The following is a 57671-nucleotide window of genomic DNA, read 5'->3' as shown; positions in this document are numbered from 1 at the left end:
GCTGGGTGAATACCTGCAGAAACGTGAATGCCTGCAAGGCTTGGTGGTCTTAATGGATATCCGCCACCCAATGAAAGATCTCGACCAGCAAATGATTTTCTGGGCGATCGAAAGCCGCCTTCCGGTTTTAGTGCTGTTAACTAAAGCTGACAAAATGAAAAGCGGTGCACGTAAATCACAATTACTAAAAGTACGCGAATCCGCAAAGTCTTTTGGTGGTGATGTACAAATCGAGCTGTTCTCTTCACTGAAGGGAATTGGTCTTGATCAGGTTCGTCGCAAGCTGGATTCATGGTTTGCACCTGAACTGGAACGCCAGCAAATGCTGGCAGCAGCAGAACATGGCAATACAGATGCTGCAATAAGCGATAATAATGAATAATCATTAACGCTTTTCAGTTGAAAATGGCGCTAAGGACAGGGCCATAAAAATTCCCCACCTTCCAGGTGGGGCAACGGGAGAGAAATAGGAGGTTTTTTTGTTTTTGTCCAGAAAGCATCAATGATTTTCCCACCCAACGCAAGTGCTTTATGCCGTTTTTGCTGGTTCTTTCACCGGGCATAATGGCGTGATTTCCGCAATATCCCCACCCAAACCCCACATACCAATGGTTTATTGACCAATTTCCAGCTGATTATTTTGCGGAGGGAATTAAGTGGCTTTTTTCACCATCAACAGCCGATTTTTATGGAAGTTAATTACAACATTAACTCACAGACAAAAAAAAGCCATCCTCAACAGAAAGGATGGCTATTTCACGTCTTTGCAGGCTAGCCGGTCTAATGGACCCGCTACCAATAACAAATATGAACAAGAAGCCAATACATTATAACCCCTTCAGATTAAAATTAAAGTAATTACTCTAATTTCAGATCAATAAAAATGCAGATACTCAATAGACTTGCTCTCTCAATATCACCACAGAGTGGCCAACCGGCATAAATCAGGCCGAACATTAGACATTCGGTTATAAAACGAGCGAAGTTAAGGCGGAAATGAAAACAAAGGTCGAAATTTAGATAGCGAAAGTCCGCCACATTAGCAGCTAGATTGATTGCAAAAAGAAGAAATAAAACAGAAAGGAGATTTTTTGGGATGCTGAAATAAAAAACGCCCTGGTCAAACGACCAGGGCGGCTGAATCAGCCAAATCCAATAACGTGAAACAAAAGGTCTGAAAGATAGAACATCTTACCTCTGTACCCTACGCAGATAACTGTATATCAATTGAGCAGATAAGAAAAGTAAAAGTTGTAGTTTTTTTTCACGCATTCGTAACTAAATTTTACAACAGGTAATTTAGCGAGCATTTATTTAATGCAAAAAAAAAGCCGACACAGTGTCGGCTTTCATTTTTTCATTGTCAGCGAGAAAACTTGAAACCCTTAATGGGCCTGATCCCAGTTGTCACCGAAGCCCGCGTCAGCAATCAGCGGTACTGCCAGTTCCGCGGCGGATTCCATCAGACGGCGCACTTCCTGCGATACCGCTTCCAGTTCAGATTCCTGTACTTCAAAGACAAGTTCGTCATGTACTTGCATTAACATCCGTACACGATCCGCATCCTGTTGCAAAATCCACTGATCCACCAATACCATCGCGCGTTTAATAATATCGGCGGCCGTGCCCTGCATTGGCGCATTGATGGCAGCGCGCTCTGCGGCTTTGCGGCGCAGACCATTACGTGACTTAATGTCTGGCAGATATAAACGACGACCGAATAAGGTTTCAACATAACCTTGCTCACTCGCTGTCGTGCGGGTGCTTTCCATATATTCCAGCACACCCGGGTAACGCTCGAAATACACATTCATATAGTCTTGTGCTTCGTTACGTCCCATCCCCAGCTGTTTCGCCAGGCCAAACGCGCTCATGCCATAGATCAGACCGAAGTTGATTGCTTTGGCACGACGACGTTGTTCAGTGGTTACCGACTCAATCGGTAAGCCCAGGATCTCGGCAGCGGTTGCCGCGTGAATGTCTTTACCCTGCTGAAACGCATCCAGCAGGGCTTTATCGCCTGACAGGTGCGCCATGATCCGCAGTTCGATCTGTGAATAATCGACAGCCAGAATTTTATACCCGCTCGGTGCAATGAAAGCCTGACGAATGCGGCGGCCTTGTTCATTACGAACAGGTATATTCTGCAGGTTAGGATCGCTCGATGACAGACGCCCTGTTACTGTCACGGCCTGGTGATAAGAAGTATGCACCCGACCCGTTGATGGGTTGACCATCTTCGGCAACTTATCGGTATAAGTTGATTTCAGTTTGGCCAGACTGCGGTATTCCAGGATCAGTTTGGGTAATGGATAGTCTAACGCCAGTTCCTGCAACACTTCTTCATTGGTCGAAGGGGTGCCGGATGGGGTTTTCTTCAAAACAGGCAAACCCATTTTCTCAAAAAATATCGCTTGTAACTGTTTGGGGGAACTTAAATTAAATTCTTGCTCTGCAATCTCGAATGCTTTTTTCTCAAGCTCATCAAGACGTACTGCAATTTCTGAAGATTGCGCGCTCAATTGCATGCTATCAATCAAAACACCGGTACGCTCGATACGCGACAGTACCGGCACCAGCGGCATTTCAATGTCTTCAAATACCGACTTCAACTGCGCATTGGCTTCTACTTTAGCAATGAGCATGTTATGCAAGCGTAGCGTGATATCAGCATCTTCAGCGGCATAAGGACCGGCCTGCTCTAAATCAATTTGATTAAACGTCAGCTGTTTTTTACCTTTACCGGCAATGTCTTCAAAGCTGATATTTTTGTGCTCAAGGTAGCGCAGGGCCAGGCTGTCCATATCATGGCGCCCGACCACGCTGTTAAACACGTATGACTCCAGCATGGTGTCATACTTAATTCCCTGCATCTCAATGTCGTAACGCGCAAGAATACTGGCATCAAATTTCAGGTTCTGGCCGACTTTCACCTGTTCCTGATCTTCCAGCAATGGCTTAAGCTGAGCCAATACCCAGTCGCGATCCAGCTGCTCTGGTGCATCCAAATAGTCATGAGCGACAGGAACATATGCCGCTTTACCTTCTTCTACAGCAAATGAAACACCCACCAGATCCGCGGTCATGTAATCCAGACCATCGGTTTCGGTATCAAAGGCGACCACATCTGCAGCCTGGAGTTTTTCTAGCCAAGCGTTAAAACCGGCTTCATCTAACACGGTTTCATAACCACTGCGATCAATGGTTGGGGCCACCACTTTTTTTTCTGCTGCCGACTCTGCCGCTTTTTCGTAAGCAACAATTTTACCGTCACCACCATCGAGCATTTCTGCTAGCCAGCGACGGAACTGTAACTTACCAAATAAACTCGTTAGCGCATCGGTATCAGGTTCGCCTTTACGAAGATCTTGCGGCGCGCTATCTAGCTCGACATCCAGTTTAATGGTTGCCAGCTGATAAGACATATATGCTGCATCTTTATTGTCTTCCAACTTCTTCGGCATGGTTTTCGAGCCACGGAAGCCTAACGCCGGAATCGCCTCTAAGTTGGCATAAAGATCATCAAGGCCACCAATACCGGTTAATAAGGCCTTCGCGGTTTTCTCTCCGACTCCCGGCACACCCGGAATGTTATCGACCTTATCACCCATCAGCGCGAGATAGTCGATGATCAGCTCCGGGCCAATGCCAAATTTATCCACAACCCCGGCAGGATCCATCACAACATCTGTCATGGTGTTGATCAATGTGACATGCTTATCAACCAACTGTGCCATATCTTTATCGCCAGTGCTGATCAGTACTGGCATGCCAGCCTTTGATGCCTGGGTTGCTAACGTTCCGATCACATCATCAGCTTCTACCCCGGATATCGAGATCAGCGGCAACCCCATTGCCTTGATCACAGCATGCAGAGGTTCAATCTGGCTTCGGAGATCATCCGGCATTGGTGGACGATTCGCCTTATATTCCGAGTACATATCATCACGAAAAGTCTTGCCCTTGGCGTCAAAGATCACCGCCACATGCTCGGTGGAAAACTGACGCAGCAAACTACGCAGCATATTAACAACACCATAGACCGCACCTGTTGGCTCACCGTCAGAATTAGTAAAGTTGGGAGCAGCATGATAAGCACGATAAAGATAAGACGATCCATCAATCAGGATCAGGGGGTTTTCTGGGATAGTTGCCATAAAGGTATTCTTATATCCGGGGATGAAAGAGTTAAGTAGAAGTACTTCATCACACAGATTTTACTTCATTCAACGCTGAAAATAGCAAAATTTGTCAATGAGCGACTAGAATGCCATGAGAGCCTGTAAGTGTTAACTGATGTTTTCCACCTGCCGCCGATTATCTGTGGATAACTTTGTTAGTATTTAATTTCACTGAATTGATCAACAATATAATAAAACCAGCAATCGCCAAATAAAACAATAAATATCAATAACTTGCCCGCACAAGCAAAAAGTGATCCTCGATCCTAAAATGATCATTAATTGTGGAAAAAGTTAACAGACCGATCTGAAATAAGAATATCTGAGAGTAAAAAACGACAAAAATGACTAGGAAGGAGGCCAAAATGAAGAAAATTGCGGTAATTTTAAGCGGTTCTGGCGTTTTCGACGGTACAGAAATCCACGAAGCCGTATTATCTCTACTGGCGATTGAACAAGAAGGAGCCAGCTGGCACTGCTTCGCTCCCAACATTGATCAATACCATGTCATCAACCATTTAACGGGAGAGCCGACCACAGAAACCCGCAATGTCTTAGTGGAAGCTGCACGGATCGCCCGGGGTAATATTGAAGATGTCGCAAACTTAAATGCTCGTGATTTTGACGCACTGCTCATTCCTGGTGGCTTTGGTGCTGCAAAAAACCTGTCTGATTTCGCCTTCAAAGGTGCCGATTGTGAGATCAACCCTGATGTCAAAAAGGCCTGCCAGGCTTTCGCGCTGGAAGAAAAACCGGCGGGTTACTTGTGTATATCCCCAACATTGATTCCGGCCATTTACGGATCGGGAGCAAAAGGGACCATAGGGAATGATGCTGACATAGCAAATACATTTAATGAAATGGGGGGGGAGCATATTAACTGTCCGGTGAATGACTTTGTACTCGATCAGAAACGTCGGTTACTGACGACCCCGGCATATATGCTGGCAGGCAATATTTCTGAAGCGGCAAGCGGGATCAATAAACTGGTCAAACAGCTGGTACAGTTAGCATAAACAAAGAAAAAGCGGCGCCACTTAAGTTCTTAAAAACGAATAAGTCGGCGCCGCTCAGCAGAAGTGGTGTTTTTTGTTTTCAGCCCTACACTAAAAACATTCAACCGTCGCTGAAGTACACTGGAAGCAATGTGAGCAATGTCGTGCCTTCAAAACAAGTGGTGTAGTCTTTCCCCTCTCGCCCGAACGCCCGCTAATAGTAACCATTCTCATTTAAGTTGCAAGCACTTTGTTGATAACAGTTGTCATTTGGTCGCCAGTATCTTCACAAAATGCAGCCTATAGTCTTCCAGTCCGTCTTTTTTCTCCATATGCTCAATGAGATAACCGTTTCTTAGCAACAGCCTCAACATCGCCGGAAAGCGGTTACGAGACTTGACCCGTAATTCCTCAAAGCCTTGCTCTACCGCCCAGGCTTCCTGTGTTTCAAGCAGAGACTGGGCCACACCACCACAACGCCCTTCGGGCGCTACACCACCCAGCCAGCTATAAAAACACGTCTCCGACAGACGGTAACCAATCTTGACCCCAACCAATTGCTCATCCTGCTCGGCAACCAGGATCAATGGCTGCCGGCCTCTTAGCCTAGCCTGCAAAGCCGTCTCATCCGCAGGTTTTGCAAACTCACCAATGCGGGCCAGTACCGCTGCTGCTTCAGCCACACTTGCCTGACGTATCTTCATCACTTCACTCCTAATACCAATCCCATCCCTGGTTGGTAGACGACTCACGGCATAAAAGAAGCCGGCTCATGGCCAACTCTTTTAGTCTAAATCAGCCCTTTCTGGGTCTCAAGCTTGGGACTGATGGTCGTTAAACGCTTTATGAAGTAGTTCAGCAACACACCATATACAGGGACGAACAAGCCAAGACTAATGATCAGCTTAAAGGTGTAATCCACCAGCGCAATTTCGGTCCAGTTTGCCGCCATGAACGGATCCGGACTGTTATAAAACGCAATCGCAAAAAACGCGATCGTATCAAGTGCATTACCAAAGATAGTCGAACAGGTTGGTGCTACCCACCACTGCTTCATCTGGCGCAAGCGGTTAAATACCGATACATCCAGGATCTGACCCAGCAAGTAAGCCATGAAACTGGCAATCGCAATGCGTGCAACAAACAGATTGAACTCACCTAAGTGGGCGATCCCCTGATATTCCCCCTGATAGAACAGCACTGACAAGCCATATGAGATAGCCAGTGACGGAGCCATCACCCGGAAGATGATCTTACGCGCCATAACGGCACCAAAAATACGCACGGTTAAATCTGTTGCCAGGAAAATAAACGGGAAGGTAAACGCGCCCCAGGTGGTGTGAAAACCAAAAACCGTAAATGGCAGCTGCACCAGATAATTACTGGAGGCAATGATCAGAAGGTGAAACAGAACCAGAAAAGAAAGGGCTTTACGCTGTTGTACTGAAGTAAATTGTTGTACTGGTGAAAATTGAGATCTAGTCATAATCAGACCTTTTTGTCATTGGGGGAGAGGGAACCCAAAATACCACCACTGTCTGGCTCTCATACCACACCGCAGTGACCGAAGGCGGCGATTATATACTCTGTTTATGGCGACGACCAGCATGTAAATATCTGCAGCGGCTTTCAGTCCATCAGGCTAAGTTGTTGTGGCAGAAGGCTGGCAATGAAAGAGAGGGTATCGCTATCGGCCGGTGACAACGTTTCTAGCCATAATGCGCCAGAGTAGTGCTCCCCTTTCAGCATCAATCGGCTACCTTCAAAATCGATCAGCCAGATATGCAAATCAGCATTCAGTTCCCGCTCAATCAGACAGGCATCAATACGTGTTAACAACAACTCGGCAATTTCAGGAAAGCTATCAAAATCAAATTCAGGGCCAGATAACAGCAGGCGGCTATGAACCAAATCTAATTCACGGGTAAAGAAAAATTCGCCGGAGGCAGACTGTGATGCCATCATTTTTATTCCTTCTTCAACGCATTGTTGCCGGACTTTACGCGTCCGGCATTTTTTATCGGTCGTTGAGTCCTGCCATCAGGTGCGCTTCGATCACACCCAGGAAGGCATTACCGTATTTTTCCAGCTTACGATGGCCGACGCCATTCACCGCCAGCATTTCCCCTTGAGATGTCGGCAGCATTTCCGCCATCTCCATCAGGCTGGCATCATTGAACACCACGTAGGGTGGCAGATCATCTTCATCGGCGATGGCTTTACGCAATTTACGCAACTTGGCAAACAACGCCTTATCATAGTGACGATTCGCCATCTTATCGCTTTTGGCACTGCGCGCAGCAACATCCAGACGCGGAACCGCCAATTCAAGTTCAATTTCCGCCCTTAACACAGAACGGGCTTTTTCGGTCAGTTGCAGCGTCGAGCTACGCAAAATATTCTGGTTGAGAAAACCGCGGTGGATCAGCTGACGTAAAATACTGACCCAGTACTCATGGCTGTGCTCGCGACCGATACCATAAGTGGTGAGTTTATCGTGGCCATGTTCGCGAATACGCTGGTTTTGCATCCCGCGCAGTACTTCCACCACATAACCAATACCAAAGCTCTGATTGACCCGATAAACACATGACAGCGCCTTTTGCGCCACTTCAACAGCATCAAACTGCTTTGGCGGATCAAGACAAATATCGCAATTGCCGCAAGGCTCTTCACGATATTCACCAAAATAGTTCAGCAATACCTGACGACGACAGGTTTGCGCTTCGGCAAACGCACCCATCGCATTGAGTTTATGACTTTCGACCTGCTTTTGCGGCCCTTCTTCTTTTTCATCCAGGCAACGGCGCAACCAGGCCAGATCCGACGGATCGTAGAACATTACCGCTTCCGCAGGCAGGCCATCTCGTCCGGCCCGGCCGGTTTCCTGATAGTAGGATTCAATATTACGCGGGATATCATAGTGCACAACAAAGCGGACATTGGGTTTGTTTATGCCCATCCCGAAAGCGACTGTCGCAACGACGATATGAATATCATCACGCTGAAAACTTTCCTGCACCCGGCCACGTTCTTCATGATCCAGCCCTGCATGATACGCCGCCGCACGAATACCGTTGTCACACAACTTTTCGGTAATTTGCTCGACCCGCTTCCGGCTATTGCAATAGACGATGCCACACTGACCGCGTACCCCGCTCAGATAACGCGTCAACTGTGCCAATGGCTTGTGCTTTTCCAACAAGGTGTAACGAATATTCGGACGATCAAAGCTGCCAAGGTAAGAATGGGGATGAGCTAAGCCAAGGCGGCTAATAATATCGCTGCGGGTCGTGTCGTCGGCGGTGGCCGTCAGCGCCATGATCGGCAAATTGTCGAAATGCTGTTTAAGCGTACCCAGTGCCGCATATTCAGGGCGGAAATCATGGCCCCATTGGGAAATACAATGGGCTTCATCCACCGCGACCATGCTCAGTGGCATCTCATACAGACGGTCGATAAAGTCCCGCATTAACACCCGTTCCGGCGAGACATAAACCAGCTTCAGCTCCCCTTCGCGCATGGCGCGATAGGTCTCCATCATCGCCTCTCGCGACATTGTCGAGTTCAGGTATGCCGCTGCCACCCCGTTGACATTAAGCTGATCGACCTGATCTTTCATTAATGAAATCAATGGCGAGATCACCAGTGTGATGCCTGGCAGCATCAACGCAGGGATCTGATAACACAGTGACTTGCCACCGCCGGTTGGCATGATCACTAAGCAATCCTGGCCATCGGCAACCGCTTCTATGACTTCCTGCTGGCCAACCCGAAATGACTGATAACCAAAGACATCCTGCAAGACTTGCTCACTGGATGGTAACGGTGCTGACTGACAAACCGCGGTGCTGCTAGATGACATAGAACGACTCTTTTAATATCGGGGCGAGCTATTCTATACCCAAACCACCTCAAGATGCGATATTCAGTGAACGACTCAACGTACTGTCAGCCGCATAAGAAGCAGACCCATTGATGTCATTAGCGAGATGTGAGCAATCATCAAAACAGCCCGTCGAAAAGAAGTAGTCATTATTGGCAGCCACCCCTTATACTGCTCACGCATCACTTTCTAGAAAAAATCAGCCAATCGACTTGAATTTATAAAACAACCAACTGGATAATCATGGAAGAACAAGCCCAAAAAACCCAACGCGGTGTGACCCTCGCCCTAGCCGCTTACACCATGTGGGGGATCGCCCCGATATATTTTAAAGCGTTACAACAGGTCAGTGCGTTAGAAATTCTCAGTCACCGGGTGATTTGGTCTTTTTTCTTTCTGGCGGGTTTGATTTATCTCAGCAAAGGCTGGGGCAAGATACGAGCGATTCTCCGCCAACCGAAAACCCTCATCATGCTGACGGCTACAGCACTGTTAGTGGGAACTAACTGGCTGATCTTCATCTGGGCGGTTAATAACAACTACATGCTGGATGCCAGTTTAGGCTACTTCATTAATCCCTTATTAAATGTAATTTTAGGGATGCTGTTTTTAGGTGAACGTCTACGCTCATTGCAATGGGTTGCGGTGGCTCTGGCCGCCTGTGGGGTCGCCGTCCAACTGATCCAATTTGGCTCACTGCCTTGGATTGCCCTGGCGCTAGCCGGTAGTTTCGGCTGTTATGGCTTACTACGTAAGAAGATTAATCTGGATGCCCAGACCGGGTTATTTCTCGAAACCTGTGTATTGTTACCACTGGCGGCCATTTACATTCTGCTGATCACCGACAGCCCGACTGCCAGCTTTGCCGACAATCCGTTAAACCTGAATCTGCTGTTAATGGCGGCAGGCATTGTCACCACCTTGCCACTACTCTGTTTTACCGGCGCGGCGACCAAGCTGAAACTGTCCACCTTAGGCTTTTTTCAATACATCGGTCCAAGTTTGATGTTTTTACTGGCGGTTTTGATCTACGACGAGCCTTTTAGCTTAGATAACGGTATGACCTTTGTGTTTATCTGGGCAGCATTGGTACTGTTTAGCTTCGATGGCATTAAGAGCCATCGCCGTAGCCGAAAACTATTGCCATCAGCCTGATCATTCCGTGCGGCCTGTAAATTTTTCACAAGCCGCATCACCTTGGCTTATGGTGTACTGATCTTAAGAGACAACCTAACTAACGCCATTGAGATATTTTTCTCCCTGTCATTTTTTTACAAGCAACCACTTCCCGCATCCGTCATGCTACAGACATAAGGCAATACCTGCCGTTCTACCGTAGAAAATTGAGTACAGCGAGTCACTATGCACGAAGTCACGACACTACTAACCCTACTTACCGTCCATGTTATTGCCTTAATGAGTCCGGGACCGGATTTCGCCTTAGTGGTGCAAAATGCCGGTCGCTATGGTCGGCAAACCGGGATCACCATTGCCCTTGGCTTATCGTTGGGGATTTTACTGCACTCAATTTTAAGCCTGACCGGTGCCAGTCTGCTGATCCACCAGCAACCTATGCTGTTTGCGGCCTTACAAGCGGCAGGCGGATGCTACTTGCTGTGGTTAGGCGTTTGTGCGGTCAAAAGTGTACTGCTACCGATATTGCGTCCGGCTTCCAGCCCTCAGAAACCGGCAACACCGCAGCGGGTGATTGCCAACCGTAAACAAGCATTAGCCAAAGGCTTTACCACCAACATTCTCAACCCGAAAGCGTTGGTCTTTTTCATCAGTCTGCTCTCGACCCTGGTGCCGGTTGATATGTCGTTCGGCGGTAAAATGACGGCCATTGCCATTTTATGGTTAACCGCATTCCTCTGGTTTGCGATGTTAGCCTGGTTGCTGACAGGACAACGTATGCAGCAAAAACTCCAGCACTGGACACCTTACATTGATGCCATTTGCGGTTTGTTATTTGTCACTATCGGCAGCATGATCCTGTTCAATCTAATCCAGCAACTGTAAATCGATGCATAGTGACTTAAAGGACGAAAATACTTGAGAACGAGCACAAAAAACGTTTAATAATCAGACACTGCCAGCACTCACTGTCACTCTGTATGCTACCTGGGCAATTAGCATGCGAGAAGGGAAAGCACTATGCAATGGAAAGCAGTTGGACGGTGGAAAGCATCTTACCTGGCGATATGGATAGCCATCGGGCTGGTAGCCCCGTCTTGTCTGGCTAAAAAACAGAGCGCAGACAGTGTCGCTCCCGAAGCTGCCACAGGATTAAGCCAGCAAACATTAGTGACGGGCACCGAATGGATGGTTGCAGCAGCCAACCCCTACGCCAGTGAGGCGGGTGCCGCCATGTTACGTCAGGGGGGCAATGCGATTGATGCCATGGTGGCAACCCAGCTGGTACTCGGTTTAGTCGAGCCACAGTCGTCAGGCATTGGCGGCGGTGCCTTCCTGGTTTACTGGGATGCCGAAAAAGCAGCCCTCACGACCTTTGATGGCCGCGAAAAAGCGCCATATGCCACCACCCCACGTTTATTCCAGAATAATAAAGGCGAACCACTGGCCTTCTTTGATGCCGTAGTTGGCGGCCGCTCCGTAGGCACGCCGGGTACCGTCAAACTGCTGTGGCATACACATCAGCGTTTAGGCAAACTGCCGTGGAAAGCACTGTTTGATCCGGCGATGACACTGGCGCTGGAAGGTTTCACCGTGAGTCCTCGTTTAGCCAAATTAGTCGAAAGCGATCAGGAATACTTGCAGCGCTCAGCCGAGAGTAAAGCCTACTTCTTCAACCAGGATGGCTCACCAATCAAAGCCGGACAAACCCTGAAAAATCCCGTTTATGCCGAGACGTTAAACCAGATCGCCGAAAAAGGTGCCAGCGCCTTCTATCATGGACCGATCGCCAAAGACATCGTTAAAACGGTACGCGAGGCCGAAGGCAATCCTGGGGTACTGAGTATTATGGATCTGGCAACCTATCAGGTAAAAGAACGCCAGCCGATCTGCGCTCCGTATCGCCAGTACTCTATTTGCGGGATGGGGCCCCCAAGCTCGGGAGCATTAACACTCGGACAGATCATGGCGATGCTCAGCCATTACCCAATGGAGAAACTGGGCCCGCACAATGTTCAAAGCTGGCGTTTGCTCGGTGATGCATCACGCCTCGCTTTTGCCGATCGCGGCCGCTTTATGGCTGATAGCGACTACGTTCCTATGCCAACAGAAGGGTTACTCGCCCCCGCCTATATTGAACAGCGTGCGACTCAGCTCAAAGGAGAAAGAGCATTAGCCGATGCGAAAGCAGGAACACCATTCTGGTCACATAGCATGCGCTACGCACCGGATGAATCACTGGAGCTGCCATCAACCAGCCATTTCTCGATTGTCGATAAAGAGCGCAACATGGTGTCGATCACCACCACCATTGAAAATGGCTTTGGCTCACGCCTGATGGTGCGCGGTTTTCTGCTCAACAATGAATTAACCGACTTTTCGTTTCGTAGCCATGTTGATGGCGCCCCCATTGCCAACCGTATTGAGCCAGGCAAGCGCCCTCGCTCGTCCATGGCACCGACCATCGTATTAAAAGACGATCAGCCCTACCTGGCGATTGGCTCGCCGGGCGGAAGCCAAATCATCGGCTATGTTGCCAAAACCCTGATCGGCCATCTCGATTGGGGCTTAAACCTGCAGCAGGCGATCAATCTGCCGAACATGAACAACCGTTTTGGCGCGTTTGAATTGGAACAAGGCACCACCGCCGAACAATGGGCCCCCAAGCTGGAGCAACTTGGTTTTAAGATCAAAATCAAACCGCTCAACTCCGGGATTCAAGCCATTCGTCTTGATGGCAAGCAGCTCATTGGCGCGGCCGATCCTCGCCGCGAAGGTAAAGTGATCGCCCGGTAAATGACCGCGGATAAAAACCAAAAGCCCCTCACATACAAGTAATAACTCGTATGGGAGGGGCTTTTTAATCGGCAGTCACTTTGGCTTACTTCGCCTTGATTGGTATTACATCGGCTGAAGCTTGGCGTACTGAGTAACCAGCCATTTGATCCCTTCACCGTTAAAGGCAACCTGTACCCGGCTCTGGGCACCGCTACCTTCAAAGTTAATGATGGTACCTTCACCAAATTTTGTATGTTGTACCCGCTGGCCTAAGCTGAATCCGGTTTGGTTGAAATTGTCATTGACCTGAGTCTGGCTGAACCGGCCGCTGCTGGCAGGACGCGACACCTGCGCTTTCATCCGCACTTCTTCAACATATTCCGTCGGAATTTCACGAATAAAACGCGATGGCTTATGAAAATTATCTTTACCGTAGAGACGGCGCATTTCCGCATAGGTGATGTAGAGTTTCTGCATTGCACGGGTCATGCCCACGTAACACAGACGGCGTTCTTCTTCTAAACGGCCCACTTCTTCGGTGGTACGCGAGCTCGGGAACATCCCCTCTTCCACACCGACCATAAAGACAACCGGGAACTCCAAGCCTTTAGCGCTGTGCATAGTCATCAGCTGCACGGCATCTTCAAAGTCATCAGCCTGACCTTCACCAGCTTCTAATGCCGCATGTGACAAGAACGCAGACAACGGACTCATCTCTTCCGCTTCTTCCGGCACTTCAAACTGACGTGTTGCCGTCACCAGCTCTTCCAGGTTTTCAATACGCGCCTGGGCTTTTTCACCTTTCTCTTGTTCATACATCGCCCGCAGACCCGAATTGCGGATCACGGTATCCGTTTGCTGGAACAAGGGCAGTTCACGGGTGTCGTCTTCCAGCGCATTGATCAGTTCGATAAAGCGACGCAGTGAGTTTGCGGCACGCCCCGCCAGTACCTGCTCTTCCAGCAGGGCAATACAGGCCTGCCACATCGTCGCCCCGCGATCCCGCGCGGCCAGACGAATGGTTTCCAACGTGCGATCACCCAAACCACGGGTTGGCGTATTGACCACCCGCTCAAACGAGGCATCATCATTACGATTAGCCGTCAAACGTAAATAAGCCAGTGAATCTTTGATTTCCTGACGTTCGAAGAAACGCATGCCACCATAAATTCGGTACGGTAAACCCGCTTGAATTAACGCTTCTTCCAGTACCCGTGACTGGGCATTGCTCCGGTATAAAAAGGCCGTGTCACTTAACGTGCCGCCTTTCTCGCGCCACTCTTTAATTTTACCGACCGAAAAGCGGGCTTCATCCAGTTCATTGAATGCCGAGTAAAGTGAAATCAGCTCACCTTCTGCACCTTCCGTCCATAAGTTCTTGCCCATCCGCTCGTTGTTATTGGCTATAAGCTCATTGGCAGCGTTTAGGATGTTGCCCGTCGAACGGTAGTTCTGTTCAAGGAAGATCGAAGATGCATTGGTGAAATCACGCAGGAAACGCTGGATATTCTCGACCTGAGCACCGCGCCAGCCGTAAATTGACTGATCATCATCACCCACGATCATCACATTACAATCAGCCCCGGCCATCAGGCGCAGCCAGGCAAACTGAATGTTGTTGGTATCCTGAAACTCATCGACCAGTATGTGTTTAAAGCGCGCCTGATAATGCTCACGGATGTGCTTGTTATCACGCACTAACTCAAAGGCACGCAGCAGCAACTCGGCAAAATCAACCAGACCGGCACGATCACACGCTTCCTGATACGCGGTATACACCCGCAGCCAGGTTTTTTCCACCGGATCGCTAAACGTCTCGATGTTGGCCGGGCGTAAGCCTTCATCTTTTTTGCCGTTGATGTACCAGGCGGCCTGACGCGCTGGCCAGTGTTTTTCATCCAGGTTCTGCGCTTTGATCAAACGGCGCAGCAAGCGCATCTGATCGTCCGAATCGAGAATATTGAAATCATCCGGCAACCGGGCATCCAGATAATGGGCACGCAGCATGCGGTGGCACAGACCGTGGAAGGTGCCGTTCCACATTCCGGCTGAAGAGCCTTGCATCAATTCATTGATACGCCCGCGCATTTCAGCAGCCGCTTTGTTGGTAAACGTCACTGACATGATTGAATAAGGCGATGCCTGCTCAATCCGCATTAACCATGCAATACGATGGACGAGCACACGGGTTTTACCACTGCCAGCACCCGCCAGCACGAGGTGGTTACCTAACGGCGCAGCCACCGCTTCTCTTTGTTTGTCATTGAGGCCATCTAACAGGAGTGAAACGTCCATCGCAATCTACTGGTTATTTATACAATGGTAATGATTATACCCAAATCACCTCAAGATGCGAAACTCTGCATCTTTCGATGGTTTGGGTATATACCCGCTCATTTTAAGAATGCTTCGAGAACTTTACCGCGACTCTCTTCCTTGCATTTTTCTTTTTGTTCTATGCTTGACTGAGCCCGATTGTTAAGCAAGATAAAAAAAGTTAAAGAAAAGTGAAATTAAATACCTACTTAGCCTTTCTTATGTTCCGAGAGCGCTTTAAAGCGCCATCCAAAACGAAAGGTAACGTTGCTAAGCACAGCAACAGTCAGCGTATTAAAGAGGAATCATTATGAAAAAGACTAACATTGCCGTAGCCACTGCTTTCACAGGCCTACTTGCACTAGCAGGTACCGCTTTGACAACGACCACAGCTGTCGCGGCAGAAGAAAAAGAGAAGTGCTACGGTGTTGCAAAAGCCGGTAAAAACGACTGTGCAACGAAAACCGGCTCTTGCGCAGGAACCGCAAAGGTCGACGGCCAGAAAGATGCGTTCATGATGGTACCAAAAGGGCTGTGTGACCGTTTGGCCGGTGGTTCAACAGAGGCGAAATAATTTTGAGCTTGCTGACACAGCAGCAGATGGTTGGGGTGGGCTTACGCTCTCCCCACATATCTCAAGTTATAGAGCAGCGGCCTGATATCGGGTGGTTCGAAATTCACAGTGAAAACTACTTCACTCCGACATCGATCGCCCGACAGCAATTACGCCAGGTTGCCGACCACTATCCGATCAGCTGTCATGGTATCGGACTCTCTTTAGGGTCGGCGGATCCGTTAAATCGCGAGCACCTGATGCAGCTAAAGCAGCTGGTGGATGAAATTAATCCGATTGCGGTTTCTGATCACCTCAGCTGGAGCTCTGTCGACGGACAGTTTTTTAACGATCTGCTGCCTCTGCCTTATACCGAAGAGGCGCTGGATAATTTTTGCCGCAAAGTCGATCAGGTACAGAATTTTCTCGGCCGCCAGTTTCTGGTTGAGAACCCTTCCAGCTATCTCAGTTTTCAACATTCTGCGATACCGGAATGGGAGTTTTTACATCAGGTACAACAACGCACCGAGTGCGGATTGTTGTTAGATCTCAACAATATTTATGTCAGTGCCTTTAATCATGGCTTTGACTGCAACCAATACCTCGCCGCCTTAGATCCGTCTGCGGTGAAAGAAATCCATCTCGCCGGCTTTACCGTCAAGCAATTTGATGACGGAGAGATCTGGATAGATACTCACAGTAAGCCCGTCAGTCAGCCTGTCTGGCAACTGTATCGCCAATGGGTGCAACAGCACGGAGCCGTGCCCACTCTGATTGAATGGGATTTAGATATTCCCGAACTGGCGGTGTTATTGGCAGAAGCTGATAAGGCCAACACGATTCTGATGCAGGAGACACCGCATGGCCAAATTGCCATCCCATAATGGCTCTCTGCATCAACTGCAACGCGCGTTTGCCGAGGCGCTCCATTATCAGCCCAGTGACATCAGCGAACAGATTGCCAGCGGCCCGTTTCCGGCAGAGCAATTGATCCAAGTCTACCGTAACAATTTTATTATCGGTTTGTCGGAAGTCCTAGAGGCAACCTATCCCGGAGTCAAAGCCGTGGTGGGAGATGAATGCTTCAGCCAACTGGCACGCCAGCACATCCTGTCTCATCCTCTGCAGCAAGGGGATGTCAGCCATTATGGTGAGGGATTAGCTGAGACCATCAACGACACCGCCGAATTAAGCCAGGCAGTGCCTTATCTGGCTGATTTAGCCTTGCTTGAATGGTACGTTGACCGCGTCACCTACCAGCCGGTGATTAACCCTCGGTTTCCTTTGCACAAACTGCAGGGCTTAGCGGAAGCTGATTTCCCGGCGTTACAGTTTGAAGTCCCACAACCGACCCGGTGCCTCGACTCAGACTTCGCGGTCGTCACCCTGTGGCAGATGATCGCCGATGATAATTTTGAAGATATCGATATCAACCAGCCAGAATCGGCAGTGATCCAGCATCGTCCGGATCAGATCCTGGTGATGAACACCAATCAGGCTGCTACCGCATTAATAGCCCTGAGCCAGCAACAACACTGCCTCAGTGCAGCCAGTGACGCTATGCTGGCGATGTTAGGAGAACTGGTGCAGCGGCAAATTTTTTCAGACGTTAGTATTAATTCAGATCGTACTAATGAAAAGAGTACCGCTTTAAATAGTACCGATCGGGATCATGCGCCACAGGGAGATAAATGATGCTGAATTTCATTAAACAGATCGATGGTATCTGCCAGCGTATCGCAGAGCCTTTAATTCCATTCTTATTGTTATTTACGCGCTTGTGGGTAGCTTGGGTATTCTTTAAATCCGGCATGGTGAAATACTCCAGCTGGGACAGCACCTTATATTTGTTTGAGTATGAATATCAGGTACCGCTGCTACCCTGGCAGATTGCTGCGTATATGGGCACGGCTGCAGAGCTGATCTTACCGGTCGTTCTCGCCTTAGGCTTGTTTACCCGTCCGATGGCACTGGTGCTGTTTGTCTTCAATATTATCGCCGTGGCCTCTTACCCGTTGCTGTGGGAAAAAGGCTTCTATGATCATCAGCTGTGGGGCATGATGATACTGGTTAATGTGTTCTGGGGAGCCGGGCTGTTCTCGGTCGACCGGCTCATCGGCAGCGAGCCGAAACCCAGCTTGATCCAGTAATATATACCCAGTTATTATCCAATAACTGTTAAAAAGGCGACCCGTGGTCGCCTTATTGATATCCAAACCACTTCAACATCCGAGGTTCAGCGCTTCCTCTGGGAACTCAATGTGAGCGAGAGGTGTGTCGGAATGGTCAGATCAAATCAAGCAGACGCTTCAACTGACAGATTTCAACATCCGGCAGATAACGGATTCTGGGTTCGTTATTTAGCTGGCGCCCCTGATCGTTATACCAGCAAGCCTGAAAGCCATTTTGCTTCGCACCACCAACATCGGTGACCAAGTGATCACCAACGTGCAAGATCTGCTGTGGTGACAATCCGAGCAATGCTGCGGCCTGAGCAAACATATCCGGCTCGGGCTTGGCTAAACCATCACGCCCCGCCACCAGCACCCGAGAAAAATACTGACCTAAGCCAATTTTATCTGCATCGACATTACCATTGGTGATCGCCAGCAAAGGAACTTGCTGTGCCAGCTGAGTCAGTACGCGATGGGTTTCCTCTGGAACGTCAATCTGATTACGAACCGTCAGTACAACGTCAATACCATGCTGTGCAGCCTGCTCTGCCCGGCGTTCAAGATATCCTAGCTGCATCAGCCCGATTTTCAGCAGCTGGTGACGCCATAAGGTGACGTTATGTTTCAGCATAGGATCGGCTTGCACTAAGCGATGCTTGAGCGCTGTCCAGTCTTGCTTGCTGACACTATGGCTACAGGGATGGTACTCCGCCAGCCAGTCATGCATTGCCTGCTCTGCACGTCGGATCACCGGACCGTTATCATACAAAGTATCATCTAAATCAAACGTCAGTGCTTTCACTGGCTGGAGGTTTCGATAGAACTGCATCAGCTTCCTCTGTCACTAACGCTTACCGCGTTTCGCTCGTGGATGTGCCTCATCATACACTTTGGCTAAGTGCTGAAAGTCGAGGTGGGTATAAATTTGCGTGGTCGACAGGTTGGCATGGCCCAGCAACTCCTGCACCGCGCGTAAATCACCACTGGATTCGAGCATATGGGTGGCAAAACTATGGCGCAGTTTGTGCGGGTTAATATGACTGGAAACCGCTTGCTTTTGCCCCCACTCCGCCATCCGCTTCTGCACATTGCGGGTAGAAATGCGATTGCCCCGCTTAGACACAAACAGGCCGGGCTCATCAGCTGCCGCCAGGCTTCCACGCACTTTGAGCCAGTTCGCCACCCACTCGCGGGCTAAGCCCGCAAACGGGACAATACGCTCTTTATCCCCTTTACCGATAACGCGAATATCACCTTTGCTCAGGCTGATATTACGGACATCAAGGTTAACCAGCTCAGCCAGACGTAGCCCGGCCCCGTACATCAGCTCCATCATCGCCCGATCGCGGATCGACAGCGGATCGTCTTCATTAACATTGAGTAACTGGGCCATCTCATCAACATCGAGGTTCTTCGGCAGCGGACGGGCTTTGCGTGGTGCCGCCACCCCTTTGGCCGGGTTAGCCTTCAGTACCTTCTGGCGAACCAGATAATCAAAAAAGCTGCGCAACGAGGATAACCGCATCGACAAACTACTGGCTTTCAGGCCGTCACGCATGCCTTTACTGGCCAGCTGACGCACCCATCCCGCATCGACCGTTTGCCAGTCACTGACACCCAGTTCGACCAGTTGCTCAGCAATCGTGGTGAGCTGACGCTTGTAATTCTTCTGGGTATGTAAACTCAGCTCACGTTCGCTGCGCAAGTATTCATAAAAACGCTGCAACGGTTTTTCTAAACTGGCTGGCAAGCGATTCAATCAATCACCTCTCGGCTGTATTCCCAGTGGTGAATTAAACGCGTCAGGATCAACCCTAACTGTTCAACAAACAAGGTATCCATATCCGGCTGAAAATGACCTCCATCTGGGCAGGCAAAGCTCAGCACCCCAATCTGATAATTCATCCCCAAAGGCAACACCACAAAAGAGCCCAGCTGCGGCGGCTGTTCAAACAACAGCTCACTTTCAGATTTGCGCAGGCGGCCAAGATAAACCGGGCGGTGCGACAAACGGGACACGCGAAAGCTCTCAAACACTTTCCGATCTAAAAACAGCTGCTGATCCTGACTGTCAAACAAGCGCAGACTGAACTCAAGCTGCAGTTGCTCACTCAGCTCACCCAGCACGCCCATTGCCTGATAAATATTATGAGTCTGAAAAAGCTGTTGCTGTGCTTGAGAAAACACCGTAAACAGCTCACTGTTTTTCGTCGCCAGCGACACTAAATTCGCAATATTACCTTCTAAATCATGAACCCGGTGGCGCAGCCTGTCGAGTTGCATCTCGACCAGCGAGACGGCGCCGCGCTCACTGTGAGGAATACGTAATTGCGTCAGCAATTCAGGCTGGCGGGTAAAAAATTCGGGGTTACTGAGCAAGAAGTCAGCCACCGCGTCATCATTCAACGGCATGTTTGCCGCAACGGGCAGCTCACCCAGTTGTGATACATCTGTCATAGTACTATTTGTCCATCAAAGACGTGAGCAACAGGGCCTGTCATATACAGCGGTTGACCTTCTCCGGCCCAGCGAATGTGTAAATCACCGCCGGGTAAACACACCTTTACATTTTCATCTAATAATCCCTGCACCCGGCCAATTGCCACGGCAGCACAGGCACCACTGCCACAGGCCTGCGTTTCTCCTGCACCGCGTTCATAGACCCGCAGCTTCACTTCATTGGCTGAAATCACCTGCATGAAACCGGCATTCACCCGCTCGGGAAAACGTTCATGGGATTCAACCAGCGGACCTAAGGTTTCCACCGCCGCCGTATCAACATCGTCAACAACCGTCACACAATGCGGATTGCCCATACTGACCGCGCCACAAAACAGGGTGCTGTCTCCGACACGCAAAATATACGTCTTTTCGAACTGCTTAGCCCGGAACGGGATTTTGCCGGGTTCAAACACCGGCACACCCATATTGACCGTGACCTGATTATCATTTTCCAGCTTTAACAGCATCTTGCCGGCTTTGGTACTCACCGCAACATGGTATTTATTGGTAAGCCCCTTCATCCACACAAAACGGGCAAAACAGCGCGCCCCATTGCCGCACTGCTCGACTTCGCTGCCATCGGCATTGAAAATTCGATAATGAAAGTCGGTTTCAGGATCATAAGGTGGCTCAACCACCAATAACTGGTCAAACCCTATCCCACGGTGGCGATCCGCTAATCGCCGGATAGCGTCAGGCGAAAAAAATACATTCTGCGTGACGCAATCCACCACCATAAAGTCATTGCCCAGCCCATGCATTTTTGAAAAATTAATCTGCATGATGTTCCTTATCGTTATGATTTATTCAGTACAGCTACGGTAACAGGTGCTCAGACTGCCATAGTTCTACCAGTTTTTCACGCTCGCGCACCACATGAGCGGTATTGCCATCAACCATGATCTCTGCAGCGCGTGTACGGGTGTTGTAGTTTGAAGACATCACAAAACCATAAGCACCTGCAGAGCGAACCGCCAGAAGATCCCCCTGCTCAAGGTTGAGCAAGCGTTCTTTACCGATGTAATCCCCTGTTTCACAGATGGGACCAACGAAGTCATACTCAGTGGGTTCACCATCTCGCGGTACGACCGGCACGATATCCTGCCACGCTTGATACAAGGTCGGGCGGATCAAATCATTCATCGCGGCATCAACAATGGCGAAATTTTTATACTCGGTATGCTTGAGATATTCGACTCTGGTCAGCAACACGCCGGCATTGGCCGCGATAGCACGCCCCGGTTCAAAAATCAGTTCCAGATCAGAGTGATCAGACAAACGGGATAACAGTGCCGTCGCATATTCCGATGGCAGTGGTGGCTGCTCTTCGTTGTAGGTGACCCCTAAACCGCCGCCGACATCCAAGTGCGCGATCTCGATACCATCAGCTTTCAGGGTATCGATCAGTGCCAGCAGGCGATCAGTGGCGTCAATGAACGGCTCAATATCGGTCAGCTGAGAGCCGATATGGCAATCCATACCGACCACTTCCAGATGCGGGAGGCTATGCGCCAGGCGATAGACTTCGATCGCCCGCTCGAACACGATACCGAATTTATTGTCCCGCAATCCGGTTGAGATATACGGGTGCGTTTTTGCATCCACATCCGGGTTAATACGCAGTGAAATCGGTGCAACAACATCAAGCTCTGCCGCCACCTGATTTAAACGCGCCAGTTCAGGTTCGGATTCAACATTGAAACATTTAATGCCAAGCTCCAGCGCCCGTTTCATTTCCACTGCCGTTTTACCGACACCGGAAAATACCACCTTCGCCGGATCGCCGCCAGCGGCAATGACGCGTTCCAGCTCACCTTGTGAGACAATATCAAAGCCTGAACCTAAACGTGCCAGAACGTTCAGTACGCCAAGATTGGAGTTGGCTTTAACCGCATAACAAATTAAATGCGGATGGGTGGTAACAGCCTGATCAAACGCTTTCCAGTGTCGCTCCAGCGTCGCCCGTGAGTACACATACAGAGGCGTTCCGTAGCGTTCAGCAAGCTCAGTCAGTGCGATATCTTCTGCCCATAGTTGGCCGTTTGGCTGATAATTAAAATAATCCAATGTTGTCTCTTCCCTGTCCGGTCGCTGTTGTTATTGCTGTTGCTATTATAGTTACTGTTGCTGCAGCATTCACTGTTGGTATATGGCTGTTACGGCCATTGGTTGCAATGACTGCGGCTGTGACTACTGTTGTTGTTCTTGCTGCTGTGAGTCGTCCGGCATATAGAGCGCGCCAGTCTGACCACAGCCGGTTAGGGCTATTACACCCAGTACAAAAATTGCTAATAAACCTTTACGCATCTTGATAGCCAGTGATTATCATTTCAATGCCCTCTATAATCGCACCAACAATAGGAAAAGCAATAGGACGTAATGGGATGAATGACACTGAATTTCATAAGTTAGTCGATCAGGCACTAATGATCATCGAAGAAGGCATCGACGAATCCGGTGCGGATATTGACTATGAAACCACTGGTAACGTACTGACCCTGGAATTTGAAAACCGCAGCCAAATCGTCATTAACCGTCAGGAGCCCCTGCATGAACTTTGGCTGGCATCAAAATCAGGCGGCTATCACTTCAAATATCAGAATGATGAGTGGCGCTGCACTCGCAGTGGCGAAGAATTTTTTGCGCTGGTTAAACGTGAGTGTTCCGTGCACGCTGGCGAACAGGTTGATTGGTAAGAAATAGAGCAACGAGATTCGAGGGACGAGTAACTAGGGTCTAGTTACTCGTATTTTTATCGCGGCGACACCTGCACCAGGTTTAACGGCTTATCAGCCGACGGGCGACGCTGGATCTGCTGGCCACTCTTAAATGGGATCACCTGTAAACCACCCGTCTTGGTACGGACAATGTCGTAAAACTGCGGCAAGTTAAAATTGATAAAGTGGGCACTGTAGCTGAAACGATCCTGCGCAGAGGTATAAAAACGGTTTACTCCATGCACCATTTCATCTTTATCACCATTACACTGGCGATACACTTCGATGCGGTTGGTTTCATCGAGAATATAAATGTTGTAACCCTGCTCGCTGTCTTCAAAGAAAAACTGGATCAAGCCCTCACTGGCGTAGGCATCAACAATTTCCGGAGGATGAGGCTCATCCGTCTTACCCATCACCAGATTTGGCGTGCCCGTTAATTTATTGGTCGAGATGCAGCTATAAAAATCAACCGAGTTTTCCAGCTTCTGGACAGACACACCGCGACGTTCAAAAAACAAACCATGAGTCTGCTCGCCAATACGGATCGCTTTAAAACGGCGGCGTTTCTCTTGTTCGATCGGCTTCAGGCGCATCTCGATACATTCGGCCACCAGCTGATACACCAGATTACGGATCAAACCGCGCATGTGCTTGCTGTAACAGAAGACATCCACCGATTCCGGTGGGATAGCATCCTGGTGCATTTTACCTAATACGGTTTTCAAGGCATCAAGCATCGCACTCTCGCCACTGAAGTTCAGGGTACGTACTTCATTCCACGAGTTGCGGTAAACCAAGTCGACACTGCCGACCAAGCATTTCTGCTCAGGGCCATAGCTGAAAATATCGGTATTTTTGAAGTCAAACCGCACCGAGCGGTCCTTTAATTCCGTGGTCGGGTCATTTTCCAGGTTGATAAACAGACCCAGCTGGCGAATTTCACACGGGCTGGATAAGGCTTGCAGGCCAGGTTGCGGACGGCGGATAGGGAAGGTATTGCGAATATCGCTCACCAGCTGGTACAGCTTATCAATATCCATATCCGCATCACGCACGACATTGTGCAGACAGGTCGATTCCGTCAGCAAGCCATTGAAATACGACCAGGCCACCAGCTTACTTAAGTAGCGGTTATGCTCCAGCGATGGCTGCCCCAAAATGGCGTACGGATCGAGAGGTTGCTTATAAAGATACCAGCCAGCGGTATTAGTACGTCCGGCCGGCACCTGGATCAGGGTCAAATCAGGTTCATGCAAATCCGGAGAAATCTGCGGATTAAGCAACGTCACCTTACCCGGCAACACCTCAAACGCGGCATATAACTTACGGGCCAGAATACTGATATCTTCCGGGCTAATCGCAGAGGTGATGTTATTACGGCGGGCAAAACGGATCAGGTTACGGTAACTCAGCATTAACGCATCAAGCAGTTCGTTGTGCGCCCGTTTCACCTGTGCCACTTTCCAGTTACGGCGATTATCCAGCTCAGACAGGACTTCCGGGGACCACTGCCACTCAGCCGTTAACTGCCCCAGCACCCGGCGACGCCATGGCACCGAACCTGATGACGGTTCACGGGTCAGCTTTTCATGGGTTTTGAGGTAAAAACAACGACGCACCAAATCCAGCCGACGGTGATCGTTAATTCGCTCCAGGTAACGGGTCACCTTATCCAGCATCAGATAATAAGCATCCAGGCAATACTCACTCTGCTCTTCCGAGAAGAAACGACGCTTACCATCAACACTTAATAATTGGGTATGCGGATATTCCCATGAATAGGCTTCCAGCAAGATAGCTTTCAGCACCGATTTATACGGCGAATCGATACTTTTATACAACTGCCATAAACTGGAACCGAAATACTCTTCAGCAGGAATGCGGGTTAACCCGCCAAAATCGATCCACTCATCACGACGAATATGCCCGGCAGAATCCAGATACTCAACATATTCGTCGTAACACTCTTCCATTTCCGGCGGCACCATGAACCACAGCAATCGCTGTCCGGCTAAGTGCACAGCAGAACGATAAAACTCGTCAAGCAACAGCAAGTGCTGACTTGAACCACAGTTATCACCGGTCATTGCTTCGGAAAAGTTATCGCGGAAACGATTTTCATCGATCAGGAAAAAGTTCGCTTCAACGCCCTGAGCCATCGCCCATTCGGAGACTAAGGAACATTTACTCTCCAGCACTTCACGTGCTTCGGCAGGAAGATCGGTACGGATACAGACCCAGATATCGAGATCGCTGGTCAGGCTTTGCCCTAATGAAGAAGTACTGCCCATGGCGTAAAGGCCAGTAATAGGACACTGGGTGTCAACCCATTCTGGTTGAGTGATCGTGCATTGTGCAGTCAAACCGCAACTATCAATAAACTGTTGCTGCTGGTCCGAAATAGCAAATGCCGCAATTCCCTGAGGAACCTCTTGATCAAGGTATCCAGGTATCGCCGGATGATTGTAATGAAGTAATACAGAAACCAGCTCAAACACCTGGCCAGACTGCGTATTCATTGCAGCGTGTGCACGATCAATACGAAGCTGATTATGTGCATCCAGTCTACTTTTTAGCGTCTTGATATAATTATGCAAATTACTCTTCCAAGAGCTGCCAGCGTCAAAGCGGCCCAAAACCTGTCATTATCAGTGTAGTTATTGTTCTACACGGGAGCAAAAACGTGATCAATGTAACACTTCTTGCATTGGCCGTAAAGTTCATGACGATTTATGACAGTTTATGAATAGCAGTTCTACCGCTGAGGTCCTTCCCTAGTCCTACCCTCAAACTAGTACAATCTGGCCAAACCGCCAGTTACGACACTGCAACAACCCTGTCACATAAAACCAATGTGAGAACTATCACATTAATTACATTACAGTTCAAGACAATACCGCTTCACCGCACTGACGACAACAAGTGAATTATCATCACAGCGCAGGAGTGGTAGGATTAGATAAAAGAAAGCCTATTTATGGACCTTATTCTATGACCGATAAACCGATCCGCATTGCGACCCGCAAAAGCCCGCTGGCCATGTGGCAAGCTGAATTTGTACAAGAGGCGCTGGAACAAGCGCATCCCGGCTTAGTTGTTGAACTGGTGCCTATGGTTACCAAAGGAGACGTGATCCTGGATACGCCTCTGGCCAAAGTCGGTGGCAAAGGTCTGTTTGTGAAAGAGCTGGAAGTGGCAATGCTCGAAGGTCGCGCCGATATCGCCGTGCATTCAATGAAAGATGTGCCGGTCGATTTTCCTGAAGGTCTGGGCCTGGTCACCATCTGCGAACGAGAAGACCCGCGCGATGCCTTTGTATCGAACAATTACCGCAGCATTGATGAATTACCGGCCGGTGCCATTGTCGGCACATGCAGCCTGCGTCGCCAGTGCCAGTTACGTGCCCAGCGCCCTGATCTGGTGATAAACGATTTGCGCGGCAACGTGAATACACGCCTGCGTAAGCTGGATGAAGGTCAGTATGATGCCATTATCCTTGCCTGTGCCGGACTGATGCGTTTAAAAATGGAAGACCGTATTCGCGCAGCCATTGCACCGGAAGTTAGCCTGCCCGCGGTAGGTCAAGGTGCCATGGGTATTGAATGCCGCCTTGATGATCAGCGTGTTCGGGATCTGCTTGAATCGCTAAACCACAGTGAAACCGCCACTCGGGTACTCTGCGAGCGTGCAATGAACAATCGCCTGCAAGGTGGCTGCCAGGTGCCAATCGGCAGTTACTCTGAACTACAGGGCGATCAGATCTGGTTACGTGCGCTGGTAGGTGAACCTGACGGCAGCAAGATTGTTCGCGGTGAGGTCACGGGCCCGGCGGCTGATGCAGAAACACTAGGGACTCAACTTGCAGACCAACTGCTTGCTGATGGAGCAAAAGAGATCCTGGACAAACTTTACGGCAACGCTTAATGACCATATTGATCACCCGCCCGGCGCCAGAATGCCATGAGCTTACCCGACAGCTGAATGCCGCGGGGATCAATGCTATTGCCCACCCCCTATTCGCAATTGAGGCAGGAAGAGAGCTTCCTGCCCTCATTTCTCAACTAAATACACTGCAAACCGATGATTTTCTGATTGCAGTCAGTGACCATGCAGTTAATTTGGCTCACAATTACTTGATGTCACAAGGTGCCAGCTGGCCAAAAAACGTGCATTATATAGCTGTTGGGCATAAAACCGCCGCTGCGCTAGCGACTGCAACCCGTCAGAGGGTCATCACTCCGCCGACGCGTTGTGATAGTGAAGGCCTGCTAGCACTGCCGGAACTCAAGCAAGTAAGCGGTCATAATGTCCTGATTTTACGGGGCAATGGCGGGCGCGAGCTGATCTACCAGACGCTGATCCAGCGTAACGCAACGGTAAGTTATTGTGAGACCTACCGACGTTGTTGGCTGGCGTTAGACGGAGAAAGGCTGTGCCAAACATGGCAAGCGCAGCAAGTATCAGCCCTGGTCGTCACCAGTGGTGAACAACTGACGCAATTATCAGGCCTGATACCAGAGCAAGACTTGGCTTGGTTTTTTCAATGCCACCTTTTCGTACCAAGCCAACGTATCGCAGATCAAGCTGAAGAGCTTGGTTTTGAACATATTTCCACCGTGGGCAGTGCTGCTAATACCGCACTCTTCACGTTCCTGAGTAAGATAGGCACGATGGGATAATCGGATGACTGACAAAAAAACCAATAATGAAAACCCTGCAGATAACAACCTATCCGCAGCGTCAAACAACACAAATAAACCAGGTCGTTCAAGTGCTAAAGCACAAACACCTGATCCTTCGGCACAAAAAGAAACGGCTAAAACCGAGGCTAAGAAAACCGCCTCGGCAGCGACTTCACAAGCGGCTACTTCAACAGCAACGCCACCAAAAACAGCCGCCGCCAAGCCTGAGTCTAAACCTGCAGAAAAGAAAAGTGGCAGCAAGACCGGCGCCGTTGCTATCGCATTAGTGATTGCACTGGGAGCAGGCCTTTATTACCACGGCCATCAGCAAGGTGTGGCGCAGGAAGCGCAAATTACGGCGTTACAAGAGCAGCTGACAGGTATGCAGACTCGCCTGAGCGAAAGCCAGAAAGAAACGTTGGGGCAAGTTGACCAAAGTCTGCAGCGTACGCAGGTGACAATCACCCAGCAAGAAAAATCAATCACAGGTCTGCAACTGGCACTGGCTGAAATGAAAGGCCGCCGCCCTAACGACTGGCTGTTAGCCGAAGCCGACTACCTGATCAAAATGGCCGGGCGTAAATTGTGGCTAGAACACGATGCTGTCAGCGCCACGATTTTACTGGAATCCGCCGATCACCGTATCGCAGAGCTGAATGATCCGAGCCTGACCTCTGTACGTAAAGCAATGAACGACGACATCACGGCGCTGAAAGCGGTCGCCCGTGTTGACCGCGACGGTCTGGTATTACGCCTGGCCAGCCTGCAGGAACAAGTCGCCAAGCTGCCTCTGGCGAATGTCATCATACCGGAAGCTGAAGCGGTTAAAGAAGAGACGGTATCAACATCAGTCAATGACTGGCAAGATAACCTGATGACATCACTGAAAAATTTCAGCGATTACTTCATCACTTACCGTCACCGTGACGGTAGTGTGATCCCGCTGCTATCACCGAAACAAGATTTTTACCTGCAGGAAAACATCAAATCTAAGCTGGAAACTGCAATCCGCTCGGTATACCGCGAGCAAGGCGAGCTATACAGCAAATCACTGTTGATGGCGAAAGAGTGGGCCGAGCAGTTCTACAACCTTGACGAGCCAGCAACCCAGAGCTTCATTAACGTACTGGATCAGCTGGCAAAAGAAAACATTGAAGCCAGCTATCCGGGCAAGCTGAAATCACAAATTCTTATTACCGATGTGATCAGTGAACGCCTGCGTAACCAGGTAAAACCGCTTAGCACCGAGGAGGATCCGGCATGATCAAACTCTTATTGCTGGTTGCCGCTCTGATTGCCGGTGTTGTTGCCGGCCCTATGCTGGCGGGTAACCAGGGTTACGTGTTGATTTCCGTTGCCGAGCAGACACTGGAAATGAGCTTAACCACCTTAATTTTATTCATCGTGGTACTGTTCGGGGCTTTCTTCCTGCTGGAAACGATCATCAAGCGTATCTTCTCGGTCAGCAGCTCAACCCGTGGCTGGTTCAGCGGTCGCAAAACCCGTAAAGCTCGTGCGCAAACCTCTAATGGCTTAATGAAAGTCATTGAAGGTGACTGGAAACAGGCAGAGAAACTGGTTGTTAAAGCCGTTAAGCACAGTGATGCGCCACTACTGAATTACCTAGCGGCGGCAGAAGCGGCTCAAGGCCAGGGAAATACAACACTGCGCGACGAATACCTTAAGCAAGCTGCAGAGATCGATGATCAGAGCCTGGCTGTTGCCCTGACACGTGCCAAACTGCAATACCATCAGCAGCAGTACGAGCAAGCACTGGCAACCCTGCAAGATATCAAACGGGAAAACGGTCGTAATCCTATCCTGCTTGCGTTACTAAAAGATTGCTACCTGAAACTGGAAGACTGGCAGCCCTTGCTGACACTGCTACCGCAACTGGAAAAATCAGGGGTACTTACCGGTCAGGAAGCCGCAGCACTGAGTCAGGAAGCAGAATGCGGCTTGATGGCCCATATTGGCCAGCATAGCGGCAGTGATGGCTTAATGGCTCACTGGAATAGCCTGAACCGTAAGGCTAAACAACGCCCTGAACTGATCGCCTGTTTTATCAAGCAAATGATCAAACGTAACGCCGACACTGAAGCCTATACCGTGCTACGGGATGCATTGAAAAAGCAGAGCGATGAACGTTTAATTCGATTAGTCCCGGAGCTGGATCTGCCGGATTACCACCCTGCCATTGTGCGCCTGCAAGATCTGCTGCGATATGACAGCAAAAATCCCGCGACTCACAGTGCGCTGGGCCAACTATTTATCCGTGAGAAAAAGTGGGAAGAGGCGAAAACACATTTAGCCCAAGCTATCGAACTGGATCAAAATGTCTCTGACTACGCCCGCCTGGTTGAGGTGCTGGACAAACTCAATGACAACCAAGCTGCGGCAGATGCTTCACGTCAGGCATTAACATTAGCGCTTCCGGCCAAAATGTAACCTTTTAGCAACATGCTCCTCTGTAATAAAAAACGCCCGAACGGGCGTTTTTTTATGCTGTTATATAATGCTTTATGTGGCAAAACTCGCTAATTTGTTTCAAACCGTTAACAGCCATTTCAACTTATATCCATCCCATTGCTAGCAGAATGTAAAAGTTATTCAATAGCCTTTCTAGTCGCTAACCGTTGGATAACTAACTATGGATATGCTTCCTTGGTTAATCGTTTCTGGCATTGTTATTTCTGTGATCACTTGTCTGATGACAGCGGTTCTTATCAAAGAATCTTAATGCCCGAGATATAAAAACGCCTCCGTAAACGGAGGCGTTTTTAATTCAGCAATCTCTTATACTCAACTCAACATCGGCTTTTTCCAGCGCTGCGTTATAACGCCTTAGTGCCTTAGTGGCTTGCTTGAACTTCTTGGCTTTTTTCTTCGCTAATTTCTTTAGCTTCCTGGTCTTTTTCTTTCCCAGCGTTGCCCCCTCAACTGCGTGCTGGTTCACTGGCGCAAGCAATTGAATGGGTAGGATAGGATCTGCCTCTGCCGTGATCTTAACGGGGGTCACATTAGCCGGTTGCACCCTCTTTAAGGATATTGCACTTGGTTTACAGAGATACGCTTTATCACTTGCTACACGAGCACAGCTAGTACAGATATACTTCGGCGCACTGACAATACACGTGATGGCTGCGATTTGAGCGGCAATTTCAACCCGACGATATTTACATAAAGACTTCGCCATTTATGCCCCCATAGTAATAAAGCCAATCATTCTTATTATGGTTAATTTATCCCGGTTGGTATTACTTCATTGCTGCTTTAACATATACATCAAAGCGATTTTTCTTCGTTTCAATCGCCGTCGACGGCTTCACCTGAGCGAGAAAGTCCGCATAATCAGGACGTTTCACCACCACTCGTTTTGCTGCCAGCTCCATTGCGGGGGCGAACAGGCTGTCAGCATCATCATCAGCCCCCACCAGGGTCTGAAACACCCGCATTTCTTTTTTCACCAGAGCCGATTTTTTCTTGTGCGGATACATGGGATCGAGATAGACCACATCCGGAGCAATAAAGTCAGGATCTTGTGCCAGTTTGATCAACGCATCGTGGCTGGACGCATGGAGCAATGTCATCCGCTCTCCAATCCAACCACCAATTTCCGGATCATTCTTTGCCCGGGCAAGACCATCATCCAGCAGTGCCGCCACAACCGGATGGCGTTCGACCATTTGTACCTTGCACCCTAATGAAGCCAGGACAAACGCGTCTCTGCCTAACCCTGCGGTTGCATCCAGCACTCTTGGCATCACCCCGCCTTTTAACCCTATGGCTTTGGCTATCGCCTGACCGCGTCCGCCACCAAACTTACGTCGGTGAGCCACGGCGCCACCGGCCAGATCAACATAGACCGCCCCCAATTTAGGTTCATCACGTTTACGCAGCTCTAAATGCTGATCGGTCAAGACCAACGCAAAGATATTGTTTTCGTCATGACTCAGCCCCCAGCGTTGCGCTAATTCATCCAGTTCATGTTGACGTTCTGGGGCTTCACAAATTAAGGCTAGTTGCACAGCACTCTCCGGTTCAAAAAAGACAAACTCCAACCCACATCAACATCGCTAACAGCCCGATAACGATGCTATTGAGTATGAGGCGCGCGATTATACCACTGCCAGCTCGGCTTGGCTCAATTCAGCCACCAGCTCCGCCAGCGGCTTCGGTTTACCAAAATAGTATCCCTGCGCATAATCGACCCCCAAGCTCTGCAGGCGGGTTAAAATCGCTTCGTTTTCAACAAACTCAGCGACAGTCTGCTTACCCATTTTTTTTGCCAGCTCGTTAATCGCTTTCACCATTGCAAAATCCATTTCATCGTCAGCAATATCGCGAACAAACATGCCATCAATTTTAATGATATCGACGGGCATGCGTTTAAGATAACCAAACGAGGATAAACCCGATCCAAAATCATCAAGCGAGATCAGGCACCCGAGCGCTTTCAATTGGGTAAAGAGCTGGATCGCTTCGCTCATATTACCAATTGCCGCTGTTTCGGTAATTTCCAGACACAGTTTCTCGGTTGGCAGCCCTGATGTGCGGATCTTTTCAATCAGGAAATTAACAAAATCACGATTGCCCATCGACTGGCCGGAAAGGTTAATCGAACACATCTCCAGCTGAGCGACCGCATCAGGATTTGCCCTCAGCCATGCAATCACTTCCTGCACCACATAACGATCAATTAAATGCGCCAGGTTATAACGCTCAGCGGCTGGTATAAACAGCCCGGGAGAGACCATAGAGCCATCGCTATTACGCATTCTGACCAGGATCTCATAATGCTGTTTTTGCGAACCACACGCCATAGGCGCAATCTGCTGGGCATACAGTTCAAAACGTTTTTCCGCTAACGCTTTGTGAATATGATTGACATATTGCATCTCCAGCTCGCGGCGTTTTAATTCTTTATCATCAGGGTGATAAAGGTGGAGGCGGTTTCGCCCTTCGTCTTTAGCCGCATAACAAGCCGTATCTGCCTGGGCATGTACCTGTTGCGGAGATCCTGCCGTCTCATCAATCAAACGGATCCCCAGCGAGCAACTAAAGCTGAACCGGGTGTTTTGCCAGAAGAACTCAGCCTCTTCCAGCAAGAGGAGGATATTATGGCCAAAACTCACGGCTTCATCGGGACTGCAATGACGGAGAATAATGGCAAATTCATCACCGCCCAAGCGGGCTAAGGTTGCTTTTCCTAGCGTAATACCCTGAAGCAATAATGCCACTTGTTTCAACGCTTCATCACCGGCCTCATGACCCGCGGTATCATTAATCACCTTGAACTGATCGAGATCGATATAGAACATCGCATGACGCGCACCGCTCTCCCGCACCTCAGCCAGCCCTTTTTCCAGCTCAGTTTCGAAATAATTACGGTTGAACAAATCGGTCAGATAATCATGACAAGCCTGATACTTGAGCTTCGCTTCCAGCTCCCGGGTTGAAGTAATATCTTCTCCCACCAGCAGTAATTGCAATTTTGACTGGGTGGGACGAATGGTTTCACGGATCCAGACCGACTCTCCATCGGCACACTTATAACGAAGCTGACGACGCCAGACCATCTGATCATCACAGGCCCTGGCGGTAGAAATAAACTGTTGTGGCAGCGGCTCGTCATCGAGATAAAAGTCAGTAACCTTATGGCCTAATAAATCGCGCTTGGTATAACCTAGCAGATCAGCCGCAAACTGATTGACCGACTGGATCCGCGCCTGACTGTCAATGGCCAGCAGAATTACGGGCTGCTGCTCATACAACAAACGGTAACTCACTTCCCGTTCACGCAGCTTCTCTTCCATCTGCTGGCGAGAAGTCACATCCCGGGCTTCCAACAACATCTGCCCGCTATCCCCCATTGTGGCAGGCATACTCTTAATCGACAGATCAAGCATCCGCTTACCGTCATCGGTACTTTGAACCTGGGCTTCAAAACGGACAATCTGATCTTGCTGGGCCGACAGAAAAGCCTGGTTAAGCCGAACGGCAACATCTTGATCCCAGCAATGCCAACGCCATAGTGGCCGATCATACTTAATGATATTGCGCCCTAACAAACTCTGCAGCGCCAGGTTTCCGGAAATCAGCACCCCGTTGCCGTCTAAAATACCGATGTACTGAAAGCTCTGATCAAATACCCCTTCAAACAAAGCCTGATTTTGTTGTAATTGCTGCTCACTTTTCCGTTGCCGACGGATCATTAACACCAGCAAAATGATAATGGTGCCCATGACCATGATCGCCACACTGAGCGCCCGAAGTTCTTTGTGATAGCGTTCAATCCAGCTTTTGGATTTGTAATCATTAATACCTCCAATAATAACCGGGGTATCACCGATCTGCTCGGCAAGCTGATTCACCTGCCACAAAGCATTATCATCGGTAACAGCTGTCGCATCGTAATCTTCTTTGCTGATTTTGGTTCGGTAAATGTCGAGTAACTTGTTCAAATACTCGGTTGACTGATAGCGTTTGCTATCCATATAAATGACATTCAACGAAATATCATAAGAGGCTGTCGTCGCTTCCAACCCGGCTTGCAGGCCGTCCGTCCAGCCCATTCCCTGATGATCAGAGTGAATAACTAAGGTGTTTTGAGGGAAGGCGAAAGAAGGTGTAACCAACAACCCTAATAGCAACAAAAATATAAAGCGCATAAAACGTTCAACATGTCCTGTTTATTAGGATTTAGAAATAACTTGAACCAATCACGGTTAATGGTGCTAACAAGTTTACTTTTTTGTTATGTTTACAAATTGTGCTCAGTATAAGATATGAGCAGTTGTGTATAAACAATGGATTAAGCAAAACCATGACCCAGCCCCCACGCATTGATGACTTAGATCGCGATATTCTCAACGCCTTAATGAATGACGCCCGGATCCCTTATGCGGAAATGGCCAAACGTTTCAATGTCAGCCCGGCCACTGTACATGTCCGGGTGGAAAAAATGCGCGCCGCAGAAATTATCACCGGCACAGAAGTGGTTGTGAATCCTAAACTGCTTGGTTATGACGTTTGCTGCTTTATTGGCATTAACCTCAATGCTGCCCGCGACTATCACTCTGCCCTTGCCAAATTAAATGAACTGGACGAGGTCGTCGAAGCCTATTACACCACCGGGGCTTACAATATTTTTGTGAAGTTGATGTGCCATTCTATTGAAGAATTACAATATGTACTGATCGATAAACTGCAGGCGATTGATGAAGTGCAATCTACGGAAACCCTGATTTCTTTGCAAAATCCGATCAACCGTAATGTAAAGCCATAAGACGGCGAGAGGCGAGAGGCGAGAGGCGAGAAAGGTTATTCCCGCCTCTGTGATTACTCAACCGATGAGTACCAATTTACTCAGTACAAGCGTCGGCGTCAGCCTTGCGGGCGGCAGCATCTTCCGCCAGCCACTCAGCAACGGATTTAGCAAAATAAGTCAGAATGCCATCAGCACCGGCACGCTTGAAGCACATCAGCGATTCCATCACAGTTTCGCGCTCTTTCAGCCAGCCGTTCTGAATAGCGGCCATGTGCATCGCATACTCACCGGAAACCTGATACGCAAAAGTCGGGACTTGAAGTTCCGTCTTCACGCGACGCACTACATCCAGATAGGGCATTCCTGGCTTCACCATCACCATATCTGCCCCTTCATTGACGTCCATCGCCACTTCGTGCAACGCTTCATCACTGTTGGCCGGATCCATCTGGTAGGTTTTCTTATCCCCTCCCTTCAGGTTGCCGGCCGAGCCGACGGCATCACGGAACGGGCCGTAATAATTCGATGCGTATTTCGCCGAATATGCCATGATCTGGGTGTGAATATGACCCGCTTCTTCCAGTGCTTCACGGATCGCACCGATCCGGCCATCCATCATGTCAGAGGGTGCCACCACATCAGCACCCGCTTCAGCGTGTGACAATGCCTGCTTAATCAATACATCGGTCGTGACGTCATTGATCACATAACCGCTTTCATCAATAATGCCGTCCTGACCGTGAATGGTGAACGGGTCTAGCGCTACATCGGTGATCACCCCCATTTGCGGCACATTCTCTTTCAGCAAACGTACAGCACGCTGTACCAGACCTTCGGGGTTGTAGGCTTCAGCAGCACAGATACTCTTGACGTCTTGAGAAACAACCGGGAACAGGGCAATCGCCGGTACACCGAGCTTGGACAGGTATTCCGCTTCCTGCAGCATAAGGTCGATAGATAGACGTTCAATACCCGGCATGGACTCAACGGTTTCACGACGGTTTTTACCCATCAGAATAAACATCGGATAAATCAGATCATTAACAGAAACCTGGTTCTCTGCCATTAAACGGCGGCTAAAGTCATGCTTACGCATACGACGCATACGGCGTGCCGGAAACGCGCCCTGGATAGATACAGACACTGCATACTCCTTGTATGAGTTAATTCACTTTTTCAATTATTCGATAATACCACCGTCACTGTGGTTCGGGTGATCCAATTACAAAAAACGCCTGCGTTGTAGCACAAGAATTTAGCATTACATCAGAGGCTTCCTGCCCCCGGCACTGTGCAATCACCTTGGCAATATGAGGCAGATATTGGGGCTCATTCCGGCTTGATTTCGGCTTAGGACGATAATCACGAGGCAATAAATAAGGACAATCCGTTTCAATCATCAGGCGATCATCGGGGATGTAGCGAATAATTTCACGTAGCTCTGTGCCACGGCGCTCATCACACACCCAGCCCGTGATCCCAATATGCAGATCCAGTGCCAGGCACTCTTTCAGCTCTTGTTCACTACCGGTAAAGCAGTGCAGTACCGCGGCAGGTAACTTACCTCGCCACGGCTTTAATATCGCCATAAAGCGTTCATGCGCATCACGGCAATGCATAAAGACCGGCATATTCAATTCTGCGGCTAACGCCAGCTGCGCTTCAAAGACGGCTTCCTGTTGAGGGCGTGGGGAAAAGTCTCGGTTAAAATCCAACCCGCACTCTCCAATCGCCACCACTTGCGGGGTTAACGCTAACGCCCGGATCGGCGGCAGAGATAAATCCGTGACCGTTTTAGCATCATGGGGGTGAACCCCTGCAGTACTGTAGCAATACTGTGGCCACTGCTGCGCCATAAGTTGTGCCTGCTGGCTTTCTTCAATGCTGGTCCCCGTCAGGATCAGCCCTTTCACGCCAGCGGCCTGAGCACGCGAGATGACCTCTGCACGGTCTTTATCAAATCGGCTGTTGGTCAGGTTAACGCCAATATCAATCATCTTACTTTCATCCGTTTTTTCAGATTATTCTTTAATGCCTTACTATTCATCGCGATTCAATTCACCGCAATTTCGCTCAAGAGCAAAGAGGTGGATAACGGCCTTATAAACAAAAAACCGGCACTCGGCCGGTTTTTTATCACAATGGATCACTGCTCTGGCAGACCATTACTCTTCATGCTGCTCGGCGTCACCTTCTCCTCGGCGTCCATAAAAACGCGTGAAGAACAGGCCAACTTCAAACAGTAGGCACATTGGTATCGCCAGCAACGTCTGCGAGATAATGTCAGGCGGTGTCAGCATCATCCCCACCACAAAGGCAGCCACGACAATGTAAGGACGTTTTTTCTTTAAGCTTTCCGGATCTGTTGCCCCCGTCCAGCACAACAGGATGATTGCAACAGGGATCTCAAAGGCGATACCAAACGCCATAAACAGCGCCAGAACGAAATCGAGATAACTGGCAATATCAGTCGCGACCTCCACACCTTCCGGTGCGATGCTGGTAAAGAAACCAAACACCAGAGGAAACACGACAAAATACGCAAATGAAACACCACCGTAAAACAGCAAAGAGCTGGAAAACAGCAGCGGCATAATCAGCTTACGCTCATGCTTGTACAGACCTGGCGCAATAAAGCCCCAGACCTGATACAAAATCATCGGTACAGCAATAAACACTGAGGTAACCAGAGTGAGTTTTATTGGCGTAAAGAAAGGTGATGCCACATCGGTTGCAATCATGGTTGCCCCTTCCGGTAGATGTGCTACCAAAGGGGCTGCCATGAAGGCATAAATGTCATTCGCAAACCAAACCAGACCAAGGAAAACCACTATTACACTCATAATGGAACGCAATAACCGATTACGCAGCTCAACTAAATGGCTGAATAACGGTTGCGTTTCTTCGACTGTCGACATAGTGATGTAATTTATTCCTGCTTTTGAGAAGTTGTTGCTGAGGTTTGCTCGTTTTTCTCAGCGTAGGGACGCTGCACATCCTTGGCGGCTTGCTTCAGCTCTGCCACAGAATCGTGCAGTTCAGGTGATAAATCCTTCATCCCCATTTTCTCGGCTTTTTTCAAATTCTCTTGCAGCTCCTGAATTTTCAGTTCCTGCGACAATTCATCCTTCACCGAGTTTGCCATATTACGAGCAGCGCCGACCCATTGCGAAACCGTACGGATCGCGACGGGAAGACGCTCCGGCCCCAGTACTACTAATCCCACCACCGAGATCAGTATTAACTCCCAGAACCCGATATCAAACACGTGTTAAACCTGCTCTTTGTCTTTTTGGCTCTTCTGAACCTGATCGCCTTTCTGCTCATCAGACAGTGTCTTCTGATCGAAATCAGCGTCAGTACTGTCTTTCTTCGCAGCTGTCTCATCATCGCCTATCGCTTTTTTGAAACCCTTAACCGCCGAGCCCAGATCACCACCCATGCTACGAAGTTTTTTAGTTCCGAACAAAAGAACAATGATCAGTGCAATAATTAGCAATTGCCAGATACCGATACCACCCATGCTTGTTTTACCTCAGCTCTTTGTGGTTAATGACTAATATAGCTAGTCAATAACGAATGAAAATGTTTAGGGGGCATACTTTAACCGCTATTTGCGGCAAGCACGCCATCCGAGTAACCAAAACGTGACCCCTGTAACGGCAGATACCGCCGGGAAAGTTTCAATGTGATTACTAAAAAGTATGGCAGAACATACCACCAGGGTAGCACCAATACCTAAATAGAACCTTGCCAGCCCCTGATAACGCCGACTCTCCATGAAATTATCATAAAGTTTATCGATACGTTGGTTCATTGCCTTGCCCTGGCGCAAACTGTCGTAAAGTAATTCTGGTATTTCCGGTAATTTTTCGGCCCAGAATGGGGCCTTGCTCTTTATCGCCTCCACCACGGCTTGTGGTCCGACCTGGCGCGACATCCAGTCTTCCAGAAAAGGCTTGGCGGTATCCCATAAATCCAGCTGCGGATACAGCTGACGACCCAGCCCTTCAACGTACAATAACGTTTTTTGCAATAATACCAACTGAGGCTGCACTTCCATATTGAAGCGACGCGCGGTATTAAACAAATTCAGCAGTACATGGCCAAAAGAAATTTCGCCCAGCGGTTTCTCAAAAATAGGCTCGCAGACGGTACGAATGGCAACCTCAAACCCATCGACATTGGTATCTGGGGGTACCCACCCCGAATCGACATGCAATTCAGCCACCTTGCGGTAGTCACGATGAAAGAATGCCAGCAGGTTTTCTGCCAGGTAGCGCTTATCTTCCCGGTTCAGGGTACCGACGATACCACAGTCTAAGGCTATCCACTGCGGGTTGTCCGGATTTTCATAGGAAACAAAAACATTTCCCGGATGCATATCTGCATGGAAGAAGCTATCACGGAACACCTGGGTAAAGAAAACGGTAACCGCATTTTCTGACAATCGTTTCATGTCAGTGCCATTCGCTTTCAGGGCATCAATATCAGACACCGTAATGCCATAAATGCGTTCCATCACCAGCAGGTTTTTGCTGCTGTAATCGGTAAACATCTCCGGTACATATAGCATTCCGCTGTCTTCAAAGTTGCGGCGCAGCTGAATACTATTCGCCGCTTCACGCATCATATCCAGCTCATCAAGCAGCGTTTTTTCATACTCATGCACCACTTCGACCGGGCGTAACCGACGTGCTTCCGGCAAAAAGCGCGATACGGTGCGGGCCATTCGGTACATCAGCCTGATGTCGGCCTTAATCACCGGCAAGATATCAGGGCGGATCACTTTCAGAACGACTTCCTGACCGTTTTCTTTTAACGTCGCCGTATGTACCTGAGCAATCGATGCCGAAGCCAGAGGGGTTTCATCAAAATCATCAAACCAGGTTTCTAGCGGTCCACCCAGTTCCTGTTCTATTTGTGTTTTGGCCAGTTTACCATCAAAGGGAGCAACCTGATCCTGAAGCAAGGCAAGCTGATCGGCGATATGCGGTGGAAACAGATCCCGCCGGGTCGACATCATCTGGCCAAACTTAATCCAGACCGGTCCCAGCTCCTGCAACGCCAGGCGCAGGCGCTCGCCAAGTGGCTTTTCAGGATGCTGATTTTTGATCCAGAACAGCGACTTGCGTGCCATTTTCGGCACTTTAATCCGGGGGTCGTCAGGCAATAAATCATCAAGACCGTAACGAAGCTGAACTTCGGTGATCTGATAGAGACGTTTACAATCAGAGAGAGTTATCATGGCCTGTTATTGCTCTAGCAGCTGATTAAATCGTGCTTCAAGACGCGCACAATCAGATTTCAAGTCATCGACTTGATCGGCAAAATAGGCGATTTCTAATGCTTGGGGTGCCAATTTCCATTCCTCGGTGATCACTTCCGCCAAATCACGCTGGCAACGCTCGACCCCGCGCTGAATAAAACGTGCGCCGGATTTAGCCCCGCTCACGACAGTGTGAGCAACAATATCCCCGGTGTAATGCGACAATTTTTCTTCGAGATCAGGCTTTAAGCCACTGAGTAAGGTGGAAAACTGTTGTGCCAGCTGAATATCACCCTCCACGGCCAGTTTATCGGCTTTAATTAACTGGGTAAGGTTGGCTTGCTGGCGTAGCTCAGGCAGCACGCTCAGGTTCAGCGCTAACTGGCAATCTACGTCTCCTTCATAAACTGCCAGCACGTCTATCTGCTGACTGAAAATGAAAATCAGCTGCTTGCCAAATTCATTAATGGTTACGCTGATCACTTTACCGCGCAAGCGAGCAAGACGACGCAGGCTTTCTGGATCGTCTTTTAACAGTCTATTCAGCGAGGTTTCTACCGCGCCGGTGACAAAGGCATCAAATGACATAGCGTCCTCAGAACTTAAAGCCGCGGTGCAACGCAACAATACCACCCGTAAGGTTGTGGTAGGTGGCTTGCTCGAAGCCAGCCTCTTCCATCATCCCTTTCAGCGTATTCTGATCCGGGTGCATACGGATAGATTCAGCCAGATAACGATAACTTTCACTATCATTGGCAATGATTTCGCCCATTTTTGGCAGCAGGTGGAAAGAGTATGCGTCATACACTTTCGATAACGGCTCCAGGATCGGCTTTGAGAACTCTAACACTAATAAGCGGCCGCCCGGTTTTAATACGCGGAACATCGAACGCAGTGCTTTATCTTTATCGGTGACGTTACGCAGACAGAAGCTGATCGTAATGCAATCAAAGTAATCATCGGGGAAAGGCAGCTCTTCGGCATTGGCCTGTACATAGCCGACATTCCCGACAATGCCGCAATCACGGAGCTTGCTACGGCCCACTTTCAGCATCGAATTGTTGATGTCAGCCAGTACGACCTGACCATCGTCACCCACAATACGAGAAAACTTAGCGGTTAAATCTCCCGTACCGCCGCCCAAATCGAGCACGCGCTGACCACGGCGAACACCACTGCAATCAATCGTAAAGCGTTTCCATACCCGGTGAATGCCCAGCGACATCATGTCGTTCATGATGTCGTATTTCGCGGCTACGGAATGAAAAACTTCCGCGACCAGGTTCGCTTTATCTTCCTTGGCTACGGTACGATAGCCAAAATGGGTCGTATCTTGTGTGGTATCCGTCATGCTATATCCGTCATGCTTATATGTGTAAACAACGGGCTTAGTGTACTTGATGGTCACGGTTTGCTCAAAGCACTACGGCAAATCATTTGCGGCAACGCACTCCGGACGGTCAACGTCCTTTCGTTCGCTCAGCACGGCATCGGCTTTTTCAACCAGGCCCGGGCTGATATCGCGCTTCACTTCCACTCCTAGCAGCTTAAAACCTTCGGCCTGGCGGATCATATTTCCCCGTCCGGTACTGAGCTTATTCATTGCGCCCTGATAACTCTGGCTGGCTTTTTCCAAGGAGCCTCCCACAGCTTCCATGTCAATAACGAACAAGCGCAATTTGTCATACAGCTTGCTGGCCCGATCAGCGATCTCCTTGGCGTTCTGGTTTTGTTTTTCATTACGCCATAGGTTATTGATCGTCCTTAAAGCAACCAGCAAGGTGGTCGGGCTAACCAGCATGATGTTGAGATCCATGGCATCGCGGATCAGGCTCGGATCCGCTTCTATTACCGCCTGAAAGGCGGGTTCAACCGGAATAAACATCAAGACATAATCAAGACTCTGTACCCCATGCAACTGATGGTAATCTTTGCGGCTTAAGCCACGAAGATGAGCACGAACAGAGGCAACATGTTCACCCATCGCCAACTCACGCTCGGCAACCGTATCGGCATTAAAGAAGCGCTCATAAGCCACCAGCGACATTTTGGCGTCAACCACCACGTCTTTATCTTGCGGCAAATGCACGACCACATCAGGCTGATAACGCTTACCGTCACCATTTTCCAGATTCACCTGAGTCTGATATTCATGGCCTTCGCGCAATCCTGATTCACTCAGCACCCGCGCCAGCACCACTTCCCCCCAGTTACCCTGCGCTTTATTATCGCCTTTGAGTGCCTGAGTCAGGTTAACCGCTTCCAGTGCCATCTGTTCATTGAGCTGCTTAAGATTATTAATTTCATGCACCAGGGTATGCCGCTCGCGGGCTTCCTGGCTGAAACTGTCGGTGACTTGTTTTTTGAATCCGTCAAGTTGCTCTTTCAACGGGTTAAGCAAGGTTTCCAGACTCAATTTGTTCTGTTCATCCACCGTCCGGGTTTTCTGTTCAAACAGACGATTGGCTAAACTTTCAAACTGCACCCGTAAACGCTCTTCCGCGTTTTCCAGCAACGCTATTTTTTCTTCGCCCGCTTTTTGCTCTTCAACATGGCGTGCAAACTGTTCGCGTAAGTCCGCTTCTAACCCGGCATTCGCAGAGCGGGCATTTTCCAGTTGCTCCGTCAGATACTGTTTTTCATTTTTCAGGGTTTCAAAATAACGCATTTTCTCTAATGCGGCGGCCAGACGAGCATGCATCTGGCGCAGTTCACCGGTCAAACGGTCACGCTCGATATCAAGCCCGTCAAGATCCTGATTACGTTCAGCCAAGACCTCTTGCAATTGTTGTTCACGGCTTTGCGCCAATCGCCTATCGGCGTCGATCTGCTGCTGAAATAATTGGGCTTGCTGCTGCAAACGCCCTCTCATCCACAATCCAGTGATCACACTGGCAATCGTTGCTCCTGAAAGGGTGGCTAATGCAACCAAAGCACCACCGCTAAGCCATTCAGTCATCATTGTTGTTAAACCTGAAATTATTTTTAAACCGGAAAAAGTAGGAATTGCGAGTTCAAAGGCTAAGTGGATACTGGATGAATGTCCAGTAATTATCGAACCCGTCAGGAGCCCTTGATAATCACTGACAGAATTGTTCATCATGATTGGGCTGATGGTCACAGCATGACACCCTGTGATCTGGTCGCGCTAAAAACAATCGAATAGACTGGCGCTCTTTATGATGAACATCAGACTTCTTTTTTAAATGCTGTTGTTGCGGCTCAACTCGTAATCGGTGGAAGGCTTCGCAGCTTATTAATGGATAAACAATGAACGAACGTCATGCGCTTGGGTATGGATTAGCTGCAGTTCTGCTCTGGTCGACGGTAGCGACCGCCTTTAAGATCACCCTCGAATATTTCACTCCTATTCAGATGATGGTCGCCGCCAGTATTGTGTCGGCCATCGTGCTAACCCTTATTGCTTTTTTTCAGGGCAAATTGCATCTGTTAGGCCGCACGTTTACGGCTCGCCCGCTCTATTATCTGACGCTTGGACTCATCAACCCATTTGCTTATTACCTGGTGTTATTTAAAGCCTATGAGCTACTGCCGGCATCCCAGGCTCAGCCAATTAATTACAGCTGGGCAATCACGCTGACTTTGATGGCCGCGATTTTCCTTGGCCAGAAAATCCGTAAACAAGACTGGATCGCCTGCGCATGCGGCTACTTGGGTGTGGTGATTATCGCGACTAAAGGGGATGTGATGGCGTTGCAGTTTGACAATCCTCAGGGCGTCGCACTGGCACTGTTTTCTACCCTGCTGTGGGCGATGTACTGGATCTTAAATACGAAGAACCAAGCCGATCCGGTGTTAGGGGTATTGCTGGGCTTCTTACTCTCGCTGCCATTCTCCATCGGCCTTAGCTTGTATTCCGGTAGTTGGGGCACCGTGCCATGGCAAGGCTGGTTAGCCGTAAGCTATGTCGGTTTGTTTGAAATGGGCATCACTTTTGTGCTGTGGCTGAATGCGCTGCGCCTGACTAACAATACCGCACGCATCAGTAATCTCATTTTTATCTCGCCTTTCATTTCCCTGCTGTTGCTGGCCACAATTATTGGCGAAGAGATCCCCCCCTCAACGTTAGTCGGTTTAGTCCTGATCGTCTGCGGTTTGTTGATCCAGCAGTGGAAAGGCAAGAAAGAAACAAAAAAAAGCCTGTCACATAAGTGACAGGCTAAACAGATAGCAGGGTTGTCGAGACCCAGCGCCTCTAGGGATCAAAGGCGTCTAGTTATGATTTTTGTTAATGAGCAGGCACTGCGCTGTGCCAACGGTGACCCAGCTTCGACCATAGAATCAACAGGCCGGGGATCAGTAACCACATCTGGAAGGTCAGCAGCATGGGTGGGGTGAGATCCAGGCGGTGAGTCAGACTTACCATCATGCCGGCACCACTCATCTGAAACAGGCCAAGCAAGGCCGCGGCAGTCCCGGCACGATCACCGAAAGGTGCCAGCGCCTTACCTGCAGATGAGCCCAGCACAAATGCAAAGCCAAATGAGCACATGAAAATGGGCACCATAAAGGCCCAGGCTTGCGAGATGCTGCTGAATGCCAGCATCGCAGCGCCAGAAATGACCAGTAAAATCAGGCCCGTGCTCAGTGTTTTGCGGGTACCGAATTTATCCATGTATTTCGGTGCGATCATACAAGCCAGGATATTCAATGCCGCATTGACTCCGAACCATAGGGTGAACTGCCCCATATCCTGACCCAGTTCCATCATCAACCAGACCGGCGCTGAAGTGACATAAGCCAGGATCACCGCCATTGACAGCATGCAAAGCGTGGCGTGGAATAAAAATGCCGGCTCACGTAGCACTGACATGTAACGATCCAGGCTAATCATTGCGCCATCAGTATTGGTGTCTGCCGGTCGGGTTTCTTTAAAGCAAATAGCAATGAAGCTACCTGCGACCAGCGCAAAACCCGCCATGAAACTGAAGTTAGACCGCCAGCCAAACTCATGGGTTAACCATGAACCTAAGATCGGAGCCAAAGCCGGAATAAAACAGATTGCACCATTGAGGTAGCTGATCATACGGCCGCTACGTTCCGGGCCGAAGCTGTCACGCACAGCAGCAAATGCGGCTACCGAGGTTGCACAGGCACCGAAGCCCTGCAGCAGACGCGCCACCAGCAATAAATCTAATGTTTGTGCCCAGTACGCCATCGCTGAACTCAGGGCATAAATGGTTACACCACCTAAAGCAATTGGACGACGACCCAAACGGTCTGCCAGAGGGCCTGCTAACAGCTGCCCCAAGCCCAGACTGAACATGAACCAGGTAACGGTATCCTGCACCCGGGTTGTATCTACCGCGAATGTCTCCGCCATCGCGGGAAGCGCAGGTAGATAAATATCGATAGCAAGCGGGCTAAATAAAACAAGTACCACCATTAAGGCGACTAATCTTGTTCCTGTTGCGGCAGTCTGCTGACTAACGGCTGATGTTTCTGGCTGCATGTGACTTTCCTATTTAATGACAGCGGCAGTCTAAGGTTTTAGTGATATGAATAGAAATGGTTTATATTCAAACCAGAATTTCCATTTTGGAATATCACTATTGGCAGAGGTGCACAGTGTCATTTGAAAAGCTTGCCCGGCTCGATCTCAACCTGCTGGTTTGTCTTCATGTACTGTTAGAAGAGTGCAGTGTCACCCATGCAGCCAAGCGGTTGCATCTAAGCCAGTCGGCGGTCAGTAAAAGCCTGACTCGTCTGCGTGAGCAGTTTAATGATCCCCTGTTTATCCGCTCGTCCCATGGCCTCAAGCCGACACCACGGGCACAAGCCCTGTTACCGCTATTAGAGCAACTGCTACGGGATATCGAACAACTGGCGGCACCGGTAGAATTTATGCCACAAAGCAGTGATCGCCATTTCAAAATGGCATTAGTGGAAAGTGCCTACCCGCTATTACTGCCGCAATTTCTCAGTGAGGTTTTCAGTAAAGGCCCTAATATCATTTTAGATACCCAGTCCTGGGAGCCAAGCACCTTCAGCAAACTGCAACGCGGGGAAATTGATTTCGGCGTTACCGGCAAAGATCTCAATCCCAAGGATGCCATGCTAACCTTAATGCCACCCAAAGATATCGTGTGGCAGGAACTCCACCGGGATACCCAGCGCTGCATTGTGCGTAAAGATCACCCGCTCTTAAACCAGCGATGGGATCAGGATAATTATCTGCGTCAGCGCCACATTCAGGTTCGCTGTGACGGTAGCGATCGCTGGTTACTCGATTACAAGCTGGCGGATCTCGGTCTGCAAAGAGACATCGCGATATATGTGCCAGACTTTAATAGCGCGGCCAGCCTCTGTACCCACACCGATCTGGTGTTTACCGCTCCCAGTCATTTTGCCAACTATATTGCCGCCCAGCTTGATTTGGTGGTCGTACCGCTGCCGTTCGATCTACCTGCTATGGCTTATACGTTATTCTGGCATCAACATCAGGAAAAAGATCCGGGACATAGCTGGTTGCGTCAAATAATAATCAGTCGTTGTGGTGAATTATCAGCCTCTTAATTGCAGCTACAGGCTAAAAGCGATACCGTAATCATTATTCCGTCAGCTGCGACGGTGGCATTCATAAAGGAACAATAAACCATGCAAGCAGTTATCTCACAACGCGTTGAGCAAATTCGCCAATGGCTGGCTGAAAATCAGCTCGACGCATTGCTTATTCCTCATGAAGATGAATATCTGGGCGAATACATCCCCGCTCACAACGAACGTCTGCTTTGGGCAACGGGTTTTACCGGTTCTGCAGGTATGGCGGTGATCACCCGCGACAAAGCTGCTGTCTTTGTTGATGGTCGTTATGTGGTACAGGTTCGTAAACAAGTACCGGGTGAAGTCTTTGAATATCGCCATCTGATTGATGAGCCACCAGTTCAGTGGACCCAGGATAACCTTGCCGTTAGCAGCAAAGTGGCCATTGATGCCCGCCTGCACAGCGGCGCATGGCTAACGGGTACAACAGAAAGCCTTGCTGGATCCCTGGAGCTGGTCTGTATTGATGCTAATCCAATCGATACGCTATGGCATGATCGCCCGGCGGCGACACTGTCTGATGCCAAATTGATGGGCTTGGATTTTGTCGGCCAGAGCAGCAATGACAAGCGCAATAAAATTGCCGCAGAGCTGATAGAACAGAAAGCTGAAGCGGCATTACTGACTCAGGTAGACAGTATTGCCTGGTTACTGAATGTCCGTGGTAGTGACGTACCAAGTCTGCCGGTACTGCTATCGACTGCTATTATTCATGCTGATGCCAGCGTGGATTTCTATATCGACCCTGTTCGTCTGCCTGCTGAATTTGCCGCTCATGTCGGCGAAGGTGTTCGTACCCACCAGCCAGAAGCATTAGAAGCCGGCTTACAAGCACTCAACGGTAAACACGTTCTGGTTGATCCGGCAACGAGTAACGCCTGGGCTGATCAGGTATTACGTGCCGCTGGTGCCAACCTTATCGAAGCCGCTGATCCTTGCTTACTGCCAAAAGCCGCCAAAAATCCAACCGAAATTGCCGGGATGAAAGCATGCCATATCCGTGATGGTGTGGCTGTTTCTAAGTTCCTGGCATGGGTTGATGCACAGGTAGCAGCGGGTAATTTGCTAGATGAAGGTACACTATCTGACAAGTTATGGCAGTTCCGTGTCCAAGATACCAGCTGCAGTGATGTGAGTTTTGATACGATTTCTGCCGCTGGCGGCAACGCGGCAATGTGTCACTACAATCACTTAAACCAGCCAGAACCAAGTGTACTGGAAATGGATAATGTCTATCTGGTCGATTCAGGCGGCCAGTACCCGGACGGCACAACGGATATTACCCGCACCATTGCCATCGGTCAGCCAGGTGATGAAGTAAAACAGACCTTTACGCTGGTACTGAAAGGTCATATTGCTCTTGCTTCAGCACGTTTCCCGAAAGGCACAACCGGCTCACAACTTGATGCACTGGCTCGTCAGCATCTTTGGGCTCATGGCTTCGACTACGACCACGGTACGGGTCACGGTGTGGGTCATTTCTTAAGTGTTCATGAAGGCCCGCAACGCATTGCGAAAGTGTATAACCCAACCGCACTGCTTCCGGGTATGGTGCTTTCTAATGAGCCGGGTTACTACCGTGCTGATGCCTTCGGTATCCGTATCGAAAACCTGGAGCTGGTGGTAGAAGTGGCAACTCAAGGTGATATGACCGTAATGGGCTTTGAATCCCTGACCCGTGCTCCGATCGATCGTCGCTTGATTGACCTAAGCTTGCTTAACGATGTTGAACTAGCATGGCTCAACAACTATCACCATACCGTATTTACGGTGATCAGCCCGTCACTTGAAGGTGATGATTTGGCGTGGTTAGCGCAGGCAACGGCACCACTTAAGCGCTAACACCACAAGAGATTAAGACCTGACTTTAATGAGTTAGGTACCTAAAACATAAAACTCCCGCCCTCATATCGAGCGCGGGAGTTTTTTATCTGAAGCTAAGTTACGACAAGGAATGAGGAAAAAGGATAATTAACCGGAATAAGCATGATGCCAGTCCTTCCACACCACTTCAAAACCATGTTGCTTCACTGCTGCAGCGACATCGGCAACCGAACGTTCGTCACTGATCGAGAACTGCTCAAGCTCCGGCTCATCATTGGCATATCCGCCAGGTTGTGTTTTCGACCCTGCCGACATGCTGGTAACGCCTAAAGGCAACACATTATCTCTGAATTCAGGAGCTTCACGGGTCGACAGCGATAATTCTACCTGTGGATTAAACATCCGATAAGCACAAATCAACTGAACCAACTGGCGATCACTCATGACCGATTTAGGTTGCAAGCCACCTTCACACGGGCGTAAGCGCGGGAAAGAAATCGAATAACGTGTTTGCCAATACGTACGCTCAAGATAATCAAGATGACTTGCCGCAAAGAAACAATCTGTCCGCCACTCTTCCAAACCAATCAAAGCACCAATACCGATTTTATCTATCCCCGCTTTTGCCAGGCGATCTGGCGTTGCCAGTCGGTATTCAAAATCCATCTTATTTCCACGCAAATGGTGTTCGGCATAGGTTGGTGCGCTGTAGGTTTCCTGATACACCATTACCGCATCTAAGCCTAAGGTTTTCAGCTCGGCATATTCATGTTGTTCCAGCGGCTGTACTTCCATGGCCAAATAACTGAACTGTTGTTTGATCGTCGGTACCGTTTTACGAAAATATTCCATTCCCACTTTGCGTTCATGCTCACCGGTAACCAACAACACACTATCAAAGTTCATTGCCTTGATTGCCTGGCACTCAAGCGCGATATCTTCGATAGCTAAGGTACGTCGCTTGATCCGATTCTCCATCGAAAAGCCGCAATAGGTACAGGCATTCGCACACAAATTCGATAAATATAGCGGGACATAAAACGATATCGTATGACCGAAACGCTTCCGCGTTAATGCCGCCGATTGTTGTGCCATCTGCTCTAGATACGGCTCGGCCGCCGGTGAAATAAGCGCTTTGAAATCTTCCAGATCTCGCTTAGTTTTACGTAATGCACGCTCTACATCTGCAGCCGTTTTACTGTAGATAGATAAGCGCACATCATCCCAATCAAGCTGCTTCCAGACATCAACATAACTCATGCCGATCCCCCTTATGCGCTTTGATCTAAGAAAGCCGTTAACGGGCTTGAAGCTATTGCATGATTAACCGTACCCGCCAAGCCCGCTTCATAGGCCAAACGCCCACTTTCAACAGCCAATTTAAATGCGCGCCCCATTGCAACCGGATCGGCTGCGGCAGCAATCGCGGTATTTACCAGTACCGCATCAGCTCCCATCTCCATCGCTTCGGCTGCATGAGAAGGTGCGCCGATACCGGCATCAACAATCACAGGTACCCGGGCCTGATCGATGATAATTTCAAGAAAATCACGCGATGCCAGCCCTTTGTTGGAACCAATCGGTGCACCTAACGGCATCACCGCAGCACAACCCACTTCTTCCAAGCGCTTACATAACACCGGATCAGCATGGCAATATGGCAGCACTATAAAGCCATCACGTACCAGTTGTTCTGCCGCTGCCAGCGTTTCAATCGGATCCGGCATTAAATACTTAGGGTCCGGATGAATTTCCAGTTTCAGCCAGTTTGTACCCAGTGCTTCACGGGCTAACTTGGCAGCAAAAATGGCTTCTTTGGCATTTTTTGCCCCTGAGGTGTTCGGCAGTAAGTTCACACCCGCTTTAATCAACGGAGCCAGAATATCATCGTCACGGTTATCAATGTCGACCCGCTTAAGCGCCATCGTCACCAGCTCAGATTCAGATATGATGATGGATTCAGCCATTGTCTGACTGTTCGCATATTTACCAGTGCCGGTAAAAAGGCGAGAAGAAAACGTTTTATCCGCAATAGTTAGCATTTAGCCTCCCGCAATGGCTTGAAACAAAGCAATACGATCACCAGCACTTAATTGTGTGCTGTCCCATTCACTGCGTGCGACGATCTCGTCGTTTAAAGCTACCGCAGTGGCTTGTAGTGGCATTTCCAGAGTCGTCAGCAACGCTGTTAGACTTTGCTCTAATGAGCAATCTACGGGCTTATCGTTCACCCAGACCTGGATCTGAAGGTCATTAATTATCTGGTTATTGATTGTCATTAGAATGCCGCTCTCCTTTGTCACTACCCGGACGACAAACAGGACACTGCTTATCCCGAGTAAGGTTAAATCGGTGCCAGGCCATCGTGAGGCCATCAAATTGTTGCAACGAAGCAAAGGCAACTTGTCCCGCTCCGGTAATACATTTAATCGTTTCCAATGCCTGCATGGTTCCCATCATGCCGACAACCGGACCGGCAATGCCTGAATTGCTGCAATTCTGTGGCTCGGGTGGGGCATCGGATTGCAAGGGGAACAGGCAGTGATAACACGGCCCTTGTTTTTGCCTGAAATCAAATGCCATCAACTGCCCTTGCCAGCGAATGGCCGCACCGGAGATCAGTGGCTTACCCGCAGAAAAACAGGCCTGATTTACCGCATGTCGGGTGGGCAGATTATCGGAGCAATCTAAAATGACATCTGCCAGTTCAACCTCCATCGCCAGACGCTGATTGGCTAAGCGGACTTGTACCGCACGGACCCGAATATGCGGATTAAGCGCCTGGAGCTGCTCAGCCGCCATTTTGGCTTTGCGTTGCCCCTGATGGGCATCACGATAAATCACCTGACGCTGCAGGTTCGAGCTGTCGACTTCGTCGTCATCAGCGATCACGATATTTCCTACGCCAGCTCCCGCCAGATACAGTGCGGCTGCCGAGCCTAAACCACCGGCACCGACTAATAGAACCTGAGAGCGAGTCAATAGCTGCTGACCTTGTTCACCGATTTCCGGCAACATGATCTGACGGTTGTAGCGAAGAAATTCCTGATCACTCAACATCAAGCTGTTCCTCAGCCACTTCATGCCGAACCAGCAATTGATTAAATGCCTCAATCGCCGCTTTTGTATCATCGGCCTGAGTCACCGCGCGAACCACAGCCACACTACTGACCCCGGTGCGCCATACTTTTTCCGCACGAGATAAATCAATGCCGCCAATCGCCACTGTCGGGAACGCATCACCAATCAGTTTTTGATATAAAGCCAGACGGTTCAGACCTTGCGGCTTGGACGGCATCTCTTTGGTGGTGGTTGGGTAAATATGACCCAGTGCGATATAACTCGGCGAAAACTCCACGGCTCGCAGGATCTCAAAATAGCCATGTGTCGATAAACCAATGCGCAAACCAGCCTGCTGAATTGCGGTCAAATCAGCGGTATCTAAATCTTCCTGACCAAGGTGAACACCATAAGCGTGATGCTTAATCGCCAACTGCCAGTAGTCATTAACGAAAACCTGAGCATGATAAGCATTGCCCAAGGCAATAATTCGTTGAATTTGATCTTCAAGCTCAGGATCTTGCGAGTCTTTAATTCGCAGCTGGGTAGTTTTCACATCCAACTTGAGTAAGCGTTCTACCCACTCTGCCGAATCGACAACCGGGTACAGTGTCAGCTGCGTCGCATCCGTCGCAGCAAAGGGATCAACCGCCACTTCTTTACTGTGCCAGCCTAACTCGGTGACTTCCGGATGATTCGCCGTTAATGGGCGAGGAAACAACTCACGGCGCATTGGCCAGCTAATTTCACCATGGCCATCCGCATTCGATTCCTGATAACTACGAGCATGGGCGCGCGCTAAGGTCACCGCATCTTCCAGCGGATAATCGAGCGCCAGTGCAGTTAGTAACATCGCACGCTGAGGATCACTGGCCCCGGCATGGTGGCAATAAACCGCACGTGCTTCACCGTTATGATGCCAGATATCAACGCAGCCCTTATCCGTTGGCAAATCACACACCACTAATGACGGATTTTGCTCAACCTTATGCTGCATCTCACTCAAAGTCGGATAGGGTGCTAACCACTGATCCAGCACTCTGAAGCCATCAATACCAGCTTCAGCCTGGTTAAATACCAGGCTGAACTGACGCTCTTCAATTTGAATCTCTACAGCACCCGAATCACTCAACTTCACACTGACTGACTCACCAAGCTGATACTGATCAGCGGTGGCCAGCAGAGGTTCTACATGCATTAGCAGTGGCGTTAAACTATCGGGTAAACATAAAGAGCTCATTAACTATCCTCTTGGGCAGGGTGGTATAACTCACTTCCTCGGGAACGGAACTCATCGGCTTTCTGTTGCATGCCTTCCAATGGGTCATCCAATAACTTAATTGCCAACTCTCCGCTCTGTTCCAGCTTATTCGCATAATCACGAACTTCTTGTGAAATCTTCATCGAACAGAATTTAGGCCCGCACATAGAACAAAAATGCGCAACTTTGCCAGATTCCTGAGGCAGGGTTTCGTCATGATATGCACGAGCAGTATCAGGATCTAAACCCAGATTAAATTGGTCTTCCCAGCGGAATTCAAAACGCGCTTTTGACAAAGCGTTGTCTCTGACTTGTGCGCCAGGGTGGCCTTTTGCCAAGTCTGCCGCATGAGCACATAACTTGTACGTGATCAGACCCACTTTTACGTCGTCTTTATTCGGTAAACCAAGGTGTTCTTTCGGAGTGACATAACACAGCATAGCGCAACCATACCAACCAATGACTGCTGCACCAATTCCCGAGGTAATATGATCATAACCAGGTGCGATATCTGTCGTTAGCGGGCCCAGTGTATAAAATGGGGCTTCATGGCAATGCTTCAGCTGCTCTTCCATATTTTCTTTGATCATGTGCATTGGCACATGACCCGGGCCTTCAATCATCACCTGGACGTCGTATTCCCAGGCAATTTTCGTCAGTTCACCCAGTGTACGTAGCTCACTAAACTGAGCTTCATCGTTAGCATCTGCGACAGAACCCGGACGCAGGCCGTCTCCTAAAGAAAGGGAGATATCGTATTGCGCACATATTTCACATATTTCACGGAAATGAACATAAAGGAAGCTTTCTTCATGATGCGCTAAACACCACTTAGCCATGATCGAGCCACCGCGTGACACAATGCCGGTCAATCGCTTTGCTGTCATCGGCACATAGCGAAGCAACACACCAGCATGAATAGTGAAGTAATCAACCCCTTGCTCGGCTTGCTCTAGCAAAGTATCGCGGAAGACTTCCCAGGTCAGGTTCTCGGCAATACCATTCACTTTTTCTAACGCCTGATACATAGGTACCGTACCAATTGGCACGGGACTGTTACGGATGATCCACTCACGAGTTTCATGAATATTACGTCCGGTTGAAAGATCCATCACGGTATCGCCGCCCCAGCGAGTTGACCACACCAACTTTTCAACTTCTTCTTCAATGGAAGAGCTGACTGCAGAGTTACCGATATTGGCATTTACTTTCACCAGAAAATTACGACCAATGATCATCGGTTCAGATTCTGGATGGTTAATGTTGGCAGGAATAATGGCACGACCTTCTGCCACTTCCTGGCGCACAAACTCAGGAGTAATTTCAGAAGGCAGGTTAGCACCAAAGCTGATGCCGGGATGCTGTAGGTTCAGTACTTCATCTCGATACTGGACACGCCCCATGTTTTCGCGAATGGCAATGTATTCCATCTCAGGTGTCACAATGCCTTTTCGTGCATAGTGCAGCTGGGTAACACATTGCCCTTGCTGGGCACGGCGAGCATGAATTCGCTCGGCAAAACGAAGGTCATCCAGGGTATCGTCAGATAAACGTTCCTTGGTATATTCAGAGCTTAACTCACCTAAGAGTTCAGTATCACCACGCTCATCTATCCAGCCTGAACGAATTTTATTTAAACCAGCATAAATATTTACAGGCTGCTCGGGATCGGTATAACAGCCTGAGGTGTCATAAACACGAATAGGTTCATTGGGTTCAAAAATAGGATCTGTCTTAGTTCCGCCAACAAGGCTGTCTGACAGAGAGATCTCACGCATGGGTACCTGAATATCATCTCGGCTACCTTGCACATAAACTTTCCGGGAATTAGGAAAAGGTTGGGCGGTTAGTGAATCTATAAATTGTTTAGCTTCCAGTCTCGCTTGTTTGCGATTCGACATAGCAAATTCCTTGAGTATCCATATAGAGGGAAATTGCTTGGCGGATTGGCGCGTAAACAAGAGGCGTACACGTAGAATGTGCAGCATCATCTGGTGCGCTAGTTGTGTATTAATGTTGTGTTTCTATCAATACAGCTAGGCAGAAGAATTCTCTTGTTCCCTTTCGCAGGTATTAGCCTGATCAGGTTCAACGGATCCCGTAATACGGTCTCAGCCATTTGGCACTCCGACAAGTTTCGAAAAGAGTATAGGGAAGGGAATAAATCACAGCAAGAGCAAAACAAAGAAAATGATGAACTAATGTGAAAACAAATATGGCCGCACAAATGTGCGGCCTTACGATTATTTGGAATGTTTTTTAACTATTGCTTTCAGCAATGATGAATGGGTTTCACGCAGCTCACCTAACTTATGGGTAATTTTCGGTGCACCTTTTAAGTCAAATAACTTAGGTACAGCAACCCGCTGCGATGAATAAATACCGGTATGACCACTAAAATAGTAAGCTGTAAAACAAGCTATCGCAAAGTACAACATATAGTCTGCACCAAACAACTCGACGCCCATAATGGTACAGGCAAGCGGGGTATTGGTGGCCGCAGCAAAGACAGCCAAAAAGCCAAGTGCCGCAAATAGGTCAACCGGCGCACCCATAACCCAGGCCATGGTGTTTCCTAGTGTAGCACCAACAAAGAATAATGGAGTCACCTCTCCACCTTTATAGCCAGCAGCCAGGGTAATAGCGGTTAACAATAATTTGAGTAGCCAGCTATACCATTCAGCGCCTCCTTGACTGAAAGCACTTAAAATACTGACACCTCCATCTCGGCTAGAATAGACCCCGAGACCGATATAATCATAGTTACCAATCAAGTGAACAGAAGCGATAACGATCAACCCCCCGGCCACCACAATAAGGTATGGATTTTTCAGGGTCGCTTTAAAGATATCTTTAAAGGCATGGGTCAACTCACCAAACAAGTATCCAGCCAAACCAAAGGCGATCGAAGCTAAAATGATTTTCCCGATCAGGAAGATATCCACTTTTACCGCATGCTCAAATAAGGTAATTGTCTCTAAGAAGTCAATGCGATAATGAGTATGATGCGCTCCCCATGCACTACATACCAGATCGGCAAGAATAGCGGCAAAAAGGGCTGGAATAATTGCATCAAACTTCAAGCGACCAATTGCCAGTACTTCCAGTGCAAAAATTGCCCCGGTTAATGGCGTCCCGAATACCGCACCAAATCCTGCAGCCACCCCGGCAATAAGGATCAAGCGTGTGTCAGCTTCATTGAGTTTAAAAACCCGGGCAAGCCAGTGTGTTGTTGCTCCGCCAATTTGAACGGCCGTACCTTCCCGGCCCGCAGATCCCCCAAATAAGTGAGTGATCACCGTCGTAATCAATACCAGAGGTCCCATACGGGTAGGAATGCCAGCTCCTGGCTCATGGATCTCATCCATGATGAGGTTATTGCCCCCTTCAGAGTTTTTACCCAGATTGCGGTAACAATAAACAATCACAATGCCTGCAAGGGGTAATAAGTAAATCAACCAGGAATTGTCGATTCGAGTCGTCGTAGCCACACTCAATATCCAGAGAAAGAAGGCATTGAGTGAACCGACAATGACAGCGACAGGGATAATAAGTAGCGTCCATCTGAGGATATGGACAAAAATTTTAGGGTTTTCGCTTAATGGATGAGCCATACCAGCCTATCTATATCAGGTTTATATCTTAGGATAGATAACATGGCAAATAGCCCTGCCATAGATAGATCTATCCTACTACAGCAGGAGTCATCATCTCAGCAAGAGCGGTTAAAGGTGGAACTCCATCACCCGTCACAAGCATGACGCCAGCGACAATAAAGGCATGCTAACGGTAATCATCACCGGCAACAAGTTCAAAATGCATTTTTCTCCTTTGAGTTGACATGGGGCAGTTAATTTTCCCAAACATCAGATACGAGAAAGCCCCGACCTGAGTCGAGGCTTTGAATGTGGCAGGGATGGAGAGATTCGAACTCCCAACACGCGCTGTTTCGGTATTAAGGGGAGCCTGTTCTGCCAATTTGAAGCTATACAACGAAAAAAGCCTCAGCATTTCTGCTGAGGCTTTCTAAAGTGGCAGGGGTGGAGAGATTCGAACTCCCAACACGCGGATTTGGAATCCGCTGCTCTGCCAATTGGAGCTACACCCCTATCGTATAAATTTAAAGAGCGATACAACTCTAAATAAGTGGCGGAGTGGACGGGACTCGAACCCGCGACCCCCGGCGTGACAGGCCGGTATTCTAACCAACTGAACTACCACTCCGCAGTGTCTATTCAGCATAAAGCTATTTGGCGCCTGGCGATGACCTACTCTCACATGGGGAGACCCCACACTACCATCGGCGCTACTGCGTTTCACTTCTGAGTTCGGCATGGGATCAGGTGGGGCCACAGCGCTATGGTCGCCAGACAAATTCTGTTTATTCCCGGCCAAAGCCGAAAATAGCAATCTTGGAAAGTTAACTAGTTTTTCAAATCGTTCTCAAACACCATTCAAGTGCTTATGGAGTCCAGTTAAAACCCCTTGGGTGTTGTATGGTT

The 57671-nt window shown here is 49.1% G+C and carries 52 protein-coding genes, 2 tRNA genes, 1 rRNA gene and 2 riboswitches (1 of these 57 running past the window's edge); of the genes, 18 read left to right on the top strand and 37 right to left on the bottom strand.

Features of this window, described 5'->3' with window-relative positions:
* Positions 1 to 382: the 3' portion of a ribosome biogenesis GTP-binding protein YihA/YsxC gene (yihA, locus tag L4D76_RS14105; RefSeq protein ID WP_428441526.1), read on the top strand. The gene continues 296 nt to the left of window position 1, outside the view; 382 of the gene's 678 nt are visible here — the last part of the coding sequence; its start codon lies beyond the left edge, outside the window; the stop codon is at positions 380 to 382.
* A 760-nt stretch (positions 383 to 1142) separates the two neighbouring features.
* On the opposite strand, the gene spfP is transcribed toward yihA, so the two are convergent.
* Together spfP and polA are read right to left on the bottom strand one after the other, a co-directional pair.
* Entirely contained in the window at positions 1143 to 1190 is a 48-nt protein-coding gene (spfP, locus tag L4D76_RS28940) for a small protein SpfP (RefSeq protein WP_438616993.1), read from the bottom strand.
* 195 nt (positions 1191 to 1385) lie between these two features.
* Positions 1386 to 4157 (bottom strand): DNA polymerase I, encoded by a 2772-nt coding sequence (gene polA, locus L4D76_RS14100; protein ID WP_428441525.1) that lies wholly within the window; start codon positions 4155 to 4157, stop codon positions 1386 to 1388.
* 389 nt (positions 4158 to 4546) lie between these two features.
* Here polA and elbB point away from each other — a divergent pair, with 389 nt between their 5' ends.
* Positions 4547 to 5197: an isoprenoid biosynthesis glyoxalase ElbB gene (gene elbB, locus L4D76_RS14095; RefSeq protein WP_428441524.1), complete on the top strand. Its 651-nt coding sequence runs from the start codon at positions 4547 to 4549 to the stop codon at positions 5195 to 5197.
* A 245-nt stretch (positions 5198 to 5442) separates the two neighbouring features.
* On the opposite strand, the gene L4D76_RS14090 is transcribed toward elbB, so the two are convergent.
* From L4D76_RS14090 to recQ, 4 genes are all read right to left on the bottom strand, one after another.
* Positions 5443 to 5880, bottom strand: a complete 438-nt coding sequence (locus L4D76_RS14090) for a GNAT family N-acetyltransferase (protein ID WP_428441523.1) — start codon at positions 5878 to 5880, stop codon at positions 5443 to 5445.
* An 86-nt stretch (positions 5881 to 5966) separates the two neighbouring features.
* Positions 5967 to 6662, bottom strand: a complete 696-nt coding sequence (locus L4D76_RS14085) for a 7-cyano-7-deazaguanine/7-aminomethyl-7-deazaguanine transporter (protein ID WP_428441522.1) — start codon at positions 6660 to 6662, stop codon at positions 5967 to 5969.
* 143 nt (positions 6663 to 6805) lie between these two features.
* Positions 6806 to 7141: a DUF3630 family protein gene (locus tag L4D76_RS14080; protein WP_428441521.1), complete on the bottom strand. Its 336-nt coding sequence runs from the start codon at positions 7139 to 7141 to the stop codon at positions 6806 to 6808.
* Between the two features lie 52 nt (positions 7142 to 7193).
* Positions 7194 to 9041, bottom strand: a complete 1848-nt coding sequence (recQ, locus tag L4D76_RS14075; protein WP_428441520.1) for an ATP-dependent DNA helicase RecQ — start codon at positions 9039 to 9041, stop codon at positions 7194 to 7196.
* 264 nt (positions 9042 to 9305) lie between these two features.
* Between recQ and rarD the strand changes: the two genes are divergently transcribed.
* The 3 genes from rarD (at position 9306) to ggt (ending at position 12992) form a co-directional block, all read left to right on the top strand.
* A complete protein-coding gene (rarD, locus tag L4D76_RS14070; RefSeq protein ID WP_428441519.1) occupies positions 9306 to 10217 on the top strand; it encodes an EamA family transporter RarD in 912 nt (303 codons plus the stop codon).
* A 207-nt stretch (positions 10218 to 10424) separates the two neighbouring features.
* The gene (locus tag L4D76_RS14065) at positions 10425 to 11081 is read left to right on the top strand and encodes a LysE family translocator (protein WP_428441518.1); all 657 of its coding nucleotides are present in this window, start codon (positions 10425 to 10427) and stop codon (positions 11079 to 11081) included.
* A gap of 135 nt (positions 11082 to 11216) precedes the next feature.
* The gene (ggt, locus tag L4D76_RS14060; RefSeq protein ID WP_428441517.1) at positions 11217 to 12992 is read left to right on the top strand and encodes a gamma-glutamyltransferase; all 1776 of its coding nucleotides are present in this window, start codon (positions 11217 to 11219) and stop codon (positions 12990 to 12992) included.
* A 105-nt stretch (positions 12993 to 13097) separates the two neighbouring features.
* On the opposite strand, the gene uvrD is transcribed toward ggt, so the two are convergent.
* Entirely contained in the window at positions 13098 to 15269 is a 2172-nt protein-coding gene (uvrD, locus tag L4D76_RS14055) for a DNA helicase II (protein ID WP_428441516.1), read from the bottom strand.
* A 331-nt stretch (positions 15270 to 15600) separates the two neighbouring features.
* Here uvrD and L4D76_RS14050 point away from each other — a divergent pair, with 331 nt between their 5' ends.
* Genes L4D76_RS14050 through L4D76_RS14035 form a run of 4 tightly spaced genes read left to right on the top strand, consistent with a single transcriptional unit; the run spans position 15601 to position 17993 of the window.
* Entirely contained in the window at positions 15601 to 15864 is a 264-nt protein-coding gene (locus tag L4D76_RS14050) for a BufA1 family periplasmic bufferin-type metallophore (protein WP_428441515.1), read from the top strand.
* A 26-nt stretch (positions 15865 to 15890) separates the two neighbouring features.
* Complete coding sequence (gene bufB / locus L4D76_RS14045) at positions 15891 to 16727, top strand: MNIO family bufferin maturase (protein WP_428441571.1); 837 nt, start codon at positions 15891 to 15893, stop codon at positions 16725 to 16727.
* Complete coding sequence (locus tag L4D76_RS14040) at positions 16705 to 17538, top strand: HvfC/BufC N-terminal domain-containing protein (protein WP_428441514.1); 834 nt, start codon at positions 16705 to 16707, stop codon at positions 17536 to 17538. Before bufB ends, L4D76_RS14040 begins: the two co-directional genes overlap by 23 nt.
* Positions 17538 to 17993: a DoxX family protein gene (locus L4D76_RS14035; protein WP_428441570.1), complete on the top strand. Its 456-nt coding sequence runs from the start codon at positions 17538 to 17540 to the stop codon at positions 17991 to 17993. The genes L4D76_RS14040 and L4D76_RS14035 overlap by 1 nt, the downstream gene beginning before the upstream one ends.
* A gap of 136 nt (positions 17994 to 18129) precedes the next feature.
* Here L4D76_RS14035 and yigB read toward each other — a convergent pair whose 3' ends face one another.
* The 6 genes from yigB to lptM form a co-directional block, all read right to left on the bottom strand.
* Complete coding sequence (gene yigB / locus L4D76_RS14030) at positions 18130 to 18846, bottom strand: 5-amino-6-(5-phospho-D-ribitylamino)uracil phosphatase YigB (protein ID WP_428441513.1); 717 nt, start codon at positions 18844 to 18846, stop codon at positions 18130 to 18132.
* A gap of 15 nt (positions 18847 to 18861) precedes the next feature.
* Entirely contained in the window at positions 18862 to 19776 is a 915-nt protein-coding gene (gene xerC, locus L4D76_RS14025) for a tyrosine recombinase XerC (RefSeq protein ID WP_428441512.1), read from the bottom strand.
* On the bottom strand, positions 19773 to 20474 hold the full coding sequence (locus tag L4D76_RS14020) for a DUF484 family protein (protein ID WP_428441511.1): 702 nt from the start codon (positions 20472 to 20474) through the stop codon (positions 19773 to 19775). The genes xerC and L4D76_RS14020 overlap by 4 nt, the downstream gene beginning before the upstream one ends.
* Positions 20471 to 21301, bottom strand: coding sequence for a diaminopimelate epimerase (dapF, locus tag L4D76_RS14015; RefSeq protein WP_428441510.1), 831 nt, complete (start codon positions 21299 to 21301; stop codon positions 20471 to 20473). Before dapF ends, L4D76_RS14020 begins: the two co-directional genes overlap by 4 nt.
* A gap of 34 nt (positions 21302 to 21335) precedes the next feature.
* Complete coding sequence (gene lysA, locus L4D76_RS14010; RefSeq protein ID WP_428441509.1) at positions 21336 to 22586, bottom strand: diaminopimelate decarboxylase; 1251 nt, start codon at positions 22584 to 22586, stop codon at positions 21336 to 21338.
* Positions 22587 to 22709: 123 nt separating this feature from the next.
* Positions 22710 to 22826 (bottom strand): LPS translocon maturation chaperone LptM, encoded by a 117-nt coding sequence (gene lptM / locus L4D76_RS14005; RefSeq protein WP_428441508.1) that lies wholly within the window; start codon positions 22824 to 22826, stop codon positions 22710 to 22712.
* A gap of 77 nt (positions 22827 to 22903) precedes the next feature.
* Here lptM and cyaY point away from each other — a divergent pair, with 77 nt between their 5' ends.
* The gene (gene cyaY, locus L4D76_RS14000; protein WP_428441507.1) at positions 22904 to 23215 is read left to right on the top strand and encodes an iron donor protein CyaY; all 312 of its coding nucleotides are present in this window, start codon (positions 22904 to 22906) and stop codon (positions 23213 to 23215) included.
* A gap of 56 nt (positions 23216 to 23271) precedes the next feature.
* Here the strand turns inward: cyaY and L4D76_RS13995 are convergent, their stop codons facing one another.
* A complete protein-coding gene (locus L4D76_RS13995) occupies positions 23272 to 25836 on the bottom strand; it encodes a class I adenylate cyclase (RefSeq protein ID WP_428441506.1) in 2565 nt (854 codons plus the stop codon).
* Between the two features lie 394 nt (positions 25837 to 26230).
* Between L4D76_RS13995 and hemC the strand changes: the two genes are divergently transcribed.
* The 4 genes from hemC to L4D76_RS13975 are packed head-to-tail and all read left to right on the top strand — an operon-like array spanning position 26231 to position 30369.
* A complete protein-coding gene (gene hemC / locus L4D76_RS13990; RefSeq protein WP_428441505.1) occupies positions 26231 to 27163 on the top strand; it encodes a hydroxymethylbilane synthase in 933 nt (310 codons plus the stop codon).
* Complete coding sequence (locus tag L4D76_RS13985; protein WP_428441504.1) at positions 27163 to 27918, top strand: uroporphyrinogen-III synthase; 756 nt, start codon at positions 27163 to 27165, stop codon at positions 27916 to 27918. Before hemC ends, L4D76_RS13985 begins: the two co-directional genes overlap by 1 nt.
* A gap of 4 nt (positions 27919 to 27922) precedes the next feature.
* On the top strand, positions 27923 to 29185 hold the full coding sequence (gene hemX, locus L4D76_RS13980; RefSeq protein WP_428441503.1) for a uroporphyrinogen-III C-methyltransferase: 1263 nt from the start codon (positions 27923 to 27925) through the stop codon (positions 29183 to 29185).
* On the top strand, positions 29182 to 30369 hold the full coding sequence (locus L4D76_RS13975) for a heme biosynthesis HemY N-terminal domain-containing protein (protein WP_428441502.1): 1188 nt from the start codon (positions 29182 to 29184) through the stop codon (positions 30367 to 30369). Before hemX ends, L4D76_RS13975 begins: the two co-directional genes overlap by 4 nt.
* 337 nt (positions 30370 to 30706) lie before the next feature.
* On the opposite strand, the gene L4D76_RS13970 is transcribed toward L4D76_RS13975, so the two are convergent.
* The 3 genes from L4D76_RS13970 to L4D76_RS13960 all read right to left on the bottom strand — a co-directional run bounded on the left by L4D76_RS13970 (position 30707) and on the right by L4D76_RS13960 (position 34592).
* Positions 30707 to 31117: a hypothetical protein gene (locus L4D76_RS13970; RefSeq protein ID WP_428441501.1), complete on the bottom strand. Its 411-nt coding sequence runs from the start codon at positions 31115 to 31117 to the stop codon at positions 30707 to 30709.
* Positions 31118 to 31178: 61 nt separating this feature from the next.
* A complete protein-coding gene (locus tag L4D76_RS13965; protein WP_428441500.1) occupies positions 31179 to 31949 on the bottom strand; it encodes a class I SAM-dependent methyltransferase in 771 nt (256 codons plus the stop codon).
* A gap of 90 nt (positions 31950 to 32039) precedes the next feature.
* Complete coding sequence (locus L4D76_RS13960) at positions 32040 to 34592, bottom strand: putative bifunctional diguanylate cyclase/phosphodiesterase (RefSeq protein WP_428441499.1); 2553 nt, start codon at positions 34590 to 34592, stop codon at positions 32040 to 32042.
* Positions 34593 to 34747: 155 nt separating this feature from the next.
* Between L4D76_RS13960 and asnC the strand changes: the two genes are divergently transcribed.
* On the top strand, positions 34748 to 35209 hold the full coding sequence (asnC, locus tag L4D76_RS13955) for a transcriptional regulator AsnC (protein WP_107284749.1): 462 nt from the start codon (positions 34748 to 34750) through the stop codon (positions 35207 to 35209).
* Positions 35210 to 35285: 76 nt separating this feature from the next.
* Here the strand turns inward: asnC and hemB are convergent, their stop codons facing one another.
* From hemB to rmuC, 9 genes are all read right to left on the bottom strand, one after another.
* On the bottom strand, positions 35286 to 36335 hold the full coding sequence (gene hemB, locus L4D76_RS13950; RefSeq protein ID WP_428441498.1) for a porphobilinogen synthase: 1050 nt from the start codon (positions 36333 to 36335) through the stop codon (positions 35286 to 35288).
* 55 nt (positions 36336 to 36390) lie between these two features.
* Entirely contained in the window at positions 36391 to 37188 is a 798-nt protein-coding gene (tatD, locus tag L4D76_RS13945) for a 3'-5' ssDNA/RNA exonuclease TatD (RefSeq protein WP_428441497.1), read from the bottom strand.
* 168 nt (positions 37189 to 37356) lie between these two features.
* A complete protein-coding gene (gene tatC / locus L4D76_RS13940; RefSeq protein ID WP_428441496.1) occupies positions 37357 to 38109 on the bottom strand; it encodes a twin-arginine translocase subunit TatC in 753 nt (250 codons plus the stop codon).
* An 11-nt stretch (positions 38110 to 38120) separates the two neighbouring features.
* Entirely contained in the window at positions 38121 to 38459 is a 339-nt protein-coding gene (tatB, locus tag L4D76_RS13935; protein WP_428441495.1) for a Sec-independent protein translocase protein TatB, read from the bottom strand.
* Between the two features lie 3 nt (positions 38460 to 38462).
* The gene (gene tatA, locus L4D76_RS13930) at positions 38463 to 38714 is read right to left on the bottom strand and encodes a twin-arginine translocase TatA/TatE family subunit (RefSeq protein WP_428441494.1); all 252 of its coding nucleotides are present in this window, start codon (positions 38712 to 38714) and stop codon (positions 38463 to 38465) included.
* A gap of 87 nt (positions 38715 to 38801) precedes the next feature.
* Entirely contained in the window at positions 38802 to 40439 is a 1638-nt protein-coding gene (gene ubiB, locus L4D76_RS13925) for a ubiquinone biosynthesis regulatory protein kinase UbiB (RefSeq protein WP_428441493.1), read from the bottom strand.
* A 6-nt stretch (positions 40440 to 40445) separates the two neighbouring features.
* Positions 40446 to 41048: a ubiquinone biosynthesis accessory factor UbiJ gene (locus tag L4D76_RS13920; RefSeq protein ID WP_428441492.1), complete on the bottom strand. Its 603-nt coding sequence runs from the start codon at positions 41046 to 41048 to the stop codon at positions 40446 to 40448.
* Between the two features lie 7 nt (positions 41049 to 41055).
* Positions 41056 to 41811 carry a bifunctional demethylmenaquinone methyltransferase/2-methoxy-6-polyprenyl-1,4-benzoquinol methylase UbiE gene (ubiE, locus tag L4D76_RS13915; RefSeq protein ID WP_428441491.1) on the bottom strand — a complete coding sequence of 252 codons (756 nt, stop codon included), beginning with the start codon at positions 41809 to 41811 and terminating at the stop codon, positions 41056 to 41058.
* A gap of 72 nt (positions 41812 to 41883) precedes the next feature.
* On the bottom strand, positions 41884 to 43422 hold the full coding sequence (rmuC, locus tag L4D76_RS13910) for a DNA recombination protein RmuC (protein ID WP_428441569.1): 1539 nt from the start codon (positions 43420 to 43422) through the stop codon (positions 41884 to 41886).
* A gap of 308 nt (positions 43423 to 43730) precedes the next feature.
* Between rmuC and L4D76_RS13905 the strand changes: the two genes are divergently transcribed.
* On the top strand, positions 43731 to 44636 hold the full coding sequence (locus tag L4D76_RS13905) for a DMT family transporter (protein WP_428441490.1): 906 nt from the start codon (positions 43731 to 43733) through the stop codon (positions 44634 to 44636).
* Between the two features lie 73 nt (positions 44637 to 44709).
* Here the strand turns inward: L4D76_RS13905 and L4D76_RS13900 are convergent, their stop codons facing one another.
* Positions 44710 to 45933 carry a multidrug effflux MFS transporter gene (locus L4D76_RS13900; protein ID WP_428441489.1) on the bottom strand — a complete coding sequence of 408 codons (1224 nt, stop codon included), beginning with the start codon at positions 45931 to 45933 and terminating at the stop codon, positions 44710 to 44712.
* A gap of 116 nt (positions 45934 to 46049) precedes the next feature.
* Between L4D76_RS13900 and L4D76_RS13895 the strand changes: the two genes are divergently transcribed.
* Together L4D76_RS13895 and L4D76_RS13890 are read left to right on the top strand one after the other, a co-directional pair.
* Positions 46050 to 46997 carry a LysR substrate-binding domain-containing protein gene (locus tag L4D76_RS13895; RefSeq protein ID WP_428441488.1) on the top strand — a complete coding sequence of 316 codons (948 nt, stop codon included), beginning with the start codon at positions 46050 to 46052 and terminating at the stop codon, positions 46995 to 46997.
* 81 nt (positions 46998 to 47078) lie between these two features.
* Positions 47079 to 48866 (top strand): aminopeptidase P family protein, encoded by a 1788-nt coding sequence (locus tag L4D76_RS13890; RefSeq protein ID WP_428441487.1) that lies wholly within the window; start codon positions 47079 to 47081, stop codon positions 48864 to 48866.
* Between the two features lie 129 nt (positions 48867 to 48995).
* On the opposite strand, the gene thiH is transcribed toward L4D76_RS13890, so the two are convergent.
* The 10 genes from thiH to rrf form a co-directional block, all read right to left on the bottom strand.
* Positions 48996 to 50108: a 2-iminoacetate synthase ThiH gene (gene thiH, locus L4D76_RS13885; protein WP_428441486.1), complete on the bottom strand. Its 1113-nt coding sequence runs from the start codon at positions 50106 to 50108 to the stop codon at positions 48996 to 48998.
* Between the two features lie 11 nt (positions 50109 to 50119).
* Positions 50120 to 50890, bottom strand: coding sequence for a thiazole synthase (locus L4D76_RS13880; RefSeq protein WP_428441485.1), 771 nt, complete (start codon positions 50888 to 50890; stop codon positions 50120 to 50122).
* Complete coding sequence (gene thiS / locus L4D76_RS13875) at positions 50891 to 51127, bottom strand: sulfur carrier protein ThiS (RefSeq protein WP_428441484.1); 237 nt, start codon at positions 51125 to 51127, stop codon at positions 50891 to 50893.
* On the bottom strand, positions 51114 to 51908 hold the full coding sequence (locus L4D76_RS13870; RefSeq protein WP_428441483.1) for a HesA/MoeB/ThiF family protein: 795 nt from the start codon (positions 51906 to 51908) through the stop codon (positions 51114 to 51116). Before L4D76_RS13870 ends, thiS begins: the two co-directional genes overlap by 14 nt.
* A complete protein-coding gene (locus L4D76_RS13865) occupies positions 51898 to 53148 on the bottom strand; it encodes a thiamine phosphate synthase (protein ID WP_428441482.1) in 1251 nt (416 codons plus the stop codon). Before L4D76_RS13865 ends, L4D76_RS13870 begins: the two co-directional genes overlap by 11 nt.
* Positions 53148 to 55070 carry a phosphomethylpyrimidine synthase ThiC gene (gene thiC, locus L4D76_RS13860; RefSeq protein WP_428441481.1) on the bottom strand — a complete coding sequence of 641 codons (1923 nt, stop codon included), beginning with the start codon at positions 55068 to 55070 and terminating at the stop codon, positions 53148 to 53150. Before thiC ends, L4D76_RS13865 begins: the two co-directional genes overlap by 1 nt.
* A 140-nt stretch (positions 55071 to 55210) precedes the next feature.
* A riboswitch (TPP riboswitch) is annotated at positions 55211 to 55309 on the bottom strand.
* Between the two features lie 103 nt (positions 55310 to 55412).
* Entirely contained in the window at positions 55413 to 56783 is a 1371-nt protein-coding gene (locus tag L4D76_RS13855; protein ID WP_428441480.1) for a voltage-gated chloride channel family protein, read from the bottom strand.
* 77 nt (positions 56784 to 56860) lie between these two features.
* Positions 56861 to 56925, bottom strand: a riboswitch (Fluoride riboswitch).
* 276 nt (positions 56926 to 57201) lie between these two features.
* Positions 57202 to 57278: transfer RNA gene (locus tag L4D76_RS13850), tRNA-Trp, on the bottom strand.
* Positions 57279 to 57316: 38 nt separating this feature from the next.
* A tRNA-Asp gene (locus tag L4D76_RS13845) sits at positions 57317 to 57393 on the bottom strand.
* A 31-nt stretch (positions 57394 to 57424) separates the two neighbouring features.
* Positions 57425 to 57540 (bottom strand): 5S ribosomal RNA (gene rrf / locus L4D76_RS13840).
* Positions 57541 to 57671: the final 131 nt, after the last annotated feature.

Source organism: Photobacterium sagamiensis, from assembly GCF_050337085.1.
Taxonomy (GTDB): Bacteria; Pseudomonadota; Gammaproteobacteria; order Enterobacterales; family Vibrionaceae; genus Photobacterium; species Photobacterium sagamiensis.
Note: the sequence above shows the minus strand (reverse complement) of the source record. Positions and strands in the feature narration are given on the sequence as shown.

Bases quoted from the DNA above. Each gene is read 5' to 3' on its own strand.
- polA (WP_428441525.1), bottom strand. From the start codon at position 4,157: ATGGCAACTATCCCAGAAAACCCCCTGATCCTGATTGATGGATCGTCT.
- elbB (WP_428441524.1), top strand. From the start codon at position 4,547: ATGAAGAAAATTGCGGTAATTTTAAGCGGTTCTGGCGTTTTCGACGGT.
- L4D76_RS14090 (WP_428441523.1), bottom strand. From the start codon at position 5,880: ATGAAGATACGTCAGGCAAGTGTGGCTGAAGCAGCAGCGGTACTGGCC.
- L4D76_RS14085 (WP_428441522.1), bottom strand. From the start codon at position 6,662: ATGACTAGATCTCAATTTTCACCAGTACAACAATTTACTTCAGTACAA.
- L4D76_RS14080 (WP_428441521.1), bottom strand. From the start codon at position 7,141: ATGATGGCATCACAGTCTGCCTCCGGCGAATTTTTCTTTACCCGTGAA.
- recQ (WP_428441520.1), bottom strand. From the start codon at position 9,041: ATGTCATCTAGCAGCACCGCGGTTTGTCAGTCAGCACCGTTACCATCC.
- rarD (WP_428441519.1), top strand. From the start codon at position 9,306: ATGGAAGAACAAGCCCAAAAAACCCAACGCGGTGTGACCCTCGCCCTA.
- L4D76_RS14065 (WP_428441518.1), top strand. From the start codon at position 10,425: ATGCACGAAGTCACGACACTACTAACCCTACTTACCGTCCATGTTATT.
- ggt (WP_428441517.1), top strand. From the start codon at position 11,217: ATGCAATGGAAAGCAGTTGGACGGTGGAAAGCATCTTACCTGGCGATA.
- uvrD (WP_428441516.1), bottom strand. From the start codon at position 15,269: ATGGACGTTTCACTCCTGTTAGATGGCCTCAATGACAAACAAAGAGAA.
- L4D76_RS14050 (WP_428441515.1), top strand. From the start codon at position 15,601: ATGAAAAAGACTAACATTGCCGTAGCCACTGCTTTCACAGGCCTACTT.
- bufB (WP_428441571.1), top strand. From the start codon at position 15,891: ATGGTTGGGGTGGGCTTACGCTCTCCCCACATATCTCAAGTTATAGAG.
- L4D76_RS14040 (WP_428441514.1), top strand. From the start codon at position 16,705: ATGGCCAAATTGCCATCCCATAATGGCTCTCTGCATCAACTGCAACGC.
- L4D76_RS14035 (WP_428441570.1), top strand. From the start codon at position 17,538: ATGCTGAATTTCATTAAACAGATCGATGGTATCTGCCAGCGTATCGCA.
- yigB (WP_428441513.1), bottom strand. From the start codon at position 18,846: ATGCAGTTCTATCGAAACCTCCAGCCAGTGAAAGCACTGACGTTTGAT.
- L4D76_RS14020 (WP_428441511.1), bottom strand. From the start codon at position 20,474: ATGACAGATGTATCACAACTGGGTGAGCTGCCCGTTGCGGCAAACATG.
- dapF (WP_428441510.1), bottom strand. From the start codon at position 21,301: ATGCAGATTAATTTTTCAAAAATGCATGGGCTGGGCAATGACTTTATG.
- lptM (WP_428441508.1), bottom strand. From the start codon at position 22,826: ATGCGTAAAGGTTTATTAGCAATTTTTGTACTGGGTGTAATAGCCCTA.
- cyaY (WP_428441507.1), top strand. From the start codon at position 22,904: ATGAATGACACTGAATTTCATAAGTTAGTCGATCAGGCACTAATGATC.
- hemC (WP_428441505.1), top strand. From the start codon at position 26,231: ATGACCGATAAACCGATCCGCATTGCGACCCGCAAAAGCCCGCTGGCC.
- L4D76_RS13985 (WP_428441504.1), top strand. From the start codon at position 27,163: ATGACCATATTGATCACCCGCCCGGCGCCAGAATGCCATGAGCTTACC.
- hemX (WP_428441503.1), top strand. From the start codon at position 27,923: ATGACTGACAAAAAAACCAATAATGAAAACCCTGCAGATAACAACCTA.
- L4D76_RS13975 (WP_428441502.1), top strand. From the start codon at position 29,182: ATGATCAAACTCTTATTGCTGGTTGCCGCTCTGATTGCCGGTGTTGTT.
- L4D76_RS13970 (WP_428441501.1), bottom strand. From the start codon at position 31,117: ATGGCGAAGTCTTTATGTAAATATCGTCGGGTTGAAATTGCCGCTCAA.
- L4D76_RS13960 (WP_428441499.1), bottom strand. From the start codon at position 34,592: ATGCGCTTTATATTTTTGTTGCTATTAGGGTTGTTGGTTACACCTTCT.
- asnC (WP_107284749.1), top strand. From the start codon at position 34,748: ATGACCCAGCCCCCACGCATTGATGACTTAGATCGCGATATTCTCAAC.
- tatD (WP_428441497.1), bottom strand. From the start codon at position 37,188: ATGATTGATATTGGCGTTAACCTGACCAACAGCCGATTTGATAAAGAC.
- tatC (WP_428441496.1), bottom strand. From the start codon at position 38,109: ATGTCGACAGTCGAAGAAACGCAACCGTTATTCAGCCATTTAGTTGAG.
- tatA (WP_428441494.1), bottom strand. From the start codon at position 38,714: ATGGGTGGTATCGGTATCTGGCAATTGCTAATTATTGCACTGATCATT.
- ubiB (WP_428441493.1), bottom strand. From the start codon at position 40,439: ATGATAACTCTCTCTGATTGTAAACGTCTCTATCAGATCACCGAAGTT.
- L4D76_RS13920 (WP_428441492.1), bottom strand. From the start codon at position 41,048: ATGTCATTTGATGCCTTTGTCACCGGCGCGGTAGAAACCTCGCTGAAT.
- ubiE (WP_428441491.1), bottom strand. From the start codon at position 41,811: ATGACGGATACCACACAAGATACGACCCATTTTGGCTATCGTACCGTA.
- rmuC (WP_428441569.1), bottom strand. From the start codon at position 43,422: ATGATGACTGAATGGCTTAGCGGTGGTGCTTTGGTTGCATTAGCCACC.
- L4D76_RS13905 (WP_428441490.1), top strand. From the start codon at position 43,731: ATGAACGAACGTCATGCGCTTGGGTATGGATTAGCTGCAGTTCTGCTC.
- L4D76_RS13900 (WP_428441489.1), bottom strand. From the start codon at position 45,933: ATGCAGCCAGAAACATCAGCCGTTAGTCAGCAGACTGCCGCAACAGGA.
- L4D76_RS13890 (WP_428441487.1), top strand. From the start codon at position 47,079: ATGCAAGCAGTTATCTCACAACGCGTTGAGCAAATTCGCCAATGGCTG.
- thiH (WP_428441486.1), bottom strand. From the start codon at position 50,108: ATGAGTTATGTTGATGTCTGGAAGCAGCTTGATTGGGATGATGTGCGC.
- L4D76_RS13880 (WP_428441485.1), bottom strand. From the start codon at position 50,890: ATGCTAACTATTGCGGATAAAACGTTTTCTTCTCGCCTTTTTACCGGC.
- thiS (WP_428441484.1), bottom strand. From the start codon at position 51,127: ATGACAATCAATAACCAGATAATTAATGACCTTCAGATCCAGGTCTGG.
- L4D76_RS13870 (WP_428441483.1), bottom strand. From the start codon at position 51,908: ATGTTGAGTGATCAGGAATTTCTTCGCTACAACCGTCAGATCATGTTG.
- L4D76_RS13865 (WP_428441482.1), bottom strand. From the start codon at position 53,148: ATGAGCTCTTTATGTTTACCCGATAGTTTAACGCCACTGCTAATGCAT.
- thiC (WP_428441481.1), bottom strand. From the start codon at position 55,070: ATGTCGAATCGCAAACAAGCGAGACTGGAAGCTAAACAATTTATAGAT.
- L4D76_RS13855 (WP_428441480.1), bottom strand. From the start codon at position 56,783: ATGGCTCATCCATTAAGCGAAAACCCTAAAATTTTTGTCCATATCCTC.